The sequence below is a fragment of the Nocardioides zeicaulis genome (assembly GCF_042432345.1).
Taxonomy (GTDB): domain Bacteria; phylum Actinomycetota; class Actinomycetes; order Propionibacteriales; family Nocardioidaceae; genus Nocardioides; species Nocardioides zeicaulis.
In genome coordinates, this window is sequence record NZ_JBHLXH010000001.1 from 857,859 (window position 1) to 904,109 (window position 46,251).

A 46,251-nucleotide genomic window follows, 5' to 3' on the forward strand; every position below is an offset into this window, starting at 1 on the left:
GGCCGTTCGTCGTGCCCGGGGGTGCGAGCGGGCGGGCGAGGGGGTCCTCGTGGAGCGTTTCCGGACACGTGTTCACACAGCGCGGGACACGTCCGGTGGCACGTCGAGTCGGACGACGAGGGGCACAAAAGTGGCGGAACTACGGGCTCTCACGGCGATTGGGATCTCGAAGAATTATCAAGTTACCGTCAAGAAAGATCGAAGGTAAGTCGCATCTCGGCCGATGAGTCCAGTGTGATCTTCGATCGCGAACAACTCCACAGCGGACGCAGCTGAGCTCCCCCGTCCAGGGGTGATGCCGACGGCGTCCGTTCCTCTCCGGACTGTCTCGGGCAGTCCGGTAGGAAACCGGTCCCGCGGCGACGCAGTCCTCGGGGACCGCAGCACCACGACGACGGGCCCGCCTGTCCTCGGGTGCACCTGGCCGTGAACACCCCCGCGCGGCCAGCACCCCCCACCGGAAAGTGCTCTGAGAATGTCCCACACCACGAGAACGGCGACGGCCCTGCTGGCCGCCGCCGGCCTGGCAGGCGTCGCGATCGCCTCTGGCCCTGCCGGCGCCACCACCACCGACGCCGCCGCGGCGGTCGACGCCACCGTCAGCGCCGCCCAGCCGAACGCCAACGCCGGCACCGCCACGACGCTCAGCGTCGACGGCCGCAGCGGGCGCGTGCAGCAGGCCTACCTCCGCTTCACCGTCCCGAACGTCGTCGCCGGCGAGACCGTCGGCGCCCTCACCCTGCGGCTGCGCCCGAGCGTGTCCTCGGCCACCGGGGTGACCGTCTACCGCGCCGGCAACGGCTGGACCGAGGGCGCCCTCACCTGGTCGAACCGTCCCGCCACCACCGCCCGCCTGGGTGCGTCGGACGCGCTCGTCGACGGCACCACCGAGGTGATCGCCCTCGACCCCACCAAGGTGACGCCCGGTGAGGTGCTCAGCCTGCGCGTCGAGACCACGGCCAAGAAGACGCTGACCTTCGCCTCGTCGGAGTCGAAGACCAGCGCCGCCCGGCCGACGCTGCGCCTCAACGCGGCCGCCACCGACACCCCCACCAAGAGCCCGACGTCGACGACGACCTCGTCGCCGACCGCCAGCCCGACCACCTCGTCTCCGACGGCCAGCCCGACCACCTCGACGCCGACCGCGACGCCCACGGTGACCCCCACGGTCACGCCCACCGCGACCCCGACCGTCTCGCCCACCGCGACCCCGACGGTCGCCCCGACCGCGACGCCGACCCCCGTGCCCTCGTCGTCCTGGCCCCCGGCCGCGCCGGTGATGCCCAAGGTCGTCGGCATGAGCGCCCCCGCCAACCTCTGGCCCCAGCGCATCCAGGAGGTCGGCGCCAACGGCGTCAAGGCGCGCCGCATCTTCGCGGACCTGTCGTCGAGCGGCACGAGCCAGCTCTCGCTCATCCGCCAGACGATCGCCGACGGCATGATGCCGGTGATCTCCTACAAGGTGCCCGACCCGGCCGCCCTGGCCAACGGCTCCTACGACGCCTGGCTCGCCACGCTGCGCACGCAGCTCGTCGGCCTCGGCGCCCCGGTCACCGCGACCTTCTGGCACGAGCCGAACGGCGACATGGACCCGGCCGTCTTCCGTGCCGCGAGCCTGAAGTTCTTCAACGCCGTCGACGCCCCCTCCATCGCGGTGGGCCCGATCCTGAACGGCTGGCTGCTCGACCGCCGCGTCTCCGACTTCGCGGCGTTCACCGACGCCACGCTGCTCAACAAGTGGGAGTTCGTCGCGGTCGACTCCTACCAGAACGGCACCGCCACCAACCCCGGTGACCTGCTCCCGGCCCGCGCCATCCCCCTCCTCGCGTCGTGGATGGACTCGGTCGGCCACCCGAACACCCCGATCGGGCTCGGCGAGTACAACGGCTTCACCGCCGAGGCGATCGCCCAGGCCGGCGAGTCGATCCTCTCCACCCCGGAGCTGTGGTTCGGCCTGGCCTGGAACAGCACCGCCGGTGCCTACGCCCCGCTCGTCGGCGACCGCATCACCGCCTTCCAGCGGACCAAGGCCGACAGCCGCGCGGCCAGGTGAGCTGCCAGGTCAGGGCACGACCCTGACGTGAGAACGCCGCGAGGGCGTCAGGGCACCCACAGGTGCCCGGCGCCCTCGTCGCGCGTCCGGCTGCGGCGCAGCAGCCGGACCGTCCCCCACACCGCGGGCGGCACGAGCGCCCACACCACCAACGACCAGACCCAGCCGGTGCCGACCAGCGAGCCGAGGGTCGCGAGCACGACGCCCGGGACCTCCAGCGGTCCGGGCAGCAGGTCCAGCAGCGCCCGCCCGGGCGCGAGCAGGACCGAAGCCAGCAGCAGCCCGCCCGAGACCACGAGGGCCGCGGCCAGGCCGCGCCGCCGCGCGAGCGCCACGGCGAGGAGCCAGCCCACGACGGCCGGGACCAGCAGCACGCCGGCCACGCCGTAGCCGAACCGGCGCAGCTGACGGAACCCGTCGGTGCTGTCGGCCACCTCCGCCACCGCACCCTCGCGTGCGGTCACCGTGCCGATCCGGTCGGCGTAGACCTCGAGGGGCTTGCGCACCGCCGGCGAGGCCTCCCGTGCCCGGTCCTCCACGGCCGCCACCGCGAGGTCGACGAAGGCGGTGCCGTCGAGCCTCCCGTCCACGACCGTCAGGTCGCGGAACGCGTCGCGCAGCTGCTCCGAGGCGAGGACGTCGTCCACAGCGCGCTCGGCCTCGGCACGCTCCACCGGCGAGAAGGTGACCGCCGCCGCCTCCTCGACGTCGTCCACCAGGTCGGGCGCGATCTCGGCACGCACCTGGGGCACGCTCAGCAGCACCCCCATGAAGGCCCACGGGTGCTCCTCGTCGAACGCGTGCTGCACCGACATCGCGACCACCAGGGCCGTGGCGAGGAGGACCGCGGAGCCGACCCCGAGGCACAGGGACAGCACCGTCCGCACCCAGGCGACCACCGTGGCTGGCGTGGGGCCGCTCCCGTCGTCGAGGACGGACGTGCCGAGGGGCGGGGCTTGCGCGGGAACGGGTCCGGGGTCGCTCACGCGCACATCCTGCACGCCGGGCGCCCCGAGTGGCGGGCAACGTGACGAGCCCGGCGGGGCGGCTGGGATACTGGCGCCCGGCCCCCGTGGCGCAACGGATAGCGCAACGGCCTTCTAATCCGTGGGTTGCAGGTTCGAGTCCTGCCGGGGGCGCCAGGTGTCAGCAGGCCCGGTCGGCGTACGGGACGACGACGTCGACCCTTCCGTCCTCGACGGCGCCCTGGAGGACCCACCCGTCCTCGTCGAGGTCCGTTCCCTCGCAGGTCATGGTCACCCGTGCGTAGGTGTGCTCCCGGAGCACGTCCTGGAGCACGTCCTCGGGGACCCCGCCGGCCCGGACCGAGACCACGGCCTCGACGCCGTCCGACGTCTGCTGGACGTCCAGCACCGTGTACGTCTCGCTCTCGCCGGGGTCGTCCGCACCGCTGGCCAGCGCCGCCGCCAGCAGCCCGACGACCAGCGCCGCGCCGACCATGACCGCCTGCGCCGTGCGCGAACGCCCTCGCCTCCCCATGGCCGCGAACCTAGCCGGGTTCCGGGGCCGATGTCGGGGTTCCGCGCACGAGGGCTGACGACGACACGGTCGGGACGGTCCGGGGGCACGGCGACACGCCGCGGCACCTCCCCCGCCCGCGCCGGCCGACCGGCGAGGATCACCACAGGCCCCGCCACGTATGAGGTAGCGGGGCCGCACCCTTGCTAGGCGCCGGCGGCGTACGCGTCGATCTCGGCGGCGATGCGGGTCTTGACGTCGTCAGGCGCGAAGGACGCCGTGACGGCGGCCTTGGCCAGGTCGGCGACACCGCGCTCGTCGAGCCCGAGCAGGCTCGCGGCCACCTCGTAGTCGTGGTTGAGGGTGGTGGCGAACATGGGCGGGTCGTCGGAGTTGATGGTCACGCTCACGCCGGCGTCGACGAACGCCCGCAGCGGGTGCTCCTCGATCCGGTCGACCGCGCGCGTCGCGAGGTTGGAGGTCGGGCAGACCTCCAGCACCACGCCGGTGTCGGCGAGGTGCGCGAGCAGCGCGGGGTCCTGGGCGCTCGAGGTGCCGTGGCCGATGCGCTCGGCCCCCAGCAGGCGCAGGGAGTCCCACACGGTGTCGGGGCCGGTGGTCTCGCCGGCGTGCGGCACCGAGTGCAGGCCGGCGGCACGCGCGGCCTCGAAGTGCGGCTGGAACTGCGCGCGCGGGACGCCGATCTCCGGCCCGCCCAGGCCGAAGCCGACCAGGGCGTCGGTGCGGTGCTCGAGCGCGTAGGACAGGGTCGCGTCGGCGGCGGGCAGGCCCGACTCGCCGGGGATGTCGTAGACCCAGCGCAGCACCAGGCCGAAGTCGCGCTCGGCGGCGACGCGGGCGTCCTCGATCGCCTCGGTGTAGGCCTCGATCGCGATGCCGCGGATGACGGAGGTGTACGGGGTGCAGGTGAGCTCGGCGTAGCGGAGGTTCTGGCCCTCCGCCATCTCGCGGGCCACCTCGTAGGTCAGCAGCCGGATGTCCTCGGGCGTGCGGACCAGGTCGACCACCGAGAGGTAGACCTCGATGAAGTGGGCGAAGTCGCGGAAGGTGAAGAACTCACGCAGCCGCTCCAGGTCGCTGGGCACGCCCGCGTCAGGGTGCCGGGCGGCGAGCTCGGAGACGATGCGGGGCGAGGCCGACCCGACGTGGTGCACGTGCAGCTCGGCCTTCGGCAGACCGGTGATGAAGTTCTGGAGGCTCACCCGGCCGAGTGTGACAGCGCCGCTCCCGGCCGGGAGAATCCGCGTCGTCAGCTGCCCTGGACGAGGTCGGCGAGCGCCTGTGGGTCGGACTCCTTGCCGTCGATGAGGATCGTCGGCGTGCTGTTGTAGCCGTCCTTCGACATCTGGTCGGTGGCGTTCTTGATCCACTGCTCGTAGACCTTGCCCTCGACCTGGGGGCGCACCTCCGACTCGGTGGCGCCGGCCGCGACCGCCCGGTCGACGAGCTCGTCGTCGGTGAACCCGGCGCCGCCCTCCTCGGGCTGGTGGGCGTAGAGGTCGTCGTGGAACGCGCGGAACGCGTCGACACCGGCGGTGTCGAGCACCGCCAGTGCGGCGTTGAGCGCACGCGAGGAGTACTCGTTGGTCGAGGCGCGGTCCAGGAAGGAGATCATCCGGTACTCCAGGCGCACCTTGCCGGCGTCGACGGCCGCGGCGAGCGGCTGCCCGAGCTGGGCCTCGAGGTTCGCGCAGGCGGGGCACTGGAGGTCTTCGTAGACTGTCACGGTGCTGGGCGCGTCTGCGTCGCCGATGAAGATGCCGTAGCCGTCGAGCTCGGCGGGCGTGCCGTCGGAGGCGCCCGACCCGGAGGCGATCGAGGGCACGGTGTCCGCGACCTTGCCACTCGTGTCGCGGCTGCTCTGCCACCACGTCAGGCCACCCACGATCACGACCACCGCTGCGACGACCGACACGATCGCGACGATGCGGCGGCGGCGCTCCTCGGCCTGCTTCTGCCGCAGGGCCTCGGCGGCGCGCTGCTTGCGCGCCTCGCGCCGCTCAGGCGTGTTCTTCGACATGGGGGTTCCTCTCGTCGGTGTCGGCACCCGACGGGTCGGCGCTGCTGCCGAACAGCACCGGGTCGAGCGCCCAGCGGGAGCGCGGCCGGACGACCAGCCACGCGGACAGGGCCAGGAGACCCACGTCGCGCGCGATCTCCCAGGGGTACTTGGACGTCGCGTCGGCGTCGAACCCGCCCCCGCCGAAGCAGCCGCAGTCGATCTGCAGGCCGCGGGCCCAGGCGGAGGCGATGCCGACGATGAACGCGACGAAGAGCAGGGAGGACACGACCGCTGCGGCGCGGGTCAGCACGCCGAGCACCAGCAGCAGTCCCACCGCCACCTCGAGCACGGGCAGCAGGTGGCCCACGGTCGGCACGACCGCCTCGGGGAGCAGGTCGTACGCGCGGACCGCCCGGACGGACTCGGTGGGGTCGGGCAGCTTGAGCGCGCCCGCGACGATCCACACGACGCCGGTCACCAGGCGCGCGACGAGGCCGATCCAGTCCTTCACGGTCACGACCCTAGGAGGTGAGCCTGAGTCGACCCTGAGAAGGTCGTGCAGCGGGCACGGGCGGGCGCCGTCGGTGGTGCTCGGTAGGGTGGCCGGTCGTGAGCGACAGACTGGTGTGGATCGACTGCGAGATGACCGGACTCGACCTGGGCGCCGACGCGCTGATCGAGGTCGCGGCCCTGGTCACCGACTTCGAGCTCAACGTGCTCGGCGACGGCGTCGACGTCATCATCAAGCCGTCGCAGGAGGCGCTCGACCAGATGGTCGACTTCGTGCGGGGCATGCACGAGAAGTCCGGGCTGCTCGAGGAGCTCGACAGCGGCACCACCCTCGCCGAGGCCGAGGAGCAGGTCCTGGCCTACATCCGCGAGCACTGCGCCGACGGCAGCCGCCCGCCGCTCGCCGGCAACACCGTGGCCACCGACCGCGCCTTCCTGGCGCGCGACATGAGCGAGCTCGAGTCCTTCCTGCACTACCGCATCGTCGACGTCTCCTCGATCAAGGAGCTCTCCCGGCGCTGGTACCCCCGGGCCTACTTCGCCGCGCCGACCAAGCGCGGCAACCACCGCGCGCTCGCCGACATCCAGGAGAGCATCGAGGAGCTGCGCTACTACCGCGAGGCCGTCTTCGTGCCCCAGCCCGGCCCCGACAGCACCTCCGCCCGCGAGATCGCGGCCCGTCACGGCGGCACGCTGACCGGTCTCGGCCCCGAAGTCGACGGCGATGCGGGTTCCGCGGGCTGAGTGCCCTACACTTCACGTCGTCCTCGCCGACAGGCGAGGCATGGTGGGTATAGCTCAGCTGGTAGAGCGCCGCCTTGTGGTGGCGGATGTCGCGGGTTCAAGTCCCGTTACTCACCCTGGTGGGAGCCCCCGGCCTGGTCCAGGTCGGGGGCTCTGTCGTTCGCCCACCCGCTGGCGTTCACACGCCCCGTCCGACAGCGGACCACTCCGCGGTCGCTCCGGCGGCGGGATCCCCGGACAACCGCCGTGTGCCGCCACCGTCACCCAGCGAGCGCCGACCCTGGCGGCGTACGACACCCCCACCGGCCCCGACGCTGTCGTGTGCCGCCACCCTCAACCGGGGAGCGGCGACCCTGGCGGCGTACGACATCCCCAGCGGCCGCGACCATGCCGTATGCCGCCACCGTCACCCAGCGAGCGGCGGCCCTGGCGGCGTACGACATCCCCAGCGGCCCCGACCATGCCGCATGCCGCCACCCTCAACTGGATAGCGCCGACCCTGGCGGCGTACGACACCCCCACCGACCCCGACCATGCCGTATGCCGCCACCCTCAACTGGATAGCGCCGACCCTGGCGGGCTTCGGTCGGTCCACCCGCCCGGTCTCACCCGCGCGCCCGCGTCCTCCGCGGCAGGCCGACCGGCAGCCGGGTCGGCAACAGCGTCGGCAGCCGCACGGGCAGCCGCTGCCCGCCGAGCGGGTTCGCCTCCGCGACCCGGTCCATCGCGTCGACGATGTTGCGCAGGTTGATAATCAGCGCGCCGTAGACCGGCCACTCCGCGGAACGCTCGGTGGCGCGCATGTCCTCGCTGAGCCCGGAGAGTCGACGGCGGACGTCGCGGAGCAGCTCCGGGTCGGCCTCGCGCGCCGCGCGGCCCGCGTCGTCGAGCATCGCGAGCCACGGGGTGGCGAAGTCCTCCCCCCACGTCTCCCGGTGGGCCGACTGACCGCCGAGGGTGCGCGCCAGGCTGCGGGTCTCGGCGACGGCCTGCTCCATCCTGCGCAGCAGCTCGTGCAGGTCGCGGGGGTCACGCATCGCGCGGGCCTGGCGACGGGGGTTCATCCGGGCGCTCTCCTGGGCCTGCCGCACCATGCCCCACGCGCGGTCCAGGTCGCCGTCCAGGTCGCGGGTCCGGTCGATCCATCCGGCCACGTCCTCGTCCTGGCAACCGTCGCCGAGCCCGCCCGCCATGTCCGTGAGCAGCTCGCCGATGCGGTCGTCGATGCGGTCCATGGCCTCCACGGCCGTGCGACGACGCAGCGGCGGCCACACGAGCAGGTTGACGCCGAGCCCGACCACGACGCCGATCGCGGTGTCGAGCAGCCGCGCCACGAGCAGGACGTCGTCCTCGAAACCGGTGGTGAGGACCACCAGGCCGGTGGTCGCGATCGCCGTCGCCTCCGCCCCCAGCCAGGGCACGGCGCCGAGCACGAGCGCCACGACGAGCAGGATCGCGATCGACGGCGTCGTCAGCCCGAGCGTCTCCCCCACCGCGGTCGCGAGGAGCACCGCCACCACCGTGGCCGCCACCTGCTGCGCCCCCTTGGCGAAGGTCCGGTAGACGGTGGCGTGCACGACCAGCAACGCCGACCACGGCGCGAGGAACGGCTGGGACAGGTCGAGCACGCTCGCAGCGACCACCCAGGCGACGACCGCCGCCAGCACGGTCTTGGTGAGCTGGAGGACGTCGTTCCACCAGATCGGGTCGCCGAGGCGGTCCTCGGCCCGGCTGCGCACCTGCTCCCACATCCGGTCGACACTACGGGCGGGCCCCGGACCATGGCCCACCCCCCGGTGGAGGGTCCCCGCGCCGCTCCGCCGTCACGCAACCGCCAGGGTCTACCGTGGGCCGATGCACCCCGGCAGCAGCACCTATGACGTCGTCGTGGTGGGCGGCGGCCACAACGGACTGGTCAGCGCCGCCTACCTCGCCCGGGCCGGGCTCAGCGTCCTGGTGCTCGAGCGCCTCGGCCACACGGGCGGTGCCGCCGTCTCCGTCGAGCCGTTCGCGGGGCTGCCTGCCCGGCTCTCGCGCTACTCCTACCTCGTCAGCCTGATGCCCGAGCAGCTGATGGCCGAGCTCGACCTCGACGTGCGCCTCGCCTCGCGAACCACCGCGTCGTACACGCCCTGGGTCCGCGGCGACCGCTCCGGCGGCCTGCTCGTCGAGCGCCCCGAGGGCGAGGCGACGCGGGCGTCGTTCCGCGACCTGACCGGCGGCGACGAGGAGTACGCCGCGTGGCGGGACTTCTACGCCGCCGTCGGCCGGATGGCGGAGACGGTCGCGCCGACGCTGATGCAGCCCCTCCCCCTCGAGCGCGACGTGCGCGCGCTCGTCGACGACCGCACCTGGCGGGAGGTGGTCGCCGAGCCGCTGGGCCACGCGATCACCGCACGCTTCGCCGACGACACGGTGCGCGGCGTCGTGGCCACCGACGCCCTCATCGGCACCTTCGCCTCGCTCGACGACCCGTCGCTGGTGCAGAACCGCTGCTTCCTCTACCACCTCATCGGCAACGGCACCGGGGAGTGGCGCGTGCCGATCGGAGGCATGGGCGCGGTGACCGACGCCCTCGCCCGTGCCGCCACCGGGGCGGGCGCGGAGATCCTGACCGGTGCGGGGGTCAGCGCGATCGCCCCCGGCGCCGACGGCGTCGAGGTCCGCTTCCACGACGGCACCACCGAGCGCGCGGTCACCGGGCGCAGGGTCCTCTCGGGCGTCGCGCCCTGGGTGCTGCGGATCCTGCTGGGCGAGGGCGAGGACCCCGAGACCAAGCCCGTCGGGTCGCAGCTGAAGATCAACTTCCTCCTCGACCGGCTGCCCGCCCTGCGCTCCGGGGCCGACCCCGAGGTCGCCTTCGCCGGCACGCTGCACCTCTCCGAGGACTACACCCAGCTGGAGCGGGCGTACGACGCCGCGGCCGGCGGCGCGATCCCCGACCCCATGCCGGGCGAGGTCTACTGCCACAGCCTCACCGACCCCTCGATCCTCGGCGACCGTGCCGGGTCGGCCCACACCCTCACCTACTTCGGCCTGCACACCCCCGCGGGCCTCTTCGACGGCGACCCGGATGCCAAGGACCTCGCGGTGCGCCGGGCGATCGCCTCGATCGACGCCGTGCTCGCCGAGCCGATCGCGGACTGCCTGGCCACCGACGCCGAGGGCCGGCCCTGCATCGAGGCCAAGGTGCCGCAGGACGTCGAGCGCGACCTGGCGATGCCGGGCGGCCACATCTTCCACGGCGACCTCGAGTGGCCGTGGGCCCCCCACCGCGCCCGCCTCGACACCCCCGCTCAGCAGTGGGGCGTGCAGACCGACCACGCGTCCGTGCTGCTCTGCGGGTCGGGGGCGCGCCGCGGCGGCGCCGTCTCCGGGCTCGGCGGCCACAACGCCGCGCAGGCCGTGCTCGCCGAGCTGTGACCTCGATTTCGCCTGTCGGAGACGACGCTGTAGAGTTCTACTCGCTTCACCGCACGCGCCATTAGCTCAATTGGCAGAGCAGCTGACTCTTAATCAGCGGGTTCGGGGTTCGAGTCCCTGATGGCGTACAGAACGAAGAAGAGCCGGTCCCCTCGGGACCGGCTCTTCCTCGTTCTCCGTCTCGTGTGGTCGCGGGCGCTACTTGAAGATGCTGTAGCCGCCGGGTCCGACCGCGAGGCCGACGATGATCAGGACGATGCCCCACAGCACCTGCCCCCGGACGAGCGACACGATGCCGGACACCACGAGGATGACGGCGAGGATCCACAGCAAGAACAACATGGTCGTGCTCCCTTCGATCGGATCCTCCACCGTAGCCACGCGCGAGCGTGGCCACCAGAGCGAACCACCCCCGCGGGGGGTGTCCTGCTTCCGGACGTCCGGGGTGTCGACCGCACCGGCGATCAGCCGGCAGCCGGGCCCTCCTCGCGGAGCCTCGGCGGGGTGAAGCCCTCGGGCTTGAAGCCCGTCTTGTCGGCGTAGAACTCCCGCAGCACGTCCATGTCGGCGGACACGTCGCCGGTGACGTGGAACGTCGGCCCCCAGCCGACCGTGCGGGAGGGGACGTCGAGGAAGGCGAGGGTGACCGGGAGGCCGGTCTGCTGGGCGATCCGGTAGAACCCGGACTTCCAGTAGTCCCCGCGCGAGCGGGTGCCCTCGGCCGCGATGCCGATGAGCCAGGGGTCGCCGCCCTCGGACTCGGCGAGCAGCTGCTTGATGGTGGCGGCGGGGTTGCGGCGGTCGAGCTCGACCGCACCGGTGCGGCGCAGCAGCCAGCCGAGCGGGCCGACGAAGAGCTCCTGCTTGACCAGCAGCCGGATGGTGATGCCGTAGCGCCACGCCAGCAGCATGGTCAGCACCCAGTCCCAGTTGGAGGTGTGCGGGGCCCCGACGAGCACGCCGCGCTGCGGCACCTCGCCCACGGCCTTCCAGCGCACGGCTCGGAGCACGAGGCCGGCGATCCTACGACGCAGCACGGGCACGTCCCTTCCTGCGCTCGCGCGCCAGGTCCCAGAGGTAGTGGTCGAAGTCGACCTCCATGGTGTGGCGCGGCGAGGCGTAGAACCGCCGCGTCCCGCGCGCGTGCTCGGACGCCATCTGGCGTCGGACCACGGGGTCGGGGGGCGGGACGTAGGTCCCGGAGAGGGTCTCGGCGATCCAGGCCGCCTGCGCCTCGGCCAGCGGCATCACCGCGCCGATCGGCTGCAGCAGGCCCAGGAAGTAGAGGCCCGGCAGGTCGGGGTGCACGGTGCGCTTCCACAGCGGCAGGTCGTTGCCGTGCACCGGCACGAGGGCGGGGTCGAGGAACGGGAAGCTCACGCGGTAGCCCGTGGCCCAGACGACGAGGTCGGCCGGGGCGCTCGTGCCGTCGACGAAGACGACGCGGTCGCCGTCGAGGCGCTCGATGCCGGGCCGGGCGGTGATCGCGCCCGCGGCGAGGCGCTCGCGGATCCGCTCGGACTGGACCGGGTGGGACTGTCCCGGCTTGTGCTGCGGCGCGGGGAGGCCGTAGCGGGCCATGCTGCCGCCGGCGGCCATGGCCCCGATCCGCAGCCGGGTCGCGGTCACCCACCAGGGCACCCAGCCCGGCGGCAGCAGGCCCTGGTCGCTGGGCTTGCCGAGGAAGAACTTGCCGAGCACCCACTCGGTGCGGCGCACCGACCACGTCGTGGTGTGCGCGTGCACCGATGCCTCGACCGCGATGTCCATGGCGGAGTTGCCGGCGCCGACCACCACGACGTGGCGACCCGCGAGCTGCTCGGCGGAGCGGTAGTCGTGGGAGTGGATCTGCTCGCCGTCGAAGTCACCCGGGTAGGCCGGGTCGGGCCAGCGGGCGTCCCAGTGGTGGCCGTTGGCGACCAGCACCGCGTCGTACGTGCGGGTGTCGCTGCCGTCGGGGCCGGTGAACCGCACGTCCCACCGGCCGTCGGGGCGCCGCGAGACGTCGTCGACGCGGGTGTCGAAGGTGATCGTGTGGCGGAACCCGAAGTGGTCGACGTAGCGCTCGAAGTAGTCGCGGACCTGGTCGTGGCGCGCGTAGGGCGGGTAGTCCGCCGGCATCGGGAAGTCGGAGTAGGCCATGCGGGGGCACGAGGTGTTGATCTCGAGGGTGTCGTAGCAGGCGGACTGGCCGTTGGAGTTGCCGAGCACCCACGTGCCGCCGATGTCGCGGCCCGTCTCGAAGCAGTCGAAGCCGATGCCCGCGAGGTGGAGGTGCTTCGCGGCGGCGATCCCGGAGGACCCGGCGCCGATGATGCACGCCCGCGGCAACGACGGGTCGACGGGCACCGGCTCGGTGACCGCGGGAGCCCGGTGCGACTGCTTCACGTGGTAGGCCATCGGAGCTCCTCGGAGGGGGTGGGCTAGAGGTAGAGGCCCGTCGAGCCGCCTTCGAGGCGCTCGGCGGCCACCGCGTGGACGTCACGCTCGCGCATGACGACGTAGACCTCGCCCTGCACCTCGACCTCGGCCTTCTCCTCCGGGTCGAAGAGCACCCGGTCGCCGACCTCGACGGCACGGGCGTGGGGGCCGACGGCGATGACGCGCGACCAGGCCAGGCGACGCGCGCCCATGGCGGCGGTCGCGGGGATGACGATGCCGCCGCTGGAGCGCCGCTCGCCCGCCTCCTGGTCGACCTCGACGAGGAGGCGGTCGTGCAGCATCTTGATGGGGGCGGTGCCCCCGGTCATGCCGCCCGGCACGGTGCTCAGCGCGCGACCCTGCGCACGACGGCGAGCAGCACCACCACGCCGACGACGGCGCCGGCGGCCTTGAGGATGTTGTCGGTGCGGGGGGCGCCGCTCACGGGCTCGACGAAGTGCGCCTTCACGCTCTCCACCTGTCGCCCGACGATCGTCTTGGGGTGGGCGCGGTGGGCGAGCTGGTCGATGGTCGAGGCGAGCCGCTGGCGCGTCTCCTCGATCTCGCGCTCGAGCGCGCTCATGTCCTGGGTCACGCAGGAAGGCTACCAATGCGGCGGGGGTCGAAGCCCCACGGCAGCTCCAGCCTGTGGGCGGCCATCAACGGCTCGTCGGTCAGCACGTCGAAGGTGGGGCGGTCGGCCACCACGACCCCCTCGCTCAGCACCACGCTGCGGGGGCACAGCTCGAGCGCGTAGGGCAGGTCGTGGGTGACCATCAAGACGGTGACGTCGAGGCTGCGCAGGATGTCGGCGAGCTCACGGCGCGAGGCCGGGTCGAGGTTGGAGGAGGGCTCGTCGAGCACCAGCACCTCGGGCTCCATCGCGAGCACCGTGGCGACGGCCACCCGGCGGCGCTGGCCGTAGGAGAGGTGGTGCGGCGGGCGGTCGACGAAGTCGGCCATGCCGACCCGGTCGAGTGCGTCCATCACCCGGCGGTCGAGCTCGGCGCCCTTGACCCCGAGGTTGGCCGGGCCGAACGCGACGTCCTGGCGGACCGTGCCGAGGAACAGCTGGTCGTCGGGGTCCTGGAAGACGACGCCGACCCGGCGGCGCACCTCCTTGAGGTGCTGCCTGGCGACCGGGAGGCCGCTCACCTCGACCGTGCCGCGGCCGGCGGTGAGGATGCCGTTGAGGTGCAGCACCAAGGTGGTCTTGCCGGCGCCGTTGGGCCCGAGCAGCGCGACCCGCTCGCCGCGGTGCACGTGGAGGTCCACGCCGAACAGGGCCTGGTGACCGTCGGGGTAGGCGTAGGCCAGGTCGCGGACGTCCAGGACGGGGGTGCTCACTGCGGCAACCTACCGTCGTACCCGCGCGAGAGCATGGCGAGGTGGACGCGCTCGCCGCGCTCGTAGGACCGGATGAAGAGGGCACCGAGCGAGCGCGCCAGCACCGGCCAGTGGCGGGGCGATCGTGGGTCGCAGCCGCGCGAGCGCATGGCCGTGAGCATCCGCGCCATCTCGGCCGTGACCACGTCGAGGTAGCGGATCATGAAGCCCATGATCTGGACCACCAGCTCGGGCATCCGCAGCCGCTGGAGCCCCCGCAGCAGCTCCTGGGGCTCGGTGGTGGCGGCGAGGGTGAGCGAGGCGAGCACGCCGATGCTGCCCTTGACGAGCAGGGCCAGGCCCGCGTGCAGGCCGGCCTCCGAGACGCTCACGCCCAGGACCTCGGTCCGCGGGCCGTGGGAGATGAACGGCATCAGCAGCGCGAAGAACGCGAACGGCACCTCGACCACCATGCGCGGCAGGAGGTAGCGCAGCGGCACGCGCGAGAGGAGCACGACACCGAGCAGCAGGGCCGCCTCCGCGGCGAGCACGACGTAGGCCTGGCGCGGGGTCGCGACCACGACGAGCATGAACGCCAGCAGGGCCAGCAGCTTGAGGTGGGCGGGGGCGCGGTGGACCGGGCTGTGGCCGTGGAAGTGCAGCCGGTGACCGTGACCGGCGCCCATCAGGCGTCCGCGGGGTGCTGCTCGGGCGCGTCGGTGGGCTCGTGGGGCGCGCGGCGTCGCAGCACCCAGAACAACCCTGTGCTGAGGGCGAGCATGACGAGGACGCCCACCACGCCGGCGATGCCGCCCGACAGCCGGTCGTCCTCCACGCCCTTCGTGGCGTACCCGGCGAACGGGCTGTCGGACGACGCGTGGGGCTTCTCGGCGTCGATGAAGCCGGTCTTCTCCGCGACGTAGTTGAGGCCGTCGGGGTGGGAGCTGGCGTAGAAGCTGACCACGCCCGCGACCAGCAGCGAGACCAGGAGGAACGAGACGAAGAACGCGCGGTTGCTCGGACCGCCGGCCGGACGGGTGCTCACGGTGCCTCCACCTCCACGGTGCGGGTCTGCAGCTCGCGCCGCTCGATGAGGGGCCGCGCACCGCGCACCAGGTCCGGACGCGAGCGGACCACGCTGGCGACGACCAGACCGGTGACGGCCGCCTCTCCCAGGCCGATCAGGCAGTGCCACCCGATCATCGCGGTGGCGACCGCCCCGAGGTCGACGGGTGCGGTGCCACCCACGGCGAAGAGACCGGTGAAGACGACAGCGGCGACCGGGACGCTGACGAAGGCCCCGGCGGCGGCGGCCGGTGCGACCATCGACAGCCGCGACGGCAGCACCCGGCGCAGCAGGACGAACACGGCCCACCCGACGACGACGGTCGTGACGCCCATGAGCGTGATGTTGGTGCCGAGGGCGGTGATGCCACCGTCGGCCATGAGCAGGCCCTGCACGAGGAGCACGACCGACAGGCAGAGCACGGCCGTCCAGGGACCGACCAGGACCGCGGCCAGCGCGCCGCCCATGAGGTGGCCGCTGGTGCCGGCCCCGACCGGGAAGTTGATCATCTGGGCGGCGAAGACGAACGTCGCGACCAGTCCCGCCATCGGGGCCGTGCGGTCGTCGAGCTCGCGCCGGGCGCCGCGCAGCGACACCGCGACCGCGGCAGCGGCGACGACGCCGGTGGCGACCGACGTGGGTGCGTCGAGGAAGCCGTCTGGGACGTGCACGTCGTCATCTCCCGGGCTGGTTGGATGTCTGGTGGCCGACACGGATCCCCCTACCGGGTCGGCACCCTCCGACCTTATTGCAAGAGACTTGCAACAACCACACCGGTTCACCCCCACGAGCAGGAGACCCGCATGACCGACCGCCTCACGACCGGCGACGCCGCCCCCGACTTCACCCTCACCAGCGACACCGAGGAGCAGGTCAGCCTGTCGGACCTGCGGGGCAAGAAGGTGATCCTGTACTTCTACCCCGCCGCGATGACGCCGGGCTGCACCACGCAGGCGTGCGACTTCTCCGAGTCGCTCGACTCGCTGCGCGGCGCCGGCTACGAGGTGCTCGGCGTGTCCAAGGACGCGCCGGCCAAGCTCGCGAAGTTCCGTGAGCGCGACCAGCTCACCCTCACCCTCCTCTCCGACCAGGACCTCGCGGTGCACCGGGCCTACGGGGCGTACGGCACCAAGAAGCTCTACGGCAAGGAGGTCGAGGGCGTCATCCGCTCGACCTTCGTCATCGACGAGGACGGCAACGTCGAGCTCGCGCAGTACAACGTCAAGGCCACCGGCCACGTCGCCAAGCTGCGCCGGGACCTCGGCCTCGACTGAGCGCCTCTGTCGGTGCCCAGGCCTACCGTCAGGGAATGGGGACCCGCCGCAAGTACACCGAGGAGCTGCTGTCCGACGCCGTGCGCGCGTCCACCTCGGTGGCCGGGGTCCTCCGGCACCTGGGTGTCCGGCCGACAGGCGGATCACATGCCCACATCAGCCGCACCATCAAGGCGTTCGGCATCGACACCTCGCACTTCCGCCTCTACAACCCCACATCGCACTCCTCACGTCGCCTGACGCCCGAGCAGATCTTGGTGCGGTCGGCCGACGGTGCACGCCGCGCCTCACCGCCGAAGCTGACGAGAGCGTTGATCGAGTCGGGCGTCGCCTACGAGTGCGGTCTCTGCGGATGCGACGGCACGTGGTTGGGCATGCCGCTGACGCTCGAGGTCGACCACGTCGACGGCGACTACTGCAACATCGTGATCGACAACCTCCGCTTCCTATGCCCGAACTGCCACCGACAGACTCCGAACTTCGCGGGGCGCAGCAGGGGCAAGTTCTCCGGACACGCAGCCGCCCTCAGGGCCATGGGCATCGATTCGTAGACTCACGACCTGATCGGCCGAAGTGGTGGAAAGGCAGACACGCGGCGCTTAGGACGCCGTGCCCCCTGGGCGTGCGGGTTCGAATCCCGCCTTCGGCACCACGACGGGCGTCAGGCTCCCGCGAGGTCCTGCGCCACGTGGGGGGCGAGCTCGCGCAGGGCGCGACCTCGGTGGGAGATCCGGTCCTTCTCGGCCGGGTCGAGCTCGGCGGACGTGAACCCGCGCCCGTCGGCGGCGTCGGAGTGCTCGTCGGCGACGAAGAGGACGTCGTAGCCGAAGCCGCCGCTCCCCCGCGGCTCACGGATGATCCGGCCGGCCATCCGGCCCTCGACCACGCGCTCGCGGCCGTCGGGCATCACCCATGCGATGGCGCAGGCGAAGTGAGCCCCGCGCCGCTCGTCGGGCACGTCGTGGAGCTGGGCGAGCAGCAGCTCGTTGTTGCGGTCGTCGGACTTCGGGGGCCCTGACCACCGCGCGGAGAGCACGCCCGGCATCCCGTTGAGGGCGTCGACGCACAGCCCGCTGTCGTCGGCGACCGACGGCAGCCCGGTCGCCGCGACGCCGGCGCGCGCCTTGAGCAGGGCGTTGCCCTCGAAGGTCGGCTGGTCCTCGACGGGCTCGACGTAGCCGGGGACGTCGGCGATGCCGAGCACCTCGACGTCGGGCACGTGCTCGGCCAGGATGCGCTGCATCTCGCCGATCTTCTTGGCGTTGCCCGAGGCGAGGAAGACCTTCATCGGGCCAGGGCCTCCTGCTGCAGGCGCGTCAGGTCGACGCAGCCCTTCTCGGCGAGCGCCAGCAGGGCGTCGAGCTCGGCCCGGTCGAAGGCGGCGCCCTCGGCGGTGCCCTGCACCTCCACGAACTTCCCGTCGCCGGTCATCACGACGTTCATGTCGGTCTCGGCGCGGACGTCCTCGACGTAGGGGAGGTCGAGGCGCGGCACGCCGTCGATGATGCCGACGCTGACCGCGGCGACCGACCCGGTCAACGGCTCCCCGGCCAGGGCACCGGTCGAGCGCAGGTGCGCGACCGCGTCGGCGAGGGCGACGTAGGCGCCGGTGATCGCCGCGGTGCGGGTGCCGCCGTCGGCCTGGAGGACGTCGCAGTCGAGCACGATGGTGTTCTCGCCGAGGGCCTGGTAGTCGATGACCGCGCGGAGCGAGCGGCCGATGAGGCGCGAGATCTCGTGGGTGCGCCCGCCGATGCGGCCCTTGACCGACTCACGGTCCGACCGGGTGTTGGTGGCGGCCGGGAGCATGGCGTACTCCGCGGTGACCCACCCGAGCCCCGAGCCCTTCCGCCAGCGGGGCACGCCCTCGGACGCGGACGCCGCGCACAGCACCTTGGTGCCGCCGAACTCGACCAGGACCGAGCCGGCCGCGTGGTCGAGCCAGTGACGGGTGAGGGTGATCGGGCGGAGCTCGTCGTCGGCTCGTCCGTCGGCGCGGGGCGTCGGTGCAGAGGTCATGGCACGACCCTAGGGGGTCGCCCCGACAGCTCCGAGGGGGGCGGGAGAGCCGGGTCCGGTCACCCCCGTGAGCCACCGGACCCGACCCTGCAGGTCCCTACCCCGGTGGGACCGGACGGTGCGCAGCCCCACGCCGCGCGGCTCCCTCCCACGCGATGCGACCAGCATGCGCGCGTGCTCGCGAGCGGCGCATCGACCCAACGACGCTCGCGACTGCGACCAAAGTAGGAAATCGCAGGGCTACCCTGACGCCGTGCCGTCCCGCCCGCCCGCCGAGCCCCGTCCCGTGCCGGACTGGGCCGAGCAGGCGTGGCGCTACGCGCTCTGCCTGGTGATCTCCGCGGTCGTGTGGGGCTCGGTGGCCGGCGTGGAGTGGCGCGAGCAGCGTGGCCTGCTCGTCGCCGAGGTCGTCCTCGGGGTCGCGGCCTACGTCGCCGTCTGGTTCCGCCGCCGGGCGCCGGTGCCGGTGGCGCTCGCCGTGGCCGCGATGAGCGCCGTCTCGGGGATCGCCGCCGGGCCGGCGACGCTGGCCGCGGTGTCGGTGGCCACCCACCGCATCACGTGGCAGGTCGTCACGGTGGGCGTCGCGAACTTCGTCGCCGCGCAGACCTACGCCGACGTCGCCCCGTTCACCCACCACGACCCGCTGATCACCGTCGGCGTCAACCTCGCCGTCAACGCCGGGATGATGGGCTGGGGCCTCTACCTCGGCTCCCGGCGCGAGCTCCTGCGCAACCTCCGCAGCCGCGCCGAGCGCGCGGAGACCGAGCAGGACCTGCGCCTGGCGCAGGCCAGGTCCACCGAGCGGGCGCGGATCGCGCGGGAGATGCACGACGTGCTGGCCCACCGGATCACCCAGGTCTCGATGCACGCCGGCGCGCTGGCGTTCCGTGACGACCTCGACAGCGAGCGCCTGCGCGCCGGGCTCGAGCAGATCCAGGGGCAGGCCAACGACGCCCTGCACGAGCTGCGCGACGTCCTCGGCGTGCTGCGCGACGACGCCGACGGCCAGCAGTCCGCGCAGCCCCAGCCGACCTACGCCGACATCCCGACCCTCGTGGCCGAGGCACGCGCGCTCGGCCTCGACGTGGACTTCGTGGACGACGTCGACGCGTCGTCGTCGGTGCCGCCGGCGACCGGGCGGGCGGTCTACCGCATCGTGCAGGAGGGCCTCACCAACGCCCGCAAGCACGCCCCGGGCTCGGTGGTGGCGATCAGCTCGATCGGCGACCCCGACACCGGTATCACCGTGCGGCTGGCCAACTCCCTCGCCCACCGCTCCGCGGGCGCGCCCGGCGCCGGGCTGGGCCTGGTCGGGCTGCGCGAGCGCGCCGAGCTGCGCGGTGGCCGCCTGGACCACCGGACGGACGGGTCCACCTTCGTTCTGGAGGCATGGCTACCGTGGACCGCGTGATCCGGGTGCTCCTCGTCGACGACGACCCGCTCGTGCGTTCGGCGCTGTCGCTGATGCTCGGCGGCCAGTCCGACATCGAGGTGGTCGGCGAGGCCGGCGACGGGCAGAGCGGCGTCGAGATGGTGCGGGAGCTCGACCCCGACGTGGTCCTCATGGACATCCGGATGCCGGGCATGGACGGCCTGGAGGCCACCCGCCACATCCACGCCGCCGAGGCGCCGCCGTCGGTGGTCGTGCTGACGACCTTCGACGCCGACGAGCACGTCGTCCGGGCCGTCGCGGCCGGCGCCGACGGCTTCCTGCTCAAGGACACGCCCCCCGGCGACATCGTGGGCGCCATCCGCACCGTCGCCGCGGGTGACGCGATGATGTCGCCGTCGGCGACCCGCAGCCTGGTGGCCCGCCTGCGCCACGGGTCCTCGAGCGACCGCTCGGCGGTCGCCGCGCAGCGCCTGACCGTCCTCACCGAGCGCGAGCTCGAGGTGGCGGTCTGCGTCGGGCGCGGGCTGAGCAACTCCGAGATCGCCTCCGAGCTCTACCTCTCGATCCCCACCGTGAAGTCCCACGTGTCGCGGCTGCTCACCAAGCTCGGCGCGACCAACCGCGTGCAGGTCGCGATGGTCGTCCACGACGCCGGGCTGGTCTGAGCGACCCCGGCCCCCGGGGCGCCTACACGTCGTACGTGGCCCCGGCCCGCGCGAGCGCGACCGGCCCGTCCCACGCGGCGCGCGCCTCGGCCTCGGCGACGGCGGGGTCGTGCCACGGCGGCACGTGGGTGAGGACCAGGCGCGCGACGCCGGCCCGACCGGCGGTCTCCCCGCAGTCGGTGCCGGTCATGTGGAGGTCGGGCGGGTTGTCGCGCCCGGTCTCGAACGACGCCTCGGCGAGCAGGAGGTCGGCCCCGTCGGCCGCGCGCACCAGCGCCTCGCACGGGCCGGTGTCGCCGGAGTAGGCGAGCGTGCGGGCGTGGGCGGTGACCCGCAGCGCGTAGGCCGTCACCGGGTGCTCGACCTCGTGCGGCTCCACCCGGAAGGGGCCCACCTCGAACGCGCCGTCGTAGGGGCGGAAGTCGAACTCCTCCCCCATGCCGGGGTCGACGGGCAGGTCGTAGGCCCGCGCCATCCGCTCGGCGGTGCCAGCCGGCCCCCAGACCGGGATCCGCGGCTGCGGACCGGTCGGGTGGTACTTGCGCATCACGTAGTAGCCGCAGAGGTCGAGGCAGTGGTCGGCGTGCAGGTGGCTGAGGAGGACCGCGTCGACGGTCAGCGGGTCGACGTGGCGGTGCAGGTGGCCGAGGGCGCCGTTGCCGAGGTCGACCAGCACCCGCCAGGTGCGGGTCTCCCCCGCCTCCGAGGTGTGCTCGGCCTCGAGGAGGTAGCAGCTGGCCGGCGAGTCGGGGCCGGGGTAGGACCCCGAGCAGCCGACGACCGTCAGCCGGAACGGGTGGTCGCTCACCGCAGGCCCCCGGCGAACTGGCTGGCGCCCAGCAGCTCGGAGCCCAGGAAGCGGCGACCGATGGTGGCGAAGTCCTCCGGGCTCCCCGTCGTGGAGAAGGAGTACGCCGGCTCGCCGTCCTCGCGCATCAGCCCGGTGCGCGCGAGCATCTTGTAGACGTCCTTGGCGCTCTCCTCCGCCGAGCTGACCAGCGTGACGGCGTCGCCCATCACGTAGGAGATGACGCCGGTGAGCAGCGGATAGTGCGTGCAGCCCAGCACGAGGGTGTCGACCCCGGCCTCGACCAGCGGGTCGAGGTACTCGTGGGCCGCGGCGAGCAGCTCCTCGCCCCCGGTCACCCCCTGCTCGACGAACTCGACGAAGCGAGGGCAGGCGCGGATGTGGAGGTCGATGTGGGGCGCGGCGGCGAAGGCGTCGTCGTAGGCCATCGAGCTCGCCGTCGCGCGGGTGCAGATCACCCCGACCCGGTGGTTGCGGGTCGCGGCCGCAGCGCGTCGCGCCGCCGGCAGGATCACCTCGACCACCGGCACGTCGTAGCGCTCGCGGGCGTCGCGGAGCATCGCGGCGCTGGCGGAGTTGCAGGCGATGACCAGCGCCTTGACGCCCTGGTCGTAGAGGTGGTCGAGGCACTCGAGGGCGTACTCGCGGACCTCGCCGATCGGCTTCTGGCCGTAGGGCTGGCGCGCCGTGTCGCCGAGGTAGACCACCGACTCGTGCGGCAGCTGGTCGATGACCGAGCGGGCGACCGTCAGGCCCCCGAACCCGGAGTCGAAGATGCCGATCGGGGCGTCGGCGTCGGCAGGGGCGGTCGGCACGACTCAGAGGCTAGGCGAACCGCTGGGCGCGGTCACGCCCCCGGACGCGTCGGCCCCGTCACATCTCCGGCTCGGCGGCTGGCTCGGGTTAGGGTCGAACGGTGAACCGTCGACACCGTGTGGCCACGTCCCTCGTCTCCGCGCTGGCAGCCGCCGGCCTCGTCCTGGTGGGCGGCCCCGCTTCCAGCGTCGACCACGCCGGCACCGCGCCGGGCGGCGCGGGCGACCAGCGCGCGGCGAGCGCCGGGCAGCCCGTACGACGCGACCTGGTCGGCGACTCCGACTCCGTGGTGGCGATCTCCATCGACGGGATGAGCGTGGCCGCGGTGCGTCAGCTGGGTCGCAAGCAGCTGCCCAACCTCTACCGCTTCATGCGCGCCGGCGCGTCGACGACGAACGCCCGCACCGAGCGCGAGATGACCGTGACGCTGCCCAACCACACCGGGATGGTGACCGGTCGCCGGATCGACGCCGCCACCGGCGGCCACGGCGTGACCTGGAACGACGACCGCCCGACGCCCGCGACCGTCCAGGCGGCTGCCGGGCACGAGGTCGCGTCGGTGTTCTCCGCCGTCCACGACGCCGGCGGCTCGACCGCGCTCTTCGCGGCCAAGACCAAGTTCAGCCTGTGGCAGCGCTCGTGGCCCGACGCCATCGACCGCACCGTGATCGACCTCGACAACGCCAGCCTGGTCGACCAGTTCGTCGGCGACCTCGCCACCGAGCGAGACTTCAGGTTCCTGCACCTGTCGCCGCCCGACGCGGCCGGGCACGCCCACGGCTGGATGTCGAAGCCCTACCTCCGCGCCGTGCGCCAGTCCGACCGGCTCGTCGGTCGCGTGGTGAAGGCGATCAACGCCGACCCGGCGCGCCGCGCCGGCACCACGATCCTGCTCACCAGCGACCACGGCGGCCACGGTCCGAGCCACGACGACCCGCGCCTGCTCGACGACTACCGCATCGTGTTCATGGCGCGCGGCTCGGCCGTCGACCGCGGCGTCGACCTCTACGACATCAACCCGGCGTACCGGGACCCGGGCAAGCGCCGCACCACCTACGCCCAGTCCCGTCAGCCGGTGCGCAACGGCGTGGTCGCCAACCTCGCGCTCGACCTGCTCGACGTGCCGGCCCTCGAGGGCAGCGAGCACGACGTCGACCAGGACCTGCGCCTCACCGCGGCGCCCTGACCGCCACCTCACCGCGGCGCCTGACCGCGGCGCCGGTCCGGCCCACCCCTGGGGACCGGACCGGGCGCGCTCACGCGACCGGCGCCTCGCTGCCGAGCACGTCGCGGATGTCGGCCAGGATCCGCGCCAGCACGCGGGACACCTGCGCCTGCGTGAGCCCCACCGCGTCGCCGATCTCGCGCTGCGAGCGCTCCTCGTAGAAGCGGAGGTAGACGATCCGGCGGTCGCGCGCGGACAGGCGACGCACGGCGGGCTCCAGCATGACGGAGGCCTCGACGGCGCCGAAGGCCGCGTCGGGCGAGCCCAGCAGCTCGCCCACCGTGGCGGTGCCGTCGCCCACCGGGGTCTCGAACGCCGCGGGCGTGAAGCAGCCGTCGACCGACAGCGCCTCCACCACGTCGTCGGTGGTCACGTCGAGGTGCTCAGCGATCTCGCTGGCACGCGGGGCGCGACCGAGCCGGGCCGGGAGCTCGTCCTGGGCGCGGCCGATCCGCGCCTGCAGCTCCTGCACCCGGCGGGGCGGACGGACCGTCCAGCCGCAGTCGCGGAAGTGCCGCCGGACCTCCCCGCGGATCGTGGGGACCGCGAACGACAGGAAGTCGTGGCCCGCTCCGGGATCGAAGCGGTGCGCGGCCTTGGTGAGGCCGAGGAGGGCGACCTGCTCGAGGTCGTCGGTGTCGATGCCCCGGTTGCGGTAGCGGCGGGCGATGGACACCGCGACGTCGAAGTGGGCCTCGATGAGGTCCTCGACGAGCCGGTCCCGCTGCGGCACGGTGGCCTGGTCCGACGACCCGGCCGAGGTGAGATGACGTCGGTTCACGCTGACCACGGCTGTGGTCCTTCCTGTCCGCCAGGAAGCTCACCGTGGTCTCCAGTGAGCGGGTGGTGGCAGAGGTCTACACCACCGGCGAGAGGCTGCTCAAGCCCCGACCCACCCCTGGGTGCGTGAAGGCGTCCCTGACGTCGGGATCAGGCCCAGAGCTGGCCGTCGAGGCGGTCCTCGGCCTCGTCGACGGTGCCCTCGTAGGCACCCGTGGAGAGGTACTTCCACCCGCCGTCGCACACGATGAACGCGATGTCGGCGCGCTCCCCCGCCTTGACCGCCTTCGCCGCCTGGCCCAGCGCGGCGTGCAGGATCGCGCCGGTCGAGATGCCGGCGAAGATCCCCTCCAGCTCGAGCAGCTCGCGCACGCGTCGTACGGCGTCGCGCGGGCCCACGCTGAAGCGCGAGTCGATCAGCGAGGCGTCGTAGAGCTCGGGCACGAAGCCCTCGTCGAGGTTGCGCAGCCCGTAGACCAGCTCGCCGTAGCGGGGCTCGGCGGCGACGATGCGCACCTCGGGCTTGGCGCGACGGAAGAAGCGCGAGACGCCGGTCAGGGTGCCGGTGGTGCCGAGGCCGGCCACGAAGTGGGTGATCTCCGGGAGGTCGGCGAGCAGCTCCGGACCGGTGCCCTCCTCGTGCGCGAGCGCGTTGGCCGGGTTGCCGTACTGGTAGAGCATGACCCAGTCGGGGTGCTCGCCGGCGATCTGCTTGGCGACCCGCACCGCCTCGTTGGAGCCGCCGGCGGCCGGCGACGACACGATCTCCGCGCCCCACATCCGGAGCAGCTGACGGCGCTCCTCGGAGGTGTTCTCCGGCATCACGCACACGATCCGGTAGCCCTTGAGCTTGGCGGCCATCGCCAGCGAGATGCCGGTGTTGCCGCTGGTGGGCTCGAGGATGGTGCAGCCCGGTCGCAGCAGGCCGTCGGCCTCGGCCTGCTCGATCATCCGCAGCGCCGGCCGGTCCTTGACGGAGCCGGTCGGGTTGCGGTCCTCGAGCTTGGCCCACAGGCGTACGTCGGGGCTCGGCGAGAGCCGGGGCAGCCCGACGAGCGGCGTGCTGCCGACGGAGGCGAGGTGGTCGTCGTAGCGGGTCATCAGGAGGTGGTCAGGCTCCGCCGGCGACGGCGGGGAGCACGACGACCTGGTCGCCGTCGGACAGCTCGGCGTCGAGGCCGCCGATGAAGCGCACGTCCTCGTCGTTGACGTAGACGTTGACGAAGCGCCGCAGGTCGGCCGTCCCGTCCTTGGTGTCGACCAGGCGGTCCTTGATGCCCGGGTGGTTGCCGTCCAGGTCGTCGATCAGGGCGGTCAGCGTGGCGCCCGACGCCTCGACCGACTTCGCACCGTCGGTGTAGGTGCGGAGGATGGTGGGGATGCGGACCTCGATGGCCATCAGGGGGTGCTCACTTTCTCGTCACGACGCGGTCGACGGGGTGATCGTGACGTCTTCCTCGGTCACGACCCCGTCGATGATTCTGTAGGACCTGAACTCCACCGGGCCCTCGCTATTCCCGTGCTCGCGGGTGCTGACGAGCACGTAGTGGGCGTTCGGCTCGCTGGCCAGCCCGATGTCGGTGCGGCTGGGGTAGGCCTCGGTGGCGGTGTGGGAGTGGTAGACGACCACCGGCTCCTCGTCGCGGGCGTCCATGTCCTTGTAGAGCGCGAGCAGCTCGGTGGAGTCGAACTCGTAGAACGTGGGGCTCCCGGCGGCGTTGACCATGGGGATGAAGCGGGTGGGACGGTCGCTGCCCTCGGGACCGGCGACGACGCCGCAGGCCTCGTCGGGGTGGTCGCGACGGGCGTGCGCGACGATCGCGTCGCGGATGTCCTCGGGGATGGTCAGCACGCGGCGAGTGTAGGTCGCGCAACCGACTTGACCCGGCGTCGTCCCACCAGATAACTCTTGATGTCGAGAGTTCCGGGGGTGTGCATGTCCGTCGTCCCACCGCCGCCCCTGACCCGGCGCGGCATCCCGCTCGAGCGCGACCTCCGGGTGCTGGCGCTCGGGTCCTTCGCGAACCGGTTCGGCGCCGGGGCGGTGATGACGACGAGCGCGCTCTACTTCACCCGCAAGGTGGGCTTCTCCGCCTCCGAGGTGGCCCTGGCCATGTCGGTGGCGGCGATCGTCGGGATCGTCGTGCAGGTCCCGGCGGGCCACCTGGGCGACACCCGCGGCCCGCGGCGCGTGCTCACGTGGTGCATGGTCGGCGCGGCGCTGGCCAGCGCCCTTCCGGTCCTGGCCCGCTCGCCCTGGCAGCTCGCCGTGCTCCTCGGCGTGCTCGCCCTGTTCGAGCGGTCGGCCGGCTCGGTGCAGCAGGGGGTCATCGCCCAGCTGGCCACCGGCGGGCGCGGCGTGCTGTTCAAGGCCTACCTCCGCGCGGTGACCAACACCGCGATCGGGCTCGGCTCGGTCTTCGGCGGCGCCGCGCTGGTCATCGACGAGTCGTGGGCCTACGTCTCGGTCTTCGTCCTCAACGCGGTCTTCACCGCCTTCGCCGCCTGGAACACCACCCGCCTGCCCGACCTGCCGTCGTACGTGCGGATCGAGGGCGAGCCGCGGATGGCGGTGCTGCGCGACTGGCCCTACGTCGTGGTCGTGGCCCTCACCGGCCTGTTCGCCGTGCACTTCTTCGTCATGGACATCGGGCTCGCGCTCTACATCTCCCAGCGCACCGAGGCGCCGCCGGTGATGGTGGCGATCCTGCTGATCCTCAACACCGCGTGCGTGGCGCTGTTCCAGGTGCGGCTCTCGCAGCGCGCCGACTCGGTCGAGGCGGGCTCCCGGGCGCTGGTGCGCGGGGCGGTCTGGATCGCCGCCGGCTTCGCGATCGTGGCGCTCGCCGACCGCGGCGACGCCACCGTGGCGATCGTCGTGCTGGTGGTCGGGTCGCTGGTGCACGTCGTCGGCGAGATGATCGGCTCGGGCGGGCAGTGGGGTCTGCAGATGGGACTCGCTCCGCACGAGAGGCAGGGCCAGTACCAGGGCTTCGCCGGGCTCGGCTTCAGCGTCGTGGCCGTGGTCGGCCCGCCGGTCGTCACCTACCTCTGCGTCGACCTGGGCGAGGTGGGGTGGCTGGTCCTCGCGGGCCTGATGCTCGTCCTGGCCCTCGCGTCGGTGCCGGTCTCGCGCTGGGCGCTGTCCACCCGCGAGCGCTACGGCGTGCTGACCCACTCGGGCTGAGCCTGCTGGCTCTCTTGCGGGGTCAGACGCGGATCGCGGCCGGGAGCCCGTCGGAGAAGACCTCGGGCTCGGCCGGGAACGACTCGGAGAGCCCGAGCGAGTGCCGTACGGCCGACCAGGCGGCCGCGCACGCGTCCAGCAGGTCGTCCTCGCCGAAGCCGGAGCCGCGGAACCACGGCGGCGCGACGATGCCGTGGGCCGCGAGCGCCTCGCGCCGGGCCCGTACGCCCTCGCCCTCCTTCTTGCTGGCCAGCAGCGGGGAGCCGGCCATCCGCGCGAAGCTCAGCTCGGGGTGCACCTCCACGACCTCGACGCCCGGCCGACCGCGCACCCACGCGTCGACCTGCAGCACCTTCTCGCGCAGGGCGTAGGCCTGGGCGCTGACGCTCGTCCGGCCGTCGGTCGCGGCGAGGTTGGCCGCCCGGCCCGCCTCGTAGGTCGGCGCCTCGAGGGCGGCGCGCACCGGGGTGGAGAACAGCGACGACGACTTGCCCACCAGCGCGCGACGCGCCTCGGCGTCCGCGCGACGTCCGCCGGCGTCGGGGAGTCCGATCGGGATGTCGATCGCGACCACGGCGACGTCGTGGGACTCGCGCGCGAGGGCGACCAGGGAGGTGATCGTGGCGGCGGTCAGGACGGACGTGCGCCGGTCGGGGTCGACCACCACGCCGACCCAGCCGCCCCTGCACGCGTCGACGCCGAGCACCGGGGCCTCGGGCGCGAGGACCGGCGGTGGCTGCTCGTCGGCCCCGCCGTCGGGCGCCACGAACCGCGCCTCGCGCTGGCCGCTGAGCGCGGCGTCGATCCGCGCGAGCATCACCTCGCTCATCGGTGGCAGCGAGCCGACCGGGAACCAGCGCACCTCGCTCGACTCGTCGTCGGCGACGTGCGCCTCCCCCTCCAGCCAGGTGCAGGCGAAGGTGAGGTCGAGGTAGGCCGCGCGGTCGCCGTTGGCGTGCACGAGCTCGGGGTGGGCGGAGGTGGAGACGAGCCGGTCGACGCGGATCCGCACGCCGGTCTCCTCGAGCGCTTCGCGGGCCGCGGTGACCGCGGGCTCCTCGCCCGGGTCGATGATGCCCGTCACGGGGGTCCACTGGCCGTTGTCGGAGCGGCGCACCAGCAGGACCTGGTCGCCGCGGCGCACGACGGCGGTGACGCCGGGCAGCCAGAGCGGGTGGTCGCGGCCCACCTTCTCGCGGAGCGCGAGCACGAACTCCGGGACCGGGGTCATCGCAGCGTCATCGGGTGAGGGCCTCGACCAGCGTCTCCTGGAGGTAACCCACCCACTCGTAGATGTCGTGGGCCTGCGCACGGGGGTCGTCGTCGGGCAGCGAGTGCCAGTAGTGCTCGTCGTCGGCCTCGACGCCGAGCCGGGTGGCCAGGGCGAGCCGGATGTCGGTGAAGGCGCGCATCCAGGTCTCGGCCGACGCCTCGTCGAGCTCGACGTCGACCATCAGCCCGTCCTGGTCGAGCTCGGGGGGCAGGCCGCCCTCCTCGAGGGTGTCGATGACCAGCGCGGCGGCTGCCGCCTTGCCGTCGCGGAGCGCTCCCTCGGTGAAGCGCCGAAAGTCGGCCGCGGCGTCCTCGTCGGCGGGGTAGGCCACCGGGAAGAGCCGCGCGAGCACCGGGTCGTCGGGGACGGTGGAGGCGCCGGAGAACTCGGCCGTCAGCGCCTCGAACGGGTCGGCGGACGGCGTGGGCGGCTCGGCGCGCTCGTTGCGCAGCAGCTCGACGATCTGCGAGGCGAGCGAGCGCAGCAGGTCGGCCTCGAAGCCGGTGAAGGTGGCGATCACGCGCATCGTCCGCGTGTCGCGCTCGAAGCCGCTCATCCTCAGGAGGCCTTCTCCATGGTCGCCCACAGGCCGTACTCGTGCATCGCCTGCACGTCGCGCTCCATCTCCTCGCGGGTGCCGGTCGACACGACGCTGCGGCCCTCGGTGTGCACCTCGAGCATCAGCTCCTCCGCCTTGGCCTTGTCGTAGCCGAAGTACTTCTGGAAGACGTAGGAGACGTAGGACATGAGGTTGACCGGGTCGTCCCAGACGAGGGTCACCCACGGCTTGGACAAGAAGGTGATCTCGTCAGGGGTCAGGGTCGGTTCGACCTCGACGGGACTGGCGGCTGACACGGGGCCCATCGTGGCACAGTGTCGGTCGTGACGAGCCCACGCCATGCCTCCAGCCACCCGTCCACGGCGCTGCTGACCGACCACTACGAGCTGACCATGGTGCAGGCCGCACGGCACTCCGGGACGGCAGAGCGTCGCTCGGTCTTCGAGCTGTTCCCGCGGCGCCTGCCCGAGGGCCGCCGCTACGGCGTGGTGGCGGGCGTGGGCCGCGCGCTGGACGCCCTCGAGTCCTTCCGCTTCGACGCGCCCGCGATCGCCGCCCTGGAGGGCGTCGTCAGCGCGGACATGCTCGAGTGGCTGGCGTCGTACCGCTTCACCGGCGACGTGTGGGGCTACCCGGAGGGCGAGGTCTACCTGCCCCACTCCCCCCTCCTCGTCGTCGAGGGCAGCTTCGCCGAGGCGGTGCTGCTGGAGACGGTGCTGCTCTCGATCTACAACCACGACTCCGCGATCGCCTCCGCGGCCTCCCGCATGGTCCTCGCCGCCGGTGGACGTCCCTGCATCGAGATGGGCTCGCGCCGCACCCACGAGCAGGCCGCGGTCGCCGCGGCGCGCGCCGCCTACGTCGCCGGCTTCGACGCGACCAGCAACCTCGCCGCGCGCCAGCTGCACGGCGTGCCCAGCACGGGCACCGCCGCCCACTCCTTCACGCTGCTGCACGACAGCGAGAGCGAGGCCTTCACCGCCCAGGTCGAGACGCTCGGTGTCGGCACCACGCTGCTGGTCGACACCTACGACGTGCGCGAGGCGGTGCGCCTGGCCGTCGAGGTGGCCGGCACCGGCCTCGGTGCCGTCCGGCTCGACTCCGGCGACCTCGGCCTCGTCGCGCGCGAGGTGCGCGAGCAGCTCGACCAGCTCGGGGCGAGCGCCACCCGGATCGTGGTCACCAGCGACCTCGACGAGCACGCGATCGCCGCCCTGGCCGCCGCGCCGGTCGACGCCTACGGCGTGGGCACGCAGCTGGTGACCGGGTCGGGCCACCCCACCTGCGGCTTCGTCTACAAGCTGGTCGCGCGCGAGGGCGACGACGGCGAGATGGTCTCGGTGGCCAAGCGCTCCACCGACAAGGCCTCGATCGGCGGTCGCAAGTACGCCCTGCGCCGCCGCTCGGCCTTGGGTGTCGCCCAGGCGGAGGTCGTCGGCATCGGCACCGCGCCCGAGGACGACGGCGACGACCGGGCGCTCCTCGTGCCGCTCGTCGAGGGCGGTGTCGTCGTGGGTCGCGAGCCGCTCGACGCGGCCCGCGCCCGGCACCGCGCCGCGCTGGCCGAGCTGCCGCGGGCGGTCACGATGATGTCGGCCGGAGAGCCGGTCGTGCCGACGGTGTTCGAGGGGTCCTGAGCCGGGTCTCGGCGCGCGGTCGCGCTTGCTCGACCTCGCTCGCCACGCCACGCCGGACTCCGTCCGACCCGGCTAGGCTCGCGACATGGTCCGAGCGCTGATCGTGGTCGACGTCCAGAACGACTTCTGCGAGGGCGGGTCCCTCGCGGTGGCCGGCGGTGCCCGCGTGGCAGCCGACATCAACGAGCTGCTGCGGCACTGGACGGCCGGGGGCGACGGCGCACCGCCCTACGACGTCGTGGTGGCCACCAAGGACCACCACGTGGATCCGGGCGAGCACTGGTCGGCCAAGCCCGACCACGCGACGTCGTGGCCGGTGCACTGCAAGGTCGGCACGGAGGGCGCGGCCTTCCACCACAACCTCGACCCGCAGCCCTTCGCGGAGGTCTTCTTCAAGGGCGCGCACGCCGCGGCGTACTCCGGCTTCGAGGGCACCACGGCGTCGGGCACCGGGCTCGCCCAGTGGCTGCGGGCTCGCGGCGTGGACGAGGTCGACGTGTGCGGCATCGCGACCGACCACTGCGTGCGCGCGACCGCGCTCGACGGCGCCCGCGAGGGGTTCGACACCCGGGTGCTGACCGCCCTGTGCGCGGGCGTGGCCGAGGAGACGACGTCGGCCGCGCTCACCGAGATGGCCGGCGCCGGCGTCGAGATCGTCTGAGCGACCTCAGCACCACTTCTCCGTCACCGTCCGCAGCACCTTCACGGTGCGCGCGGTGCCCTGGCCCAGCGCCTTGAACTCCCTCGACGCCAGCACCTTCGAGGTGTGGATGTCGCCGTCGAGCAGGACGTAGGCCGCGCGACCGTCCACCACGACGGTCTCGCCCCGGTGCTCGAGCGCCTCGACGGCCCTGGCGGTGGCCGCCGTGGGCGCCGCGGCGTAGAGGGTCACGTAGTGCTGGCCCGAGGGGTCGTGCTCGGCGTGCAGCTCCTCCGCGCGGGCGGTGAGCGCGGCCACGTCGGGGGCCGTGAAGACCACCGTGGGCACCTCGAAGCCGGCCTCGGCGGCGTACGCCTGCTCGAGGGCCGCCTGGACCTTGGCCACCGAGCGGGCACCGTGGGTCAGCCGGACGTTGCCGGTGTTGATGTAGGTCTCGACGTCACGACCGCCGGCCGCCTCGGTCGCGGCGACGATCGCGGCCTTGGGGAACTTGCGCGTGGCGCCGAGGTTGATGGCGCGCAGGAAGGCGACGTAGGTGGGCACGCACGCATCCTGCCGTCCTGGACGGGCGTCCGGACAGGGTCAGGCCGGGATCAGCCGCGCTTGCACTGGCTGGGCGGCGTGACCTGCGGGTCGAAGACGCGCGCGGGCGGCGTGATGTTGGAGCCGTCCTGCGACTCCTTCATCGTCATCGCCCACCAGCCGGCCTTGCGGGTGTCGATCGCGGCCCGCTCGGCCTCCGGGACGTCGTTCCACATGTTGAGGACGTCGACGGCCACCTCGACCAGGTGGCCGTGCGGCGTGATGACGGCGTCGGCCTCGACCCCGTCGAGCCCGGCGGGCACCGTCGGGAACAGGCCGCGCGGCATGCCGGTGATGACCTGCTTGGCGGGGATGCCGACCGCGACGCCGTCGCCGGAGAGGCGGATCGCACGGGCGTCGGTGACCGGCCAGGTCGGGTCGAGGTCGGTGGGGAGGGCCCAGCTGTAGTCGGGCTTGTCGGTGACGTCGGCCCAGCAGGTGGCGGCGCCGGGACCCCAGGCGTCGCTGTTGAAGTACGTGCGGCCGCTGACGACGAGGTAGTCGACCTGCTCGGCCTTGCCGTCGATCACCGAGTCCATCGAGAGCTGGCTGTAGCCGGTGGCCGGGCTGTAGCGGCCGTCGAGGTCGAAGATGCGCTTGCCGCCGTTGTCGGGGTTCTTCGTGAGCAGCTGGCCGTGCCACTCCACGATGCCCATCTTCTCGACCTGCGAGGAGATCGCGGCGAGCTGGTCGCCCTCGAGGAGGACGTCGGAGGTCTTGGTGGCAGCGGCGGAACCGGATCCACCGCACCCGGTGAGGGCGAGGAGCAGCGTGGCGGCGAGGGCCGACGCGCCTGCAGCGGAACGACGTGTCACAGCGGTTTCCCCGTTCAGGTCCGGCTCGAGCTCGGTGCTCGATCCCGTTGAGCACACTAGGGACCGTCCCGGGGCCTGTCCGGAGAACTCCGAGATCGAGGACGGGTTGTTGCCGTCCTGTCGACGCGCCGATCAGGTGGAGGCCATCCAGCGACGGGCCGCGTCCACCACAGCGTGGGTCAGCTCGTCGACCAGGGTCGACCCGAGCCGCCAGTGCTGCCAGAAGAGCGCGACCTCCGGACGGCGACCGGGCACCAGCTCCACGAGCGTGCCGCGGCGCAGGTCCTCGGCGACGTCGGCCTCGGGGAGGAGCCCCCACCCCATGCCGACGCGGATCGCCCGGTCGAACTCGCGCACCGACGGCACGTAGGTCACCGGGGGTGCGAGGTGGCGGCGCGTGACCCGCCGGATGAAGTCGTGCTGGAGCGAGTCGTTGCGGTCGAAGGCCACGATCGGCGCCTCGGCCAGCGACGCCGAGCCGACGCCGTCGCCGAGGTGGGCCTCATGGAAGCCGGCGGTCGCGACGGCGGCGTAGCGCAACCGGCCGAGCCGGACCACCCGGCAGCCGGGCACGGGCTTGGGCTCCCCCGTGATGGCGGCGACCACCTCGCCGCGCCGCAGCCGTTCTGCCGTCCGGGTGTGGTCCTCGCGCACGACCTCGAACACCACGCGGTGGCGCGACTGCACGTCGGCGAGCGCGTCGACGAACCAGCCGTAGAGCGCGTCGGCGTTCACCGCGATCGGCAGCGACGTGTACGCCGTCCCGTCCTCGTCGTCCTCCTCGACGAGCTCGGCGAGCGCCTCCCGCTCGAGGATCTCCCCCTGCGTGGCCAGCCGCACGAGCACCAGCCCGGCCTCGGTGGGCTCGAGCGGCTTGACCCGGTGGAGCAGCACGCGCCCGAGCCGCGTCTCCAGCGCCTTGATCCGCTGGCTCACCGCGGACGGCGTCACGTGCAGCTCGCGGGCCGAGGCCTCGAACGTCCCGAGGCGCACGGCGGCGGCGAGTGTGCGGAGGGCCACAGGGTCCAGCTGGGTGACGTCTTTCATACTTAGAGATCCTAATGATTCGTCAAAATAGTTCGCTGGATTGACGGCAGGCACGCGCCTACCGTTGTCAGCATGTTCCACGTCGCTCTCACCGGCCTGCTCACCGGACTCGCCCTCATCGTCGCCGTCGGCGCGCAGAACGCCTTCCTCCTGCGCCAGGGGATCCGCGGCGAGCAGGTGCTGCCGATCGTGCTGACCTGCCTGCTCTCCGACGTCGTGGCGATCACCGCGGGCGTCGCCGGCCTCGGCATCGTGCTCGAGCGCTGGCCGTCGGTCCTGCCCGTCGCCCAGGTGCTCGGCGGGCTCTACCTCATCGCGTTCGGCATCCACGCAGCGATGCGCGCATGGAAGCCGACCGCGCTCACGACCGAGGGCGGCGCATCGCTGACCGTCGGCAAGGCGATCGTGCTGACCCTGGCCCTGACGTGGCTCAACCCGCACTTCTACCTCGACGCCGTCCTCATGCTCGGCACCGTCGCCAACAGCTTCGGCGAGGACCGCTGGTGGTTCCTGTCCGGCACGCTGCTGGCGAGCCTCCTGTGGTTCTTCGGGCTCGGCTACGGCGCCCGCCTGCTGCGGGGCCTCTTCGCCCGGCCGTCGGCGTGGCGCGTCCTCGACTCCGGCATCGCCGTCCTGATGGGCGTGCTCGGCGTCGGGCTGCTCGCCCACTGAGGTCACGGGCGCCCGCCCGGCCCGTACGAGACCCCGCTCACCGCCCTCCGGCGCCTGTGAGCGGGGTCTCGTCGTCCAGGCTCGATCTACATAGGACTCCTATGTAATAGTGGACGGGTGACCGATTCCTTGCCCCCACTCGCCGAGCTCGCCAGCGACCTGGTGGTGCTCGCGGCCCGGCTGACCCGGGCCGTGCGGCGCGAGATCGAGCACCCCGCCGGGGTGCGCGCCCTGTCGCTCCTCGACGAGCACGGCCCGTCCGGCGTGACCGCCCTCGCGGCGGCCGACCGGTGCAGCCAGCCCACGATGACCGCGACCGTCAAGGCGCTGCAGGAGCAGGGCCTGGTGGACCGTCGCCCCCACCCCACCGACGGTCGCGCCCACGTCGTCGCCCTCACCGACGACGGCCACGCCGAGCTCGCCCGGATCCGCCGCGCCAACGCCGCGCTGGTCACCGCCCGGCTCGCCGACACCCACCACACCGCCCAGGAGGTCGCCACCGCCGTCGCAGTGCTGCGCGACGTCCTCCGCCCGACCCCCCAGGAGGCCACCCTGTGAGCAGTCACAGCAGCGCCAGCAGCCCGTCCATCCTCCACCAGCCCCGCGCCGTGTGGGCCGTGGCCTTCGCGTGCGTCATCGCGTTCATGGGCATCGGGCTCGTCGACCCGATCCTCAAGGAGATCGCCGCCCAGCTCGAGGCCACGCCCAGCCAGGTATCGCTGCTCTTCACCAGCTACATGGCCGTCATGGGCATCTCGATGCTGATCACCGGAGTCGTCTCCAGCCGCATCGGCCCCAAGCGCACGCTGCTGGCCGGGCTGGCGCTCATCATCGTCTCGGCCGCGCTGGCCGGCTTCTCCGACAGCGTCGGCGCCGTGATCGGCTTCCGCGCGGGATGGGGCCTGGGCAACGCGCTCTTCGTCGCGACCGCCCTCGCCACGATCGTGAGCGCGTCGGCCGGTCCCGTCGGTCAGGCGATCATCCTCTTCGAGGCCGCCCTCGGCCTGGGCATCGCCTCCGGCCCGCTCATCGGCGGCCTGCTCGGCCAGGTGTCGTGGCGCGGCCCGTTCTTCGGCGTCTCGGTGCTGATGACGATCGCCCTGGTCGCGACCGCCTTCTTCCTGCCGACCACTCCGCCCACCGGGCGCCGCACCTCCGTCCTCGACCCGTTCCGGGCGCTGCGCCACCGCGCGCTGCTGCTGCTCGCCCTGGTCGCGATCTTCTACAACCTCGGCTTCTTCACCCTGATGGCCGCCGGCCCGTTCGCCCTGCCGACGTACTCGATTATGGGCATCGGCTGGACGTTCTTCGGCTGGGGCCTGCTGCTGGCCTTCACCTCGGTGTGGCTCGCCCCGGTGCTGCAGCGCCGCTTCGGCACCATGCCCACCCTGACGGCCGTGCTGGCGCTGTTCTCCGCCGACCTGGCCGTGATGGCGCTCGGCGCCGAGCACGAGGTGGTCGTCACCCTGGGCATCGTGGTCGCCGGCGCCTTCCTCGGCGTCACCAACACCCTCGTGACCGAGGCGGTCATGGGCGCGGCCCCCGTCGAGCGGCCGGTCGCCTCCGCGGCCTACTCCTTCGTCCGCTTCACCGGCGGCGCGGTGGGCCCCTACGTGGCGCTCAAGCTGGCCGAGAACGTCGACCTGCACGCCCCGTTCTGGTTCGGCGCGGCCGCGGTCGCGGTCGGCGTGGTCGTGGTGGCGGCGGGGTCGCGCACCATCTCCGCAGCGCTCGCCGGCAACGCCCCCGAGCACCACGGCGTCACCGAGGCCGAGAGCGAGCTGGTCGGCGACCTCGCCTGACCTGCGCCCCGGCACCGACGTACCAGCGTCGGTGCCGTGCCGTGCGTCCGGGCGGGGCTCACTCCCCCGCGTAGCGCAGGCCCAGCCCGGCCAGCGCCTCGCGCAGCCGGGTGAGGGCGATCGGCCCGACGCCGTGCATCGCGGCGAGCTCGTCGGCGGTGTACGTCGCCACCTTCTCGAGCGTCGTCGCGCCCACCTCCCGCAGCGCGCGGGTCGCGGGCGCGCCGATGGTCCGCGGGAGCGGGGTGCCCTCCTCCCGCGGGGCGCGCTCGCGTGGCGCCGGGAGCCCGGCGTCGACGACCGCCTCACCGCGCGGGGACAGCAGGTAGCCGATCGCCAGCGACTCGGTGAGCCCGAGCTCCTTGAGCTTGCGGACGTCCTTCTTGAAGTCGGGCGTCTCGCGCCCGACCTGCGCCGCGAGCTCGGGAGCGCGCACGCCCGGGTTGAGGTCGATGAGGTCGAGGGTGGCGCGGGTCCACGGCCCGATCGGCGACGCGGCGTCGAGCCGGTCGAGGCGGGCGTGGATCGCGGCGACCTCCCCGGCGTCGGGGACGCTGGCGCGCAGCAGCTCGCGCGGGTCGGGGCCGGCGTACGCCACCCCGATGCGCCACGCCGGGTCGTCGGGACGCGCGGCCAGCCCGTCGAGGAGCGCGGTCAGCGACGCGGCCCCGGCGCGGGCGGCGTCGTCCTCGGTGAGGGTGGCGACGTCGACCTCCTCGACCGAGGTGACCTCCACGAGCCCGACCGACGTCCGCAGCTGGGTGCCGACGACCACCCGGGGGCGCGCCCAGCGCCGGAAGGCGAGGTCGATCGTGCCGGCCCTGATGGCGGCCAGCTCGGACGCGCGGATCATCATGGCGCCAGCCTCTCAGACCCCCACCCCGGTAGTCCGTATCACATGGGTCGTCGCGGATGCCCTTGGACAGCCCATTTGATATGGACTACCGGGAGGGAGGGGTCCGGGAAGCGGCGAGCGGTGGCCCACCCACCTTCCGTGCTCCGGAAAGGTGGGTGGACCACCGCTCGAGTCAGCTGAGGATCTCGCCGCTGCTCGTCACAGGTTGCCGCGCTTGTCCTGCTCGCGCTCGATGGCCTCGAAGAGCGCCTTGAAGTTGCCCTTGCCGAAGCCGAGGGAGCCGTGGCGCTCGATGAGCTCGAAGAACACCGTCGGGCGGTCGCCCAGCGGCTTGGTGAAGATCTGGAGCAGGTAGCCGTCCTCGTCGCGGTCGACCAGGATGCCGCGCTTCTGCAGCTCCTCGATCGGGACGCGGACCTCGCCGATGCGCGCGCGCAGCTCCTCGTCCTCGTAGTAGGAGTCGGGGGTGTTGAGGAACTCCACGCCGTTGGCGCGCAGGGCGTCGACGCTGGCGATGATGTCGCCGGTGGCGACGGCGAGGTGCTGGGCGCCGGGGCCGCGGTAGAACTCCAGGTACTCGTCGATCTGCGACTTCTTCTTCGCGATCGCCGGCTCGTTGAGGGGGAACTTCACCCGGTGGTTGCCGTTGGCGACGACCTTCGACATGAGGGCGGAGTAGTCGGTGGCGATGTCGTCGCCGATGAACTCGGCCATGTTCACGAAGCCCATGACGCGGTTGTAGAAGTCGACCCAGTTGTCCATCTCGCCGAGCTCGACGTTGCCGACGATGTGGTCGAGGGCCTGGAACAGCCGCTTGGGCTGGCCCTCCTTGTTCTGGTAGCGCGGCTCGACGGCGACGTAGCCGGGGAGGTACGGGCCGGCGTAGGTCACGCCGTCGACGGTGCGCTGCACGAGCGTGTGGCGGGTCTCGCCGTAGGTCGCGATCGCGGCGATGCGCACGGTGCCGTGCTCGTCGGAGACGTTCTCGGGCTGGCGCAGGATGGTCGCGCCGGCCTTGGTGGCCTGGGCGATGCACTGGTCGACGTCGGGCACCTCGAGGGCGATGTCGACCACGCCGTCACCGTGGCGGGCGTGGTGGCCGACCAGGTCGCTGTCGGGCGAGACCGCGCCGCTGAGGACGAACTTGATCGAGCCCGACTTGAGCACGAACGACTTGTGGTCGCGGTTGCCGTTCTCCGGGCCGGAGTAGGCGATGAGCTCCATGCCCCAGGCGGAGGCGTAGTAGTGGGCGGCCTGGGTGGCGTTGCCGACCACGAAGCAGATCGCGTCCCAGCCGGTCACCGGGAACGGGTCGGACTCGGCGTCGTACTCCACGAGGCCGACGAGCTGCTGGAGCTGCTCGAGGGAGAGGTCGGCCTTCATCTCGTCCACGGTCAGGGCGCCACCGGTCGAGGCGATGTCAGTCGTCATGGGGCGAACCCTGCCGACTCCCGGCAAGGTGTGCAACAGTACGTCGAAAGGCTGGGCACATTGCACAGGAGATGACGGCTCATGGACGAGATCGACAGCAAGGTGATCGAGATCTTCGCCAGCGAGCCGCGGCTCGGCGTGCTGGAGGCCAGCCGTCGGCTGGGCATCGCCCGGGGCACGGTCCAGGCCCGGCTCGACAAGCTCGCGGCCGCAGGCGTGATCACCGGCTGGGGTCCCGAGCTCTCGCCGGAGGCTCTCGGCTACCCCGTGACGGCCTTCCTGACCCTCGAGATCCGCCAGGGCTCGGCCGAGCGCGGCGGCCACGACGCGGTCGCCCGTCACCTGGCCGGGATCCCCGAGGTGCTGGAGGCCTACACGATCACCGGCGCCGGCGACATGTGGGCGCGGGTGGTCGCCCGCTCCAACGCCGACCTCCAGCGGGTGATCGACCTGGTGCTGACCGAGCCGGGCATCGACCGCTCCACGACCGTGATCGCGCTGGCCACGCAGATCCCGCACCGCGTGGTGCCGCTCGCGCTCGCGGCCACCGACTGACCCGCGCCGGGGACTCACTCCCCCAGGCGCATGATCAGGCAGGTGGAGGTCGCGTGGGCCACGAGGCGGCCGGCCTCGTCGCTCAGCTGTGCCTGGGCGAGCGCCGTGCGACGCCCGCGGCTGATCACCGTGCCCTCGCACGACAGCAGGCCGGAGTCGACCGTGACCGGGCGCAGGAACTTCACGGTGAGGTCGACCGAGGTGTAGAGCTCGCCGACCGCGAGGGTGCTGTGCACCGCGCAGGCGGCGGCGGTGTCGAGCAGCGTGGAGATCACACCGCCGTGCACCGTGCCGAGGGGGTTGTAGTGGAACCCGGCCGCCGGCATCTCGACGACCACCCGCCCCCGCTCGGCGCGCAGGTCGCTCATCCCCAGGGTGGCCATGATCGGCGGGGGCGGGAGCTCGCCGGAGCGGATCGCGTCGAGCTGGCCCAGGCCGTCGAGCTCCATCAGCCGGGCGAGGTCCCCCTGGCCGGGCGTGGCCCAGGTGACGGTGCGGCTGTCGGTCTCGAACGGCTGGGTCTGCGTCATGGACCCAGCAGACCACCCCTTGCTGGGTCTGTCAACGAGACCTAGGGTGGCGGGCATGAGCAGCCCCGCCCCGACCGGACCCGCCGCCCTCGCGTGGTCCACCGACAACTGCACCGTGGGCCGGGCGATGGAGGTGCTCGGCGAGCGGTGGACGTTCGTGGTGCTGCGCGAGGTGTTCAACGGCGTACGCCGCTTCGACGACATGCGCCGGCACTCCGGGATCCCCCGGCAGGTGCTCACCAACCGTCTCGCGCTGCTCGTCGAGGCGGGCGTGCTGCGGCGCGAGCCCTACCGTGAGCCGGGGCAGCGCGAGCGGCACGAGTACCGCCCGACCGACAAGGGCTTCGACCTCTACCCCGTCCTGGTGGCGGTGCGCGCCTGGGGCGACCGCTACCTCGCCGACGCCGAGGGCTCACCGGTCGAGTTCGAGCACGTCGGCTGCGGCGAGCAGGTCGACGCCGTGCTCCGCTGCCGCGCGGGGCACGAGGTCACCGGGCGGCGCGACGTCGCGACCCGCCCCGGCCCGGGCGTCCGGCCCTTCGTGGAGGCCTGACGACAGGCGCTCAGCGCAGTCGCTCGGCCACCAGGCGGGCCGCCTCGATCACCTGGGGGGCGACGGCGTCCTCGTCGATCGACGAGGCCAGGGTGACCACGCCGACGCTGGCCCGGAGGCCCTCGACACCACGCACCGGGGCCGCCAGCCCCCGCGCCCCGCTCTGCAGCTCGCCGCTGGTGACGGCGTAGGGGGTCTCGGAGTCGTCGAGCAGGGTGATCGCCTTGCCCGCCGCGCCCTGGGAGAGCGGGTGGCGGGCGCCCACCCGGTAGGCGACGTGGAAGTCGGTCCAGGTGGGCTCGACCACCGCGAGAGCCAGCGCCTCGTCGCCGTCGGCGAAGGTGAGGTGGGCGGTGGAGCCCAGCGACTCGGCCAGCGAGCGCAGCACCGGCATCGCGAGGTCGCGCACGAGGGGCTGGACGGCGCTGGCGAGCTGGAGCACGCCGAGCCCGACGAACAGCCGCGACCGGGCGTCGCGACGGACCAGGCCGTGCTGCTCGAGGGTGCTGACCAGGCGGTAGACCACCGTGCGGTTGACCTCGAGCCGGCCGGAGAGCTCGGTGATGGTGAGGCCCTCGGGGGTGTCGGCCAGGACCTTCAGGGCCCGCAGCCCGCGGTCCAGGGTCTGCGAGGTCTCCGAGGGCATACGAGGACCCTAGCCGCGCCCGGGTCGGCGCCGCAGCGTACGGAAGGACCGTCCGGTCCGGCCGTCAGGAGGACTGCCGCACGGCCCACTCGCGGATCCGGTTGATCCGCTCGTGGAGCTGCTCGGCGTTGGCCACCGCTGCGGGCGGGCCGCCGCACTCCTTGCGCAGCGCGTTGTGGGTGATGCCGTGGGCCTGCCCGGTGCGGTGGTGCCAGGCGGCGACCAGCCCGTTGAGCTCGCGTCGCAGCACGCCGAGCTGCTGGTGGGTGCTGAGCTGCTCCACCGAGTCGACGACGCGGTCCTCGACACCGCTCGCCTTCTGCTTGCGCGCCCGCTCGCTCTGCCGCGAGTGCAGCAGCTCGCGCACCTGGTCGGGCTCGAGCAGGCCCGGGATGCCGAGGAAGTCCATCTCCTCCTCCGAGCCGACGTGCACCTCGCCGGAGTGGCCGAACTGCGCACCGTCGTAGAGGACGTGGTCGAACGACGCGGTCGAGCCGAGGGCCTCCCACGACATCTCGAGCTCGCCGGACGCGCCCTCCTCGGCGTTGGCCGCGGCGAGGAGGTCCTCCTCGGCGGCGAAGATGTCGTCCTCGTCGGTGACCTTGCGCCCGAGCACGTGGTCGCGCTGGGCCTCCATGTCGGAGGCGAACTCCAGCAGGTGGGGCGCCGACGGCAGGAACACCGTGGCGGTCTCGCCGCGCGAGCGGGCCCGCACGAAGCGGCCGACGGCCTGGGCGAAGAACAGCGGGGTGGAGACGGTGGTGGCCCACACCCCCACGGCGAGCCGCGGCACGTCGACGCCCTCGGAGACCATGCGGACCGCGACCATCCAGCGGTCCTCGGAGGCGGTGAACTTCTCGATCTTGCGCGAGGAGCCCTTCTCGTCCGACAGCACGACGGTCGGCGACTCGCCCGAGACCTTCTTCAGGATCGCGGCGTAGGCGCGGGCAGACTCCTGGTCGCCCGCGATCACCAGGCCGCCGGCGTCGGGCACGTGGCGACGCACCTCCGACAGGCGCCGGTCGGCGGCCTCGAGGACCGCCGGGATCCACGACCCGCGCGGGTCGAGGGCGGTGCGCAGCGCCTGGGCGTGCATGTCCTTGGTGAGCGGCTCCCCGAGCCGGGCCACGACCTCGTCGCCGGCGCGGGTGCGCCACTGCATCTCACCCGAGTACGCCATGAACAGCACGGGTCGCACGACGTGGTCGGACAGCGCGTGGGCGTAGCCGTAGGTGAAGTCGGCGGCCGAGACCGGCACGCCGTCGTCGCCCGGGGCGTACCGGACGAACGGGATCGGGTTGATGTCGGAGCGGAACGGGGTGCCGGTCAGCGCCAGGCGCCGGGTGGCGGGGTCGAACGACTCCCGCACGCCCTCGCCCCACGACATCGCGTCACCGGCGTGGTGGATCTCGTCGAGGATGACCAGCGTCTTGAACCGCTCGGTGCGGATCCGCATGGCGAGCGGGTTGACCGCGACGCCGGCGTAGGTCACCGCGATGCCGACGTAGTCGTCGGACGTCTTGCCCTTGCCCGCGCTGTAGGTCGGGTCGATCGGGATGCCGGCGCGCGCGGCGGCCTCGGCCCACTGGGTCTTGAGGTGCTCGGTCGGCGCGACGACGGTGATCCGGTCGACGACGCGACGGCTGAGCAGGTCGGCGGCGACGGTCAGCGCGAACGTCGTCTTGCCCGCCCCGGGCGTCGCGACGGCGAGGAAGTCCTGCGGCTGGCGCGCCTGGTAGAGGTCCATCGCGGCCTGCTGCCAGGCGCGGAGGGAGGGCGCGGTGCCCCAGGCGGCCCGGTCGGGCCACGCGGGGGGCAGCGGCGCCTCGGGGCGCCCCGTCACGCCTCGGGACCCGAGCCGTCGTCGCCCTCGCCGGGCTTCATCGACTCCCAGATCTCCTTGCAGTCCGGGCAGACCGGGAACTTCTCCGGCGCCCGCGACGGGACCCACACCTTGCCGCAGAGCGCGATCACGGGGGTCCCCATGACCATCGCCTCGGTGAGCTTGTCCTTGGGGACGTAGTGGGAGAACCGCTCGTGGTCGCCCTCATCGGTCGGGACCGTCTGACGCTCTTCGACCGTCTGGCTGCCCGGGGAGAATCCGATGGTGCTCATGATGGACGATCCTAACGCGGACCGGTCCGTGCGCCGACCTCGGCGACATCGTGGCGGGCCCGGTCGGGCGGCTAGTTGAGGTCGGGGTCGACGGGTCGGTTGACGTGCCAGGCCAGGGAGCCCGGCTGGCGGCGCATGACGGCGCGCCACAGGTCGGTCGGGTCGAGGAGGAAGGGGTCGGAGGGCTCGCCGTCGACGACGTACCAGTCGCCGCGCTCGACCTCCCCGGCCAGCTGGTGGGCGCCCCACCCGGCGTAGCCGGCGAAGACCCGCATCGACTCCAGCGACCCGTCGACGAGCTCGGTGGGGGTGTCGAGGTCGACCATGCCGAGCTGGCCGCGCACCTGGCGCCACCCGACCGGCGCGTCGTCCTCGTCGCGCAGCCACGCCACGGCCAGGGCACCGTCGGTGCCGACGGGGCCACCGCGGAAAAGCACCTCCGGCTCGACGACGACGTCGCGCCACGGCTCGAGCACGTCGGCGACCAGCACCTGGGAGGGTCGGTTGAGCACGACGCCCAGGGCGCCCTCGTCGGTGACGTCGAGGAGGAGCACGACGGTGTCGACGAAGTTGGGGTCCTGGAGCGCGGGGGTGGCCACCAGGAGGAGACCCGACGCCGGCTGCATGCCCACCACTATGACCGATCGGTGGCAGGGACACCCACGGCGGCGGCGCCTAGGGTGGCTCGATGACCACGCCCGGCGCGACGCCCGCCCCGCGCCGGCCGCGGTGGTCGCCCTCGACGAGGGACGCCCTCGTGGAGGTCGCGGAGCGGCTCTTCGTCGAGCACGGCTACGCCGCCACCTCGCTCGACCACGTGGTCGGCGGCGCCGACGTCACCAAGGGCGCGCTCTACCACCACTTCAGCGGCAAGCAGGCGGTCTTCGAGGCGGTCTTCGAGCGGGTCGAGCAGCGCGCCACCGCCGCGATCGCCCACGCCACCGACGGGGTGGACGACCCGTGGGCGAGGGCCGGGGCGGGGCTGCGCGCCTTCCTCGACGTGGTGCAGGAGCCCGCCTACCGCCAGGTGGTCGTCGCCGACGGCCCGGCCGTCCTGGGCCGCGACCGGTTCCGCGAGCAGGAGGAGGCGTCGACGTACGCCCTCGTCGACGACGTCGTCCGCTCGGTGCTGGCCGCGCCGCAGTGGGGGCTCGAGGACGAGCTGCTCGACACCTTCACCCGGATCTTCTTCGGCGCCCTGTCGGCCGCCGGCGTGGCGGTGGCCGCGAGCCAGGACGCCGCTGCGGCCGCCGCCCGCACGGAGGCGGCCGTCGGGTTCATCCTCACCGGGCTGCGCGAGCAGCTGGAGGCCGGGCGCGGCCCTACTTCGAGAAGCTGACCTCGCCGTTGACCGCCGGCACCAGCTCGACCCACGTGTGGCCGGCGGGCACCGTGAGCTCGCCCGCCTTCGTGCTGAGCTCGATCTGGCCGGTCAGGCCGTCCTTGGACCAGGTGCCCTTGACGACCCGGCCGCCGTGGAACAGCAGCGCGGCGCCGGTGCCCTCGAACTTGGTCTCCGGGACGGGGTAGCCCGCGGGGTCCTTGTAGCCGGCGTCGCCCACCTTGACCCGCAGGACCAGCACCGAGTCGGCCGGGAACTGGTCGTCCTGCGCGGCGTAGGAGTCGGTGTTGACGTAGCGCCCGCCCTGGAACTGCCAGGTGGTGCTGTGCGCGCCGAAGTCGGCCGTCAGGCTGGTGGCCTTGCCGCCCTTGGGCAGGTCGGCCTCGTCGCCCCACGGCAGGTAGTCGGCCGGCTCGCCGTCGGCCTTCAGCCGCTTGGAGATGTCGGCGAGGTGCGCGAAGAGGTTGTACGGCGCCGAGCGGGTGTTGTCGCGGAAGACGCCGGCGGCGCCCTCGGTGATCCACGGGATGCCGGCGGCGTTGATGCGGTTGATGGTGATCTGCGCCGCGCCGCTGGTGACGACCGTCGCGCCCTCGGGGACGATGCTGATGTCGCTGGCGCGCATCGAGCGCACCGGTCCGACCGTGACCGGGACCTTGGAGTAGTAGAACGCCGCCAGGCGGGTGTAGCCGCCCTCGACGAGCTCCTCGACGACCATGTCGGCCGACCCGAGCCCGATCTGCGGCGAGCTCGACGGGGTGTTGTCGACCTTGGTCACCACCACGGGGTGCTGGGGCGCCTTGCCGGTGCGCTCGAGGCCGGTGAGCGGCCAGAAGACGGGCTCCGGAGGCGCGCTGGTCTCCGCGGAGGACGGGGCGGAGGACGACGGGTCGCTCGCGGGAGTCTCCTCGTCGCCCCCACCGCACCCGGCGAGGAGCAGCGAGGCCGCGACGAGCGCGGCGGCGGACACGTGAAGGCGGTGACGCACGGGGTGACTCCGATCGGAACGGGGGTTGCTGCCCAGCAAGTGTGCGGGCGCGCCTTCCCCGATCGGGGAAGGCGCGCCACAGGGTAGATCAGGGGGCCGCAGGGCTCAGCGTCGGCGCAGCGTGCCACCGAACCACTGGCTGGTCCACGGCACCCCGACCTGCACGCGCTGCCCCGGCGAGGGTGCGTGCAGCATCAGGGCGTGGCCGTGCGACCACCGCAGGAAGATCGCGGCGTGGTAGACCCCACCGCTGCCGTAGAAGAACATCAGGTCGCCGGCACGCATGTCGGCCCTCGCGACGCGGCGGGTGAAACCCGCCTGGGCGGCCGAGGTGCGCGGCACCGGGAAGCCGGCGCGTCGGAAGCTGTAGTAGACGAGCCCGGAGCAGTCGAAGCTGTTGGGCCCCGCGGCGCCGTAGGCGTAGGCGTCGCCGCGCTGGCGCATCGCGGTGTCGCGGGCGCCGAGGACGCGGGTGTTCACCCGCCTCGCGGCACGCCGGGCCTCGCGCCGACGGTCCTTCGCGGTCTGCTTGCTGGTCGGGCTGGTCGGGCTGGTCGAGCTGGCGGTGCTGGTCGTGCCGGTGGCGGCGGTGGCCGCCGGGGCGACGAGCGTCGAGGCGGCGAGGCCGGCACCGGCGAGGGCGAGCGCGCAGGCTCGCGCCGTGCGAGGGGTCGCAGGCATGGAGGGTCCTTTCCCACGCCTGTGAGGTGAGCTGTCGGGCTGGAGCCGGAAGGTGCCCCGCCGCCTGGTGGCGGCTTCGCCCCGAGCCGACGGCACACGCGGGTGGCGTGCGCGTCGGCGGTGGAACCTGTGGGTCCCCCACTCCTGCCCTCGGTGATCTCGGGGGTACGTCCCGGCCGGGCAGGACTCGGCGTCGTCCGGGACGGTTTCATTTGTCGTCGGTCGGCACCGGCAGGCGGCCCGAGCCGGCCTGGGGTCATCGACCGCCGTCCAACGTGACAGAACACCTCC

55 protein-coding genes and 4 tRNA genes are annotated in these 46,251 nt (G+C 73.0%); 21 read left to right on the forward strand and 38 right to left on the reverse strand.

Going from position 1 to position 46,251, the window contains the following annotated elements:
* Positions 1-475 precede the first annotated feature (475 nt).
* Complete coding sequence (locus tag ACFFJG_RS04210) at positions 476-2,053, forward strand: CBM96 family carbohydrate-binding protein (RefSeq protein WP_378517350.1); 1,578 nt, start codon at positions 476-478, stop codon at positions 2,051-2,053.
* Between the two features lie 47 nt (positions 2,054-2,100).
* Here ACFFJG_RS04210 and ACFFJG_RS04215 read toward each other — a convergent pair whose 3' ends face one another.
* A complete protein-coding gene (locus tag ACFFJG_RS04215) occupies positions 2,101-3,039 on the reverse strand; it encodes a hypothetical protein (RefSeq protein ID WP_378517351.1) in 939 nt (312 codons plus the stop codon).
* Positions 3,040-3,119: 80 nt separating this feature from the next.
* Between ACFFJG_RS04215 and ACFFJG_RS04220 the strand changes: the two genes are divergently transcribed.
* Positions 3,120-3,195: transfer RNA gene (locus tag ACFFJG_RS04220), tRNA-Arg, on the forward strand.
* A gap of 4 nt (positions 3,196-3,199) precedes the next feature.
* On the opposite strand, the gene ACFFJG_RS04225 is transcribed toward ACFFJG_RS04220, so the two are convergent.
* From ACFFJG_RS04225 to ACFFJG_RS04240, 4 genes are all read right to left on the reverse strand, one after another.
* Positions 3,200-3,553 (reverse strand): hypothetical protein, encoded by a 354-nt coding sequence (locus tag ACFFJG_RS04225; RefSeq protein WP_378517352.1) that lies wholly within the window; start codon positions 3,551-3,553, stop codon positions 3,200-3,202.
* Positions 3,554-3,738: 185 nt separating this feature from the next.
* A complete protein-coding gene (locus ACFFJG_RS04230; protein ID WP_378517353.1) occupies positions 3,739-4,755 on the reverse strand; it encodes an adenosine deaminase in 1,017 nt (338 codons plus the stop codon).
* A 47-nt stretch (positions 4,756-4,802) separates the two neighbouring features.
* Positions 4,803-5,573, reverse strand: coding sequence for a DsbA family protein (locus tag ACFFJG_RS04235; protein ID WP_378517354.1), 771 nt, complete (start codon positions 5,571-5,573; stop codon positions 4,803-4,805).
* Positions 5,554-6,066 (reverse strand): MauE/DoxX family redox-associated membrane protein, encoded by a 513-nt coding sequence (locus ACFFJG_RS04240; protein ID WP_378517355.1) that lies wholly within the window; start codon positions 6,064-6,066, stop codon positions 5,554-5,556. Before ACFFJG_RS04240 ends, ACFFJG_RS04235 begins: the two co-directional genes overlap by 20 nt.
* Positions 6,067-6,164: 98 nt before the next feature.
* On the opposite strand from ACFFJG_RS04240, the gene orn reads away from it, so the two are divergent.
* Positions 6,165-6,809, forward strand: coding sequence for an oligoribonuclease (gene orn / locus ACFFJG_RS04245; RefSeq protein ID WP_378517356.1), 645 nt, complete (start codon positions 6,165-6,167; stop codon positions 6,807-6,809).
* A 43-nt stretch (positions 6,810-6,852) separates the two neighbouring features.
* Positions 6,853-6,925: transfer RNA gene (locus ACFFJG_RS04250), tRNA-His, on the forward strand.
* 489 nt (positions 6,926-7,414) lie between these two features.
* On the opposite strand, the gene ACFFJG_RS04255 is transcribed toward ACFFJG_RS04250, so the two are convergent.
* Entirely contained in the window at positions 7,415-8,560 is a 1,146-nt protein-coding gene (locus tag ACFFJG_RS04255) for an FUSC family protein (RefSeq protein ID WP_378517357.1), read from the reverse strand.
* A 103-nt stretch (positions 8,561-8,663) separates the two neighbouring features.
* Here ACFFJG_RS04255 and ACFFJG_RS04260 point away from each other — a divergent pair, with 103 nt between their 5' ends.
* The gene (locus ACFFJG_RS04260) at positions 8,664-10,232 is read left to right on the forward strand and encodes a phytoene desaturase family protein (protein WP_378517358.1); all 1,569 of its coding nucleotides are present in this window, start codon (positions 8,664-8,666) and stop codon (positions 10,230-10,232) included.
* A 55-nt stretch (positions 10,233-10,287) separates the two neighbouring features.
* Positions 10,288-10,360 (forward strand) — tRNA-Lys (locus ACFFJG_RS04265).
* Between the two features lie 70 nt (positions 10,361-10,430).
* On the opposite strand, the gene ACFFJG_RS04270 is transcribed toward ACFFJG_RS04265, so the two are convergent.
* The 9 genes from ACFFJG_RS04270 to ACFFJG_RS04310 all read right to left on the reverse strand — a co-directional run bounded on the left by ACFFJG_RS04270 (position 10,431) and on the right by ACFFJG_RS04310 (position 15,716).
* Positions 10,431-10,574 carry a GPGG-motif small membrane protein gene (locus ACFFJG_RS04270; RefSeq protein WP_183079600.1) on the reverse strand — a complete coding sequence of 48 codons (144 nt, stop codon included), beginning with the start codon at positions 10,572-10,574 and terminating at the stop codon, positions 10,431-10,433.
* A 122-nt stretch (positions 10,575-10,696) separates the two neighbouring features.
* Positions 10,697-11,269, reverse strand: coding sequence for a 1-acyl-sn-glycerol-3-phosphate acyltransferase (locus ACFFJG_RS04275; protein WP_378517359.1), 573 nt, complete (start codon positions 11,267-11,269; stop codon positions 10,697-10,699).
* Complete coding sequence (locus ACFFJG_RS04280) at positions 11,256-12,632, reverse strand: flavin-containing monooxygenase (protein ID WP_378517360.1); 1,377 nt, start codon at positions 12,630-12,632, stop codon at positions 11,256-11,258. The genes ACFFJG_RS04275 and ACFFJG_RS04280 overlap by 14 nt, the downstream gene beginning before the upstream one ends.
* A gap of 23 nt (positions 12,633-12,655) precedes the next feature.
* Positions 12,656-12,982 (reverse strand): GroES family chaperonin, encoded by a 327-nt coding sequence (locus ACFFJG_RS04285; RefSeq protein ID WP_378517361.1) that lies wholly within the window; start codon positions 12,980-12,982, stop codon positions 12,656-12,658.
* Positions 12,983-12,999: 17 nt separating this feature from the next.
* Positions 13,000-13,248, reverse strand: coding sequence for a DUF3618 domain-containing protein (locus tag ACFFJG_RS04290; RefSeq protein ID WP_378517362.1), 249 nt, complete (start codon positions 13,246-13,248; stop codon positions 13,000-13,002).
* Positions 13,245-14,000, reverse strand: a complete 756-nt coding sequence (locus tag ACFFJG_RS04295) for an energy-coupling factor ABC transporter ATP-binding protein (protein ID WP_378517363.1) — start codon at positions 13,998-14,000, stop codon at positions 13,245-13,247. Before ACFFJG_RS04295 ends, ACFFJG_RS04290 begins: the two co-directional genes overlap by 4 nt.
* Positions 13,997-14,665 (reverse strand): cobalt ECF transporter T component CbiQ, encoded by a 669-nt coding sequence (cbiQ, locus tag ACFFJG_RS04300; RefSeq protein WP_378517364.1) that lies wholly within the window; start codon positions 14,663-14,665, stop codon positions 13,997-13,999. The genes ACFFJG_RS04295 and cbiQ overlap by 4 nt, the downstream gene beginning before the upstream one ends.
* Positions 14,665-15,024 carry a PDGLE domain-containing protein gene (locus ACFFJG_RS04305; protein WP_378517365.1) on the reverse strand — a complete coding sequence of 120 codons (360 nt, stop codon included), beginning with the start codon at positions 15,022-15,024 and terminating at the stop codon, positions 14,665-14,667. Before ACFFJG_RS04305 ends, cbiQ begins: the two co-directional genes overlap by 1 nt.
* Positions 15,021-15,716, reverse strand: a complete 696-nt coding sequence (locus tag ACFFJG_RS04310; protein WP_378517366.1) for an energy-coupling factor ABC transporter permease — start codon at positions 15,714-15,716, stop codon at positions 15,021-15,023. The genes ACFFJG_RS04305 and ACFFJG_RS04310 overlap by 4 nt, the downstream gene beginning before the upstream one ends.
* Before the next feature lie 132 nt (positions 15,717-15,848).
* Here ACFFJG_RS04310 and bcp point away from each other — a divergent pair, with 132 nt between their 5' ends.
* The 3 genes from bcp to ACFFJG_RS04325 all read left to right on the forward strand — a co-directional run bounded on the left by bcp (position 15,849) and on the right by ACFFJG_RS04325 (position 16,971).
* A complete protein-coding gene (gene bcp / locus ACFFJG_RS04315; protein WP_378517367.1) occupies positions 15,849-16,319 on the forward strand; it encodes a thioredoxin-dependent thiol peroxidase in 471 nt (156 codons plus the stop codon).
* A gap of 35 nt (positions 16,320-16,354) precedes the next feature.
* Positions 16,355-16,870 carry a hypothetical protein gene (locus tag ACFFJG_RS04320; protein WP_378517368.1) on the forward strand — a complete coding sequence of 172 codons (516 nt, stop codon included), beginning with the start codon at positions 16,355-16,357 and terminating at the stop codon, positions 16,868-16,870.
* 16 nt (positions 16,871-16,886) lie between these two features.
* A tRNA-Leu gene (locus ACFFJG_RS04325) sits at positions 16,887-16,971 on the forward strand.
* Positions 16,972-16,980: 9 nt separating this feature from the next.
* Here ACFFJG_RS04325 and rdgB read toward each other — a convergent pair.
* Positions 16,981-17,607, reverse strand: coding sequence for an RdgB/HAM1 family non-canonical purine NTP pyrophosphatase (rdgB, locus tag ACFFJG_RS04330; RefSeq protein ID WP_378517369.1), 627 nt, complete (start codon positions 17,605-17,607; stop codon positions 16,981-16,983).
* On the reverse strand, positions 17,604-18,338 hold the full coding sequence (gene rph, locus ACFFJG_RS04335; protein ID WP_378517370.1) for a ribonuclease PH: 735 nt from the start codon (positions 18,336-18,338) through the stop codon (positions 17,604-17,606). The genes rdgB and rph overlap by 4 nt, the downstream gene beginning before the upstream one ends.
* 253 nt (positions 18,339-18,591) lie before the next feature.
* Between rph and ACFFJG_RS04340 the strand changes: the two genes are divergently transcribed.
* Both ACFFJG_RS04340 and ACFFJG_RS04345 read left to right on the forward strand, forming a co-directional pair.
* On the forward strand, positions 18,592-19,752 hold the full coding sequence (locus ACFFJG_RS04340) for an ATP-binding protein (protein ID WP_378517371.1): 1,161 nt from the start codon (positions 18,592-18,594) through the stop codon (positions 19,750-19,752).
* Entirely contained in the window at positions 19,749-20,399 is a 651-nt protein-coding gene (locus ACFFJG_RS04345; protein WP_378517372.1) for a response regulator, read from the forward strand. The genes ACFFJG_RS04340 and ACFFJG_RS04345 overlap by 4 nt, the downstream gene beginning before the upstream one ends.
* A gap of 22 nt (positions 20,400-20,421) precedes the next feature.
* On the opposite strand, the gene ACFFJG_RS04350 is transcribed toward ACFFJG_RS04345, so the two are convergent.
* Both ACFFJG_RS04350 and murI read right to left on the reverse strand, forming a co-directional pair.
* Positions 20,422-21,207, reverse strand: a complete 786-nt coding sequence (locus ACFFJG_RS04350; protein WP_378517373.1) for an MBL fold metallo-hydrolase — start codon at positions 21,205-21,207, stop codon at positions 20,422-20,424.
* Entirely contained in the window at positions 21,204-22,022 is an 819-nt protein-coding gene (gene murI, locus ACFFJG_RS04355) for a glutamate racemase (RefSeq protein ID WP_378517374.1), read from the reverse strand. Before murI ends, ACFFJG_RS04350 begins: the two co-directional genes overlap by 4 nt.
* 101 nt (positions 22,023-22,123) lie before the next feature.
* On the opposite strand from murI, the gene ACFFJG_RS04360 reads away from it, so the two are divergent.
* Complete coding sequence (locus ACFFJG_RS04360) at positions 22,124-23,209, forward strand: alkaline phosphatase family protein (protein ID WP_378517375.1); 1,086 nt, start codon at positions 22,124-22,126, stop codon at positions 23,207-23,209.
* Positions 23,210-23,279: 70 nt separating this feature from the next.
* Here ACFFJG_RS04360 and ACFFJG_RS04365 read toward each other — a convergent pair whose 3' ends face one another.
* The 4 genes from ACFFJG_RS04365 to ACFFJG_RS04380 form a co-directional block, all read right to left on the reverse strand.
* Complete coding sequence (locus ACFFJG_RS04365; protein ID WP_378517376.1) at positions 23,280-23,981, reverse strand: sigma-70 family RNA polymerase sigma factor; 702 nt, start codon at positions 23,979-23,981, stop codon at positions 23,280-23,282.
* Between the two features lie 197 nt (positions 23,982-24,178).
* Entirely contained in the window at positions 24,179-25,129 is a 951-nt protein-coding gene (locus ACFFJG_RS04370) for a PLP-dependent cysteine synthase family protein (RefSeq protein ID WP_378517377.1), read from the reverse strand.
* Positions 25,130-25,139: 10 nt separating this feature from the next.
* Entirely contained in the window at positions 25,140-25,427 is a 288-nt protein-coding gene (locus ACFFJG_RS04375; RefSeq protein ID WP_378517378.1) for a MoaD/ThiS family protein, read from the reverse strand.
* 21 nt (positions 25,428-25,448) lie between these two features.
* Positions 25,449-25,880: a M67 family metallopeptidase gene (locus ACFFJG_RS04380; protein WP_378517379.1), complete on the reverse strand. Its 432-nt coding sequence runs from the start codon at positions 25,878-25,880 to the stop codon at positions 25,449-25,451.
* Positions 25,881-25,964: 84 nt separating this feature from the next.
* Between ACFFJG_RS04380 and ACFFJG_RS04385 the strand changes: the two genes are divergently transcribed.
* Complete coding sequence (locus ACFFJG_RS04385) at positions 25,965-27,215, forward strand: MFS transporter (RefSeq protein ID WP_378517380.1); 1,251 nt, start codon at positions 25,965-25,967, stop codon at positions 27,213-27,215.
* A gap of 22 nt (positions 27,216-27,237) precedes the next feature.
* On the opposite strand, the gene ACFFJG_RS04390 is transcribed toward ACFFJG_RS04385, so the two are convergent.
* From ACFFJG_RS04390 to clpS, 3 genes are read right to left on the reverse strand one after another with little or no spacing between them, the layout of a single operon-like run.
* Positions 27,238-28,446 (reverse strand): DUF429 domain-containing protein, encoded by a 1,209-nt coding sequence (locus ACFFJG_RS04390; protein WP_378517381.1) that lies wholly within the window; start codon positions 28,444-28,446, stop codon positions 27,238-27,240.
* A gap of 7 nt (positions 28,447-28,453) precedes the next feature.
* Entirely contained in the window at positions 28,454-29,044 is a 591-nt protein-coding gene (locus tag ACFFJG_RS04395; RefSeq protein ID WP_378517382.1) for a DUF2017 domain-containing protein, read from the reverse strand.
* Between the two features lie 2 nt (positions 29,045-29,046).
* On the reverse strand, positions 29,047-29,352 hold the full coding sequence (clpS, locus tag ACFFJG_RS04400; RefSeq protein WP_378517383.1) for an ATP-dependent Clp protease adapter ClpS: 306 nt from the start codon (positions 29,350-29,352) through the stop codon (positions 29,047-29,049).
* 18 nt (positions 29,353-29,370) lie between these two features.
* Here clpS and ACFFJG_RS04405 point away from each other — a divergent pair, with 18 nt between their 5' ends.
* Complete coding sequence (locus ACFFJG_RS04405) at positions 29,371-30,684, forward strand: nicotinate phosphoribosyltransferase (protein WP_378517384.1); 1,314 nt, start codon at positions 29,371-29,373, stop codon at positions 30,682-30,684.
* An 85-nt stretch (positions 30,685-30,769) separates the two neighbouring features.
* Positions 30,770-31,345: an isochorismatase family protein gene (locus ACFFJG_RS04410; protein WP_378517385.1), complete on the forward strand. Its 576-nt coding sequence runs from the start codon at positions 30,770-30,772 to the stop codon at positions 31,343-31,345.
* A gap of 6 nt (positions 31,346-31,351) precedes the next feature.
* Here ACFFJG_RS04410 and ACFFJG_RS04415 read toward each other — a convergent pair whose 3' ends face one another.
* The 3 genes from ACFFJG_RS04415 to ACFFJG_RS04425 form a co-directional block, all read right to left on the reverse strand.
* Positions 31,352-31,888 carry a DUF1697 domain-containing protein gene (locus tag ACFFJG_RS04415; protein ID WP_378517386.1) on the reverse strand — a complete coding sequence of 179 codons (537 nt, stop codon included), beginning with the start codon at positions 31,886-31,888 and terminating at the stop codon, positions 31,352-31,354.
* 50 nt (positions 31,889-31,938) lie between these two features.
* Positions 31,939-32,742 (reverse strand): hypothetical protein, encoded by an 804-nt coding sequence (locus ACFFJG_RS04420; RefSeq protein ID WP_378517387.1) that lies wholly within the window; start codon positions 32,740-32,742, stop codon positions 31,939-31,941.
* A gap of 132 nt (positions 32,743-32,874) precedes the next feature.
* Positions 32,875-33,789: a LysR family transcriptional regulator ArgP gene (locus ACFFJG_RS04425; RefSeq protein WP_378517388.1), complete on the reverse strand. Its 915-nt coding sequence runs from the start codon at positions 33,787-33,789 to the stop codon at positions 32,875-32,877.
* 72 nt (positions 33,790-33,861) lie between these two features.
* Between ACFFJG_RS04425 and ACFFJG_RS04430 the strand changes: the two genes are divergently transcribed.
* From ACFFJG_RS04430 to ACFFJG_RS04440, 3 genes are all read left to right on the forward strand, one after another.
* On the forward strand, positions 33,862-34,461 hold the full coding sequence (locus ACFFJG_RS04430; protein ID WP_378517389.1) for a LysE/ArgO family amino acid transporter: 600 nt from the start codon (positions 33,862-33,864) through the stop codon (positions 34,459-34,461).
* Positions 34,462-34,578: 117 nt separating this feature from the next.
* Positions 34,579-35,019: a MarR family winged helix-turn-helix transcriptional regulator gene (locus ACFFJG_RS04435; RefSeq protein WP_378517390.1), complete on the forward strand. Its 441-nt coding sequence runs from the start codon at positions 34,579-34,581 to the stop codon at positions 35,017-35,019.
* A complete protein-coding gene (locus tag ACFFJG_RS04440) occupies positions 35,016-36,263 on the forward strand; it encodes an MFS transporter (RefSeq protein WP_378517391.1) in 1,248 nt (415 codons plus the stop codon). Before ACFFJG_RS04435 ends, ACFFJG_RS04440 begins: the two co-directional genes overlap by 4 nt.
* A 58-nt stretch (positions 36,264-36,321) precedes the next feature.
* Here the strand turns inward: ACFFJG_RS04440 and ACFFJG_RS04445 are convergent, their stop codons facing one another.
* Together ACFFJG_RS04445 and hppD are read right to left on the reverse strand one after the other, a co-directional pair.
* Positions 36,322-37,119, reverse strand: a complete 798-nt coding sequence (locus ACFFJG_RS04445; protein ID WP_378517392.1) for a hypothetical protein — start codon at positions 37,117-37,119, stop codon at positions 36,322-36,324.
* A 198-nt stretch (positions 37,120-37,317) separates the two neighbouring features.
* Positions 37,318-38,550 (reverse strand): 4-hydroxyphenylpyruvate dioxygenase, encoded by a 1,233-nt coding sequence (gene hppD / locus ACFFJG_RS04450; protein WP_378517393.1) that lies wholly within the window; start codon positions 38,548-38,550, stop codon positions 37,318-37,320.
* Positions 38,551-38,631: 81 nt separating this feature from the next.
* On the opposite strand from hppD, the gene ACFFJG_RS04455 reads away from it, so the two are divergent.
* Entirely contained in the window at positions 38,632-39,105 is a 474-nt protein-coding gene (locus ACFFJG_RS04455; RefSeq protein ID WP_378517394.1) for an Lrp/AsnC family transcriptional regulator, read from the forward strand.
* Between the two features lie 14 nt (positions 39,106-39,119).
* Here ACFFJG_RS04455 and ACFFJG_RS04460 read toward each other — a convergent pair whose 3' ends face one another.
* The gene (locus tag ACFFJG_RS04460; protein ID WP_378517395.1) at positions 39,120-39,635 is read right to left on the reverse strand and encodes a PaaI family thioesterase; all 516 of its coding nucleotides are present in this window, start codon (positions 39,633-39,635) and stop codon (positions 39,120-39,122) included.
* 55 nt (positions 39,636-39,690) lie between these two features.
* On the opposite strand from ACFFJG_RS04460, the gene ACFFJG_RS04465 reads away from it, so the two are divergent.
* Positions 39,691-40,188, forward strand: a complete 498-nt coding sequence (locus ACFFJG_RS04465) for a winged helix-turn-helix transcriptional regulator (RefSeq protein WP_378517396.1) — start codon at positions 39,691-39,693, stop codon at positions 40,186-40,188.
* Positions 40,189-40,198: 10 nt separating this feature from the next.
* On the opposite strand, the gene ACFFJG_RS04470 is transcribed toward ACFFJG_RS04465, so the two are convergent.
* The 4 genes from ACFFJG_RS04470 to ACFFJG_RS04485 all read right to left on the reverse strand — a co-directional run bounded on the left by ACFFJG_RS04470 (position 40,199) and on the right by ACFFJG_RS04485 (position 43,575).
* Positions 40,199-40,834 carry an IclR family transcriptional regulator gene (locus ACFFJG_RS04470; RefSeq protein ID WP_378517397.1) on the reverse strand — a complete coding sequence of 212 codons (636 nt, stop codon included), beginning with the start codon at positions 40,832-40,834 and terminating at the stop codon, positions 40,199-40,201.
* A gap of 64 nt (positions 40,835-40,898) precedes the next feature.
* The gene (locus ACFFJG_RS04475; RefSeq protein WP_378517398.1) at positions 40,899-42,677 is read right to left on the reverse strand and encodes a DEAD/DEAH box helicase; all 1,779 of its coding nucleotides are present in this window, start codon (positions 42,675-42,677) and stop codon (positions 40,899-40,901) included.
* Positions 42,674-42,949 carry a DUF3039 domain-containing protein gene (locus tag ACFFJG_RS04480; RefSeq protein ID WP_378517399.1) on the reverse strand — a complete coding sequence of 92 codons (276 nt, stop codon included), beginning with the start codon at positions 42,947-42,949 and terminating at the stop codon, positions 42,674-42,676. Before ACFFJG_RS04480 ends, ACFFJG_RS04475 begins: the two co-directional genes overlap by 4 nt.
* A 71-nt stretch (positions 42,950-43,020) precedes the next feature.
* The gene (locus ACFFJG_RS04485) at positions 43,021-43,575 is read right to left on the reverse strand and encodes a YqgE/AlgH family protein (RefSeq protein ID WP_378517400.1); all 555 of its coding nucleotides are present in this window, start codon (positions 43,573-43,575) and stop codon (positions 43,021-43,023) included.
* Between the two features lie 62 nt (positions 43,576-43,637).
* On the opposite strand from ACFFJG_RS04485, the gene ACFFJG_RS04490 reads away from it, so the two are divergent.
* Complete coding sequence (locus tag ACFFJG_RS04490) at positions 43,638-44,288, forward strand: TetR/AcrR family transcriptional regulator (protein ID WP_378517401.1); 651 nt, start codon at positions 43,638-43,640, stop codon at positions 44,286-44,288.
* Here the strand turns inward: ACFFJG_RS04490 and ACFFJG_RS04495 are convergent.
* Together ACFFJG_RS04495 and ACFFJG_RS04500 are read right to left on the reverse strand one after the other, a co-directional pair.
* Positions 44,272-45,279, reverse strand: a complete 1,008-nt coding sequence (locus ACFFJG_RS04495; RefSeq protein WP_378517402.1) for a DUF3048 domain-containing protein — start codon at positions 45,277-45,279, stop codon at positions 44,272-44,274. The two genes, ACFFJG_RS04490 and ACFFJG_RS04495, sit on opposite strands and share 17 nt — an antisense overlap.
* A 105-nt stretch (positions 45,280-45,384) precedes the next feature.
* Positions 45,385-45,960, reverse strand: coding sequence for a C40 family peptidase (locus ACFFJG_RS04500; protein WP_378517403.1), 576 nt, complete (start codon positions 45,958-45,960; stop codon positions 45,385-45,387).
* Between the last annotated feature and the right edge of the window lie 291 nt (positions 45,961-46,251).

Bases quoted from the DNA above. Each gene is read 5' to 3' on its own strand.
- ACFFJG_RS04210 (WP_378517350.1), top strand. From the start codon at position 476: ATGTCCCACACCACGAGAACGGCGACGGCCCTGCTGGCCGCCGCCGGC.
- ACFFJG_RS04225 (WP_378517352.1), bottom strand. From the start codon at position 3,553: ATGGGGAGGCGAGGGCGTTCGCGCACGGCGCAGGCGGTCATGGTCGGC.
- ACFFJG_RS04235 (WP_378517354.1), bottom strand. From the start codon at position 5,573: ATGTCGAAGAACACGCCTGAGCGGCGCGAGGCGCGCAAGCAGCGCGCC.
- ACFFJG_RS04255 (WP_378517357.1), bottom strand. From the start codon at position 8,560: ATGTGGGAGCAGGTGCGCAGCCGGGCCGAGGACCGCCTCGGCGACCCG.
- ACFFJG_RS04260 (WP_378517358.1), top strand. From the start codon at position 8,664: ATGCACCCCGGCAGCAGCACCTATGACGTCGTCGTGGTGGGCGGCGGC.
- ACFFJG_RS04270 (WP_183079600.1), bottom strand. From the start codon at position 10,574: ATGTTGTTCTTGCTGTGGATCCTCGCCGTCATCCTCGTGGTGTCCGGC.
- ACFFJG_RS04280 (WP_378517360.1), bottom strand. From the start codon at position 12,632: ATGGCCTACCACGTGAAGCAGTCGCACCGGGCTCCCGCGGTCACCGAG.
- ACFFJG_RS04285 (WP_378517361.1), bottom strand. From the start codon at position 12,982: ATGACCGGGGGCACCGCCCCCATCAAGATGCTGCACGACCGCCTCCTC.
- cbiQ (WP_378517364.1), bottom strand. From the start codon at position 14,665: ATGGGCGCCGGTCACGGTCACCGGCTGCACTTCCACGGCCACAGCCCG.
- bcp (WP_378517367.1), top strand. From the start codon at position 15,849: ATGACCGACCGCCTCACGACCGGCGACGCCGCCCCCGACTTCACCCTC.
- ACFFJG_RS04320 (WP_378517368.1), top strand. From the start codon at position 16,355: ATGGGGACCCGCCGCAAGTACACCGAGGAGCTGCTGTCCGACGCCGTG.
- rdgB (WP_378517369.1), bottom strand. From the start codon at position 17,607: ATGAAGGTCTTCCTCGCCTCGGGCAACGCCAAGAAGATCGGCGAGATG.
- rph (WP_378517370.1), bottom strand. From the start codon at position 18,338: ATGACCTCTGCACCGACGCCCCGCGCCGACGGACGAGCCGACGACGAG.
- ACFFJG_RS04370 (WP_378517377.1), bottom strand. From the start codon at position 25,129: ATGACCCGCTACGACGACCACCTCGCCTCCGTCGGCAGCACGCCGCTC.
- ACFFJG_RS04375 (WP_378517378.1), bottom strand. From the start codon at position 25,427: ATGGCCATCGAGGTCCGCATCCCCACCATCCTCCGCACCTACACCGAC.
- ACFFJG_RS04385 (WP_378517380.1), top strand. From the start codon at position 25,965: ATGTCCGTCGTCCCACCGCCGCCCCTGACCCGGCGCGGCATCCCGCTC.
- ACFFJG_RS04390 (WP_378517381.1), bottom strand. From the start codon at position 28,446: ATGACCCCGGTCCCGGAGTTCGTGCTCGCGCTCCGCGAGAAGGTGGGC.
- ACFFJG_RS04395 (WP_378517382.1), bottom strand. From the start codon at position 29,044: ATGAGCGGCTTCGAGCGCGACACGCGGACGATGCGCGTGATCGCCACC.
- clpS (WP_378517383.1), bottom strand. From the start codon at position 29,352: ATGGGCCCCGTGTCAGCCGCCAGTCCCGTCGAGGTCGAACCGACCCTG.
- ACFFJG_RS04410 (WP_378517385.1), top strand. From the start codon at position 30,770: ATGGTCCGAGCGCTGATCGTGGTCGACGTCCAGAACGACTTCTGCGAG.
- ACFFJG_RS04425 (WP_378517388.1), bottom strand. From the start codon at position 33,789: ATGAAAGACGTCACCCAGCTGGACCCTGTGGCCCTCCGCACACTCGCC.
- ACFFJG_RS04430 (WP_378517389.1), top strand. From the start codon at position 33,862: ATGTTCCACGTCGCTCTCACCGGCCTGCTCACCGGACTCGCCCTCATC.
- ACFFJG_RS04445 (WP_378517392.1), bottom strand. From the start codon at position 37,119: ATGATGATCCGCGCGTCCGAGCTGGCCGCCATCAGGGCCGGCACGATC.
- hppD (WP_378517393.1), bottom strand. From the start codon at position 38,550: ATGACGACTGACATCGCCTCGACCGGTGGCGCCCTGACCGTGGACGAG.
- ACFFJG_RS04455 (WP_378517394.1), top strand. From the start codon at position 38,632: ATGGACGAGATCGACAGCAAGGTGATCGAGATCTTCGCCAGCGAGCCG.
- ACFFJG_RS04460 (WP_378517395.1), bottom strand. From the start codon at position 39,635: ATGACGCAGACCCAGCCGTTCGAGACCGACAGCCGCACCGTCACCTGG.
- ACFFJG_RS04465 (WP_378517396.1), top strand. From the start codon at position 39,691: ATGAGCAGCCCCGCCCCGACCGGACCCGCCGCCCTCGCGTGGTCCACC.
- ACFFJG_RS04470 (WP_378517397.1), bottom strand. From the start codon at position 40,834: ATGCCCTCGGAGACCTCGCAGACCCTGGACCGCGGGCTGCGGGCCCTG.
- ACFFJG_RS04480 (WP_378517399.1), bottom strand. From the start codon at position 42,949: ATGAGCACCATCGGATTCTCCCCGGGCAGCCAGACGGTCGAAGAGCGT.
- ACFFJG_RS04485 (WP_378517400.1), bottom strand. From the start codon at position 43,575: ATGCAGCCGGCGTCGGGTCTCCTCCTGGTGGCCACCCCCGCGCTCCAG.
- ACFFJG_RS04490 (WP_378517401.1), top strand. From the start codon at position 43,638: ATGACCACGCCCGGCGCGACGCCCGCCCCGCGCCGGCCGCGGTGGTCG.
- ACFFJG_RS04500 (WP_378517403.1), bottom strand. From the start codon at position 45,960: ATGCCTGCGACCCCTCGCACGGCGCGAGCCTGCGCGCTCGCCCTCGCC.